Origin of the sequence: Xanthomonas sp. CFBP 8443 (assembly GCF_025666195.1) — a bacterium.
In the GTDB taxonomy this organism is placed as follows: Bacteria; Pseudomonadota; Gammaproteobacteria; order Xanthomonadales; family Xanthomonadaceae; genus Xanthomonas_A.
The window spans coordinates 1,485,286-1,542,956 of record NZ_CP102592.1 but is presented as its reverse complement, the minus strand read 5'-3'; the positions used below and the strand labels follow the sequence as shown (position 1 = coordinate 1,542,956).

The window sequence follows — 57,671 nt, the reverse complement described above, 5'->3', positions numbered from 1 at the left end:
GGCGGACGCCGCGTTAAGCGCCGCACCGGCCTGCCCATGCCCACGCGCCGGATGACCGCCATCGCGTTCAGCAAGCCGCTGCGGACGCCCCGCCCGGGCATGCGCGCGCCGCCGCCGTGGCCGCCGCCGGCCACGCTATAATCGCCGGGCAGCATGGTGGGAGAAGCGGGGCGACCCGCTGCCGAAGGCGCAAACGCCCGTAATCGCTCAGGCCCGATACCACCCGCACCAAGACTCTGGAGAGACCGGTCCAACCCGGCGCCGAAGGGGCACGAAGCGCAGCGCACCCGCCGCCGCTTCCAAACTCTCAGGCAAAAGGACAGAGGGGCAGTGGGAAGACATGTGGCTTCCCGTCGGTCGTGTCCGCAGTTGCGGCCGACGGCGGCATCCGTGCGTCCTCCGCCCTTCGTGCCCTCCTCTGCCGGACGACCGCCATGTCTAAGACCCCCTCGCTGCGCGACCTCGAACACCACTCGGCCTTCGTCGAGCGCCACATCGGCCCGAACGACGCCGAGATCGCGCACATGCTGCGCGCCGTCGGCCACGACTCGCTGGAGGCGCTGACCGACGCCATCGTCCCCGCCAAGATCAAGTCGCCGCTGCCGCTGGCGCTGCCCGAGGCGATCACCGAAGAAGAGGCGCTGGCCAAGATCCGCGCCATCGCCGAGCGCAACCAGGTGCTGCGCAGCTTCATCGGCCAGGGCTACTACGGTACCCACACGCCGAAGGTGATCCTGCGCAACATCCTCGAGAACCCGGCCTGGTACACCGCCTACACCCCGTACCAGGCGGAGATCTCGCAGGGCCGCATGGAAGCGCTGATCAACTTCCAGACCATGTGCGCGGACCTGACCGGCATGGAGATCGCCAACGCCTCGCTGCTGGACGAGGCGACCGCCGCGGCCGAGGCGATGACTCTGGCCAAGCGCTCGGCCAAGGCCAAGTCCGAGACCTTCTTCGTGCACGACGCGGTGCATCCGCAGACCCTGGAACTGCTGCGCACCCGCGCCGAGCCGCTGGGCATCGTGCTGCGCGTGGGCACGCCGGAGGAAGCACTGCAGGCCGAGTGCTTCGGCGTGCTGCTGCAGTACCCGGACAGCTTCGGCCATATCGGTGATCACAAGGCGCTGGCCGACGCGGTGCACGCGCGCGGCGGCCTGGTCGCGGTGGCCACCGACCTGCTGGCGCTGACCCTGATCGCCGCGCCCGGCGAATGGGGCGCGGACATCGTGGTCGGCAACTCGCAGCGCTTCGGCGTGCCGTTCGGCTTCGGCGGTCCGCACGCCGCGTTCATGGCCTGCCGCGACGCCTACAAGCGCTCGATGCCGGGCCGTCTGATCGGCGTGTCGATCGACGCTGCCGGCAACCCCGCCTACCGCCTCACCCTGCAGACCCGCGAGCAGCACATCCGCCGCGAGAAGGCGACGTCCAACATCTGCACGGCGCAGGTGCTGCTGGCGGTGATGGCCTCGATGTACGCGGTCTACCACGGCCCCGACGGCCTGACCCGCATCGCCCGGCGCACCCACCGCCTGGCCGCGATCCTGGCCGCGGCGCTGCGCAGCGCCGGCGTCACGGTCGGCGAGCGCTTCTTCGACACCCTGCACGTCAAGGCGATCGACGCCGAGGCGGTCCACGCCAAGGCGCGCGCGGCCGGCATCAACCTGCGTGCGATCGACAGCGAAGCGGTGGGCATCAGCCTGGACGAGACCAGCACCCGCGCCGACGTGGTCGCGCTGGCGCAGCTGTTCGGCGCGCAGGCCGATGTCGACGCGCTCGACGCCGCCACCGCCGATGCGCTGCCCGAAAGCCTGCGCCGCAGCAGTGCGTTCCTGCAGCACCCGGTGTTCAACACCCACCACAGCGAGCACGAACTGCTGCGCTACATGCGCGCGCTTGCCGACAAGGACCTGGCGATGGATCGCACCATGATCCCGCTGGGCAGCTGCACCATGAAGCTCAACGCCACCGCGGAAATGATCCCGGTGACTTGGCCGGAATTCGGCGCGATCCATCCGCTGGCCCCGGCCGAGCAGTCCGTCGGCTACAAGCAGCTGATCGGCGAACTGGAAGCGATGCTGGTCGAATGCACCGGCTACGACGCGGTGAGCCTGCAGCCCAACTCCGGCGCGCAGGGCGAATACGCCGGCCTGCTGGCGATCCGCGCCTACCACCGTGCGCGCGGCGAGGCGCATCGCGACATCTGCCTGATCCCCGAATCGGCGCACGGCACCAATCCGGCCTCGGCGCAGATGTGCGGCATGAAGGTCGTGGTCACCAAGTGCGACGCCAACGGCAACGTCGATGTCGACGACATCCGCGCCCAGGCCGAGAAGTACAGCGATCGCCTGGCCGCGCTGATGATCACCTACCCGTCCACCCACGGCGTGTTCGAGGAAGACGTGGTGGCGATCTGCGAGGCGGTGCATGCGCACGGCGGCCAGGTCTACACCGACGGCGCCAACATGAACGCCCTGGTCGGCGTGGCCAAGCCCGGCAAGTGGGGCTCGGACGTGTCGCACCTGAACCTGCACAAGACCTTCTGCATCCCGCACGGCGGCGGCGGCCCGGGCGTAGGCCCGTGCGCGGTGAAGTCGCATTTGGCGCCCTACCTGCCGAAGACCCTGGGCGGCGAAGGCGACGTCGGCATGGTCAGCGCGGCCAGCTTCGGCAGCGCCTCGATCCTGCCGATCAGCTGGATGTACATCACCATGATGGGCAACGCTGGGCTGCGCAAGGCGACCCAGGTCGCGCTGCTCAACGCCAACTACATCGCCAAGCGCCTGGCGCCGCACTACAAGACCCTGTACACCGGCCGCAATGGCCTGGTCGCGCACGAGTGCATCCTCGACGTGCGCCCACTGGAGAAGACCACCGGCATCGGCGCCGAGGACGTGGCCAAGCGCCTGATCGATTTCGGCTTCCACGCGCCGACCCTGAGCTTCCCGGTCGCCGGCACGCTGATGGTGGAGCCGACCGAGAGCGAATCGCTGCACGAGCTGGACCGTTTCATCGACGCGATGATCCAGATCCGCGAGGAGATCGCCGCGATCGAGGACGGCCGCCTGGACCGCGAAGACAACCCGCTCAAGCACGCCCCGCACACCGCCGCGCAGGTCACCGCCGGCGAGTGGACGCACGCCTATCCGCGCGAGCTGGCCGCGTTCCCGCTGCCCACGCTCAAGCAGGCCAAGTACTGGCCGCCGGTGGCGCGCGTGGACAACGTCTACGGCGACAAGAACGTGATGTGCGCCTGCATCCCGGTGGACGCGTACAAGGACGACGTGGTGGCGTAACGCTCCGCGTCGCTGCGCCGTTACTACCAAAGCCGGCCGCGCACGTCGCGGCCGGCTTTTTTTGACGCGTATAGCCCGGCACTTGCCGGACGCGGCGCAAGCCCGATACGGAAAGCAGTCTCGAAGACTCGCGGGCATCCACCCTGTGGGGGCTTTCCGAACTCGGCGCGATCGGCCCGCACGCTGTTTTCCATGCGGCGCACGAGCATCCTGATGGCCTTCAGCGCGGCGGGAGGCGCCTGGCTTGGCGCTTGAGCACCGCCGGGGACGCCGCGCCTTGCTGCAACCGGCCTGCGGCAGCGGCCTTGAGCAGCCGCTGGAAGGTCGGGCATTGCGCATGATGGACGGCAGGACATGCCGCGGCATGGCGCAGTCCCTGGCTCATCGTGCGGAGACGTTTGATGGTCGCGTCGATGTCGTCGGCCTTCGCCGACAGCAGCGTTCTGTCCACCTGCAGCGCGCCGCCGGAACCGAGCATGGCGTGGATGTCGTCCAGCGACAGCCCCCCGGCCTGCCCCAGCGCGATCAGCGCCAACTGGTCGAGCGCGTTCGGCGCGAAGTGGCGCCGGCCACCCGCCGCGCGGCTTGCCGGGAGCAGCCCCTTCTTTTCGTAGAACCGCAGCGTGGAGGCCGGCACACCGGTGCGCTTGGCGACTTCGGCAATGTCCATCGCACACCTCTTGACTTGAAGTTGACTTCAACTTCTACCATGCCATTGAAGCTCCACTGGAGCAATCGACAAAGGAACAGGCATGACGTGGATGGATGCGGTACGGGTGATGCTGGTCGGGATCGGCGCCACCGCCGTCATGGATGCATGGCTGCTGGCCCTCAGGCGCGCGGGCATGCCCACGCTCGACTACGCCTTGGTCGGGCGCTGGGCGGGGCACCTGCGTCGCGGCAGGTTCGCCCATGCCCGTATCGGGGAGGCTGCGCCGATACCGGGCGAGCGGCCGCTCGGCTGGGCGATCCACTATGCCGTCGGCATCGCCTTCGCGGCGCTGATGGTGGCCGTGCAGGGCCTGGCCTGGTTGCGCGAACCCGCCTTGTTGCCTGCCGTGGCGATGGGCATGGCGACCGTCGTGGTGCCGCTGTTGGTCATGCAGCCCGCCATGGGCGCGGGATTCGCAGCGTCGAAGACGCCCACGCCATTGAGGAACTGCCTGCGCAGCCTGGCGACGCACGCGGTATTCGGGGCCGGGCTGTTTCTTTCGGCCGTGTTGATCGAACTGTCGGGAGCCTGACATGAAGACCGATCAGATCCATTTCCACGATGGCGCGGCATATGAGCGGTACATGGGAACGTGGAGCCGGCTTGCGGGGAACACGTTCCTCGACTGGCTCGCACCGCAGCCGGACCAGCGCTGGCTGGACGTCGGCTGTGGCAATGGCGCCTTCACTGAAATGCTCGTCGCGCGCTGTCGCCCGGCCTCGGTACAGGGGGTGGACCCTTCCGAGGAGCAGCTTGCCTACGCGCGCATGCGACCTGGGCTTCGCGCCGCGCAGTTCCGCCGAGGGGACGCGATGGCGCTGCCTTGCCCCGACAGCGCGTTCGATGTCGCCGTCATGCCCTTGGTGGTGTTCTTCGTTCCCGATCCGGCCAAGGGCATTGCCGAAATGGAACGCGTGGTGCGCCCTGGCGGCACCGTTGCCGCTTACGCCTGGGACATGCCGGGCGGCGGCTTTCCGTATGAAGCGCTGCTGGCGGAAATCCGCCGGCTTGGCATCGCGGTTCCGGCGCCGCCGAGTCCCGAGGCGTCACGGATGGAGGTCATGCGGGAGTTGTGGGCTGGCGCTGGCCTGGATGCAATCGACACGCGGGAGATCGTCGTGCGCCGCACGTTCGCCGGCTTCGACGACTTCTGGGCGACGGCCCTGGGAGCGCCGAGCGTCGGAGCGACGCTCGCGACGATGGCGACCGAGGACCTGGCCGTTCTCAAGGCACGTCTACGGGCGCGCCTGCCAGCGGAAATTTCCGGCCGTCTTACCTGCAGCGCCCGCGCCAATGCGGTGACGGGGCGTGTTCCGCAATAGCACTGGCCTGGCCTGGACGAACAGCTCATCCATGCCGCGACGCCGTAGATCGACAAGCGCTTGAGCATCCAGCGTGATGCAACGCCGGCAAGTGGGCGCATGCCTACCCGCGCGAGCCGGCCGCATTCCGTGGATGCGTACAGGGACGACGTGGTGGCATCGCTCTCCCTGCCACGCACCGAAGAAGACGCCAGCGATGTATGCGGCGCCGGCGTGCTTTTGCGAAGCGCGCCGCGCTCAGTCGCGCGCTACGCCGGGATCGAAGGCGAAGCCGTCGCCGACCTGCTGCAGGCAGCGTAGCGGCTGCTTGGGCAGCTGGCGCCAGTGCGTGCGCAGCGCGCTGTCCTCGATGCTGCCACCACGCAGCTTGGCCTTGCCGGTCAGGTAGTTCACGCTGATCTCCGTGACCTCGCCGCTGCCGCGGTGCAGGCCGCGCATGTCGTAGCCGATCAGTTGGAAACAGTCCTGCCGGTAGCGGAACAGGAAGGTGGTCTCGGAGGTGTTCCAACTGCCGGCGCTGGAGAACTGGTGCAGGTTGACCGAGAACGCGCCGCGCGCGATGTCAGGTTCGCCGCCATCGAGATAGTCCTCCATGTTCGGCGCGTCCGGGCGCGGGATCAGCGTGTGGTCGCGCAGCGCGAGCCGGTAGCTGTCGTCCTCGGCGAAGGCCACCGCCAGCATGCGCGGGTTGGTGTCGAAGCGGTCCGGACCGAAGCCGCCGTTGTCCAGCACGTTGCGCGGATCGGCCATCTTCAGCACCAGCAACAGGTCGGCGCGGCCATCGCCGTTCAAATCGCCGCGGCGCTCGAACTCCAGCGTCCAGCCCGACGGCACGAACGCGGCGGCATCGCGGCCGTGCGCGGGCAGCGGCGGATAGGTGACCGCGGGCGGTTCCAGCGCCTGCGCGGCGGCGACCGCGGCAAGCAGCAGGGGCAGACACGACCACGCGAGCCTGGGCGCCATCACACTCTCGAACATGCAGGAAGGAGCCGTCATGGTGGCACGAATGCCGGCGTCGCCTCAGCCCGGCGCGGCGACGCCCGGCGCGCCCGCCGCCGCATCCTGCGCGTGCGCGCAGCAATTGCGGCCGTTGCGCTTGGCGCGGTACAGCGCCGCGTCGGCGTGGTGCAGCAACTCGATTGCCGCATCGGCGGTGGCCGGACGGGTGGCGATGCCGATGCTGACCGTGACCACCCCCATCGGGCTGGCCGGATGCGGGATCTGCCGCTGCGCGATCGCCGCCAGCAGGCGCTGCGCGATCGCGTCGGCGGCGTCGGCCGCGGTGTCCGGCAGCACCACCGCGAATTCCTCGCCGCCGTAGCGCGCCACCGTGGCGGTATGCGCGGGCAAGGCTTCGGCCAGCGCGGTGGCCACCTCGACCAGGCAGGCGTCGCCGACCACGTGGCCGTGACTGTCGTTGAACTGCTTGAAGAAGTCGATGTCGATCATCAGCAGCGAGCAGTCCATGCCGCTGTCCAGGTCGCGCAAGCGCGCCGCCAGGCCGACCCGGTTGGCGATGCCGGTCAGCGGATCGCGCGCCACCTGCTGCTGCAGGCGACGCGTGCTCAAGCGGCTCATGCGTTGGATTTCCAGATGCTCGCTGTGCAGGAACGCCACGTGCACCCCGTACACCATCACCGCCAGCGTGGCCGCGGCCATGCCCCAGACGAAGCTCACCCGCGCCACGCTGATCGCCAGCAACAGCACCGCCAGCGAGAACACGATCGGCGCGAACGCGGCGATCAGTTCCGCGCCGCGCAAGGTCGGCCGCGCGCGGCGCAACCAGCGCCCGCGCGGCAGCGACGCGACCAACACCAGCACCGCACCGGGCAGGTCGATCAGCAGCCCGCCCCACCACGGCAGCCCGCCCAGCTCGATGCGGTTGTACAGCGCCGCCACCGCGCCATTGACCCACAGATAGGCGCTGGCGGTGAAATAGAAATGGCGGCGGCTGCAACCGCCGGCGCCGAGCAGGCGCAGCGTGGCCATCGACGCCAGCAGCAGGCCCATCGCGTCGCCATGGTTGATGATCAGGCTGACGTCGGGTTCGGAGAAGCCATCGCTGGAGGACAGCGCCAGATCGATCAGCAGATACAGCAGGCCGGCACCGGCCAGCGCCAGCAACGCGTCCAGCGCCACGATCAGCCGCGGCTGCGGCCGGTTGAACGAGCGCGCGATCAGGAACAGCGCCGGCAGCATCGACGAGCCGGAGAACATCACCCCGAGCTTCTGCAGCGCCGGGCCGTGCTGCGGCAACAGCAGCGCCAGCAGGTTGCAGCCGGTCCACAGCATCTGCACGCCGACCATGCACGCCAGCAGCCGCCACGGCATCCGGTCCACCACCGACGCATGCCGCAGCCGGCGCAGCACCGCCAGCACCGCCATGGCCTGCACCGCCAGGCCGCACCAGTGCGCCGCGGGCGTGCTGGTGCCGCCGCCATGCGCAACCACGGCATGGGCGAGCAACAATCCGATGACGACGATAGGCAACACTACATTCTCCGTCGCACACGATAGGCCGGCGGCGCACTGCATCGCAGCCGCTGCCGATGTTCGCCCCCCCCCCCCCCACGCGGGGGCGCGTCGATGGAGCCAGGCTCAACGCACTATCGGCGCCGCGCCGCGGTTCTGTAGCGCCAGTTCGGCGGCGACGCCCGCTCCGCCACTCGAACCTTCGATCGTAGTGCCGCACCGTTGCGCAAACCGGACCCCCATCGCAGCTGGCCACCACCCGGCGCAGCGGCAAGCCACCAGGTGCGCCCTGCTCGCGCCGCGTCGCGACCTGCAGCGCCTCGCACGGCGAGCGGCAGGTGCACGGACCGTTCACGCCCCGCGGCACAGCATCGAGCGGATGCTCCATCGCTTTTCCTGCAGCACGTGCGTTTCCTGCAGTACGTGCTGCCTTCTGCCGTTTCGCCCCATCCCCCGGAGCATCATCCCATGGCCAGCCCGCCGCGCAAGCCCAGCAAGTCCAGCACTCCCGTCGATACCAGCGCCGTCGCCGACCGGCGCGGCCATGGCGACGAACTGCACCAGAGCGCCGGCGGCACGCATCCGCCGCTGACCACCAACCAGGGCATCCCGGTCGCCGACAACCAGAACTCGCTGCGCGTCACCCCGCGCGGGCCGACGTTGCTGGAAGACTTCATCCTGCGCGAGAAGATCACCCACTTCGACCACGAACGCATCCCCGAGCGCATCGTGCACGCGCGCGGCAGCGCCGCGCACGGCTATTTCGAGCTGACCGCCTCGCTGGACCAGTACACCACCGCCAAGATCCTCACCGAGGTCGGCGTCAAGACCCCGGTGTTCACCCGCTTTTCCACCGTCGCCGGCGGCGCCGGCTCGGTGGACACGCCGCGCGACGTGCGCGGTTTCGCGGTCAAGTTCTACACCAAGGAAGGCAACTGGGACCTGGTCGGCAACAACATCCCGGTGTTCTTCATCCAGGACGCGATCAAGTTCCCGGACCTGATCCACGCGGTGAAGATGGAGCCGGACCGCGGCTTCCCGCAGGCGGCCAGCGCGCACGACACGTTCTGGGACTTCGTCTCGCTGACCCCGGAATCGCTGCATATGATCATGTGGGCGATGAGCGACCGCACCATCCCGCGCTCGCTGCGCATGATCGAAGGCTTCGGCATCCACAGCTTCCGCCTGCTCGACGGCCACGGCAACAGCACCTTCGTCAAGTTCCACTGGCGGCCCAAGCTGGGCCTGCAATCCACGGTCTGGGACGAGGCGGTGAAGCTGGCCGGCGCCGATCCGGACTTCCACCGCCGCGATCTGTTCGAGGCGATCCAGCACGGCGAGTTCCCGGAATGGGAACTGGGCGTGCAGCTGTTCACCGAGGAAGAGGCGGACAAGTTCCCGTTCGACCATCTCGATTCCACCAAGCTGATTCCCGAGGAACTGGTGCCGCTGAAGATCGTCGGGCGCATGGTGCTGGACCGCTGGCCGGACAACTTCTTCGCCGAGACCGAGCAGGTGGCGTACTGCCCGGCCAACATCGCGCCGGGCATCGACTTCTCCAACGATCCGCTGCTGCAGGGCCGCCTGTTCTCCTACCTGGACACCCAGCTCAGCCGCCTGGGCGGGCCGAACTTCCACCAGATCCCGATCAATGCGCCGAAGTGCCCGTTCGCCAACCTGCAACGCGACGGCCACATGCAGATGAGCGTGCCCAAGGGCCGCGTCGCCTACGAGCCCAGTTCGCTGCAGGACGACACCCCGCGCGAGAGCGCGCGTGGCTTCCCCAGCCACGCCACGCCGGGCGAGCACGGCAGCAAGGGCCGGGTGCGCGCCGCGAGCTTCGCCGACCACTACAGCCAGGCGCGCATGTTCTTCCGCAGCCAGAGCAAGCCCGAGCAGGCGCACATGGCCTCGGCGCTAGTGTTCGAGTTGTCCAAGGTGGAGACCGCGCATGTGCGTGAGGCCGTGGTCGGGCACTTGCGCCACGTCGATCCGGCGCTGGCGCAGCGCGTGGCCGACGGCCTGGGCATGGCGGCGCTGCCGCCGGCACCGCCCGCAGCGGTAGCGCCGCAGGACATGCCGCCGTCGCCGGCGCTGCAACTGATCGGCAAGATGAAGCACACCCTGCAGGGACGCGCGATCGGCATCCTGATCCACGACGGCTCCGACGCGGCGACGGTGCAGAGCCTGCAGAAAGCGGCGCGCGATGCCGGCGCCACGGTCAAGATCGTGGCGCCCAAGCTGGGCGGCGCCACGCTCAGCAACGGCAAGAAGCTGGCCGCGGACGGGCAACTGGCCGGCACCCCGTCGTTCGTGTTCGACGCGGTGGCGGTGGTGCTGTCGGCCGAGGCCGGCAAGCAGCTGAGCAAGGACGCGGCGGCGGTCGATTTCGTCAGCAACGCCTTCGCGCACCTGAAGGCGATCGCCGCCGATGCCGGGGCGCAGCCGCTGCTGAAGGCCGGCAACGTGGCCAAGGACGCCGGCGTGCTGGAAGCCGGCAACGGCAAGGGCTTCATCGAGGCGGCCAAGACCCGCCAGTGGGACCGCGAACCGAAGCTGCGCATGCTCGCCTGAGCCTGCGCCGCACGCGGCACGTTGGACTCGACCGCGCCATGCTTCCGCATGGCGCGGTCTTGGTTTGTGGCGACGGATGGCCGGGTGGCAGGCGGCGCTCGCTGGGGGGCGGACCGGGCGGGATTCGGCCGGAGCCGCCTACCCGGCCGCGTGGCCATCGCAGCCGGGCCGGCGAATGGTCCTCGCCAGTGGCCGCTGAACCGGCATCGCCGGCGTCCCGCACCGGGGCGGAGACGGGCCGACCATCGCCCTGCCTAATTTTTCGCCACGTCTCTTGACAGTCTTGTGGCACGTGGCCGCGACGGGCTTATCCACACCCTTATGCAGAAGTCATCCACACCCCTTGTGGACAACGTCGCTGCCGACGGCGCAGCAGGCGCCAAGCACCAAGTGATTGAAAATCAATGAAATTCAACCACACCCTCTTGACAAATGCCGATCTGCGCCGGGACTCGCTGCTGTCTCGCAGCAGAGGCGGGACAAAACTTATCCCGAGGCGTGGCCGCCGCGCGTGTAGTTCTGCGTTCATCGCTGAATGCGCGTTGCCCCGGCGCTGGCGGCCTCCTGCGCAGGCCGCGGATCGTTGCCGTCATGAGACGGACATGGTCGTGAATCCGGCGCTTGTTCGCCGGGAGCGTGGCCAACGTCGGCGAGACGCTTTCGCGCCGACCCTCACCCAACCCCTCTCCCGGTAGGAGAGGGGCTATAAATGGAGCAGCTGTTCCCTTCTCCCTTCGGGAGAAGGTGGCCCGCAGGGCCGGATGAGCGTACGGGCGCAACCTCGCGCACCCGAGTTCCATGAGACGCTTTCGCGCCGTACCCTCACCCCAACCCCTCTCCCGGGGGGGAGAGGGGCTATGAGTGGCGCAGCTGTTCCCTTCTCCCTTTGGGAGAAGGTGGCCCGCAGGGCCGGATGAGGGTACGGGCGCAGCTCGCGCACCCGAGTTCCACGAGACGCTTTCGCGCCGGACCGTCACCCCAACCCCTCTCCCGGGGGGAGAGGGGCTATGAGTGGCGCAGTTGTTCCCTTCTCCCTTTGGGAGAAGGTGGCCCGCAGGGCCGGATGAGGGTACGGGCGCAGCTCGCGCACCGGAGTTCCACGAGACGCTTTCGCGCCGGACCCTCACCCCAACCCCTCTCCCGGGGGGAGAGGGGCTATGAGTGGCGCAGCTGTTCCCTTCTCCCTTCGGGAGAAGGTGGCCCGCAGGGCCGGATGAGGGTACGGGCGCCCCCCCGCGCACCCGATTTCCACGAGACGCTTTCGCGCCGGACCCTCACCCCAACCCCTCTCCCGGGGGAGAGAGGCTATGTCTCGGCTGTCAGAGCGGTCATGGGAACCGCCGCACAGGCGCAGGCAAGAAGACGCACGCTCAGGCCAGAACAGCGTTCTTCGGGCGCAGCACAGCCCTCGCCCGCGCGGCGCAGCGAGCGCGGCCCAGCCCGGTTTACGGGGTCAGGATGACCTTGCGGCAGTCCTGTTCCTTCTTGTCGAAGATCGCGTAGCCGTCGGCCGCCTGCGCCAGGCGCATGCGGTGGGTGATGATCTCGTTCGGCTTCAGCCGGCCTTCGCCGATGTGCTCCAGCAGTTCGGGCATGAAGCGCTGCACGTGGGTCTGGCCCATCTTGAAGCTCAGCCCCTTGTCGAAGGCGTCGCCGAACAGGAAGCCGTGGATGAAGCCGGCATACACGCCGGGCACGCTGACCGTGCCGCCGCGGCGGGTAGCGGCGATGCACTGGCGCAATGCGGTGCCGCTGCTGCCTTCCAGCTTCAGCGTGGCCATCACCGTCTCCACGGTGCTGCCCTTGGCCTCGAAGCCGACCGCGTCGATGCTCGCATCCACGCCGCGGCCGTCGGTCTGGCCGACGATGATGTCGGCGGGATCGTCGATCTCCTCGAAATTGAGCGGGATCACGCCATAGGTCTTCTGCGCGAAATCCAGCCGGTACGGATAGCGGTCGACCATGAAGATGCGCTCGGCGCCGAGCATGCGGCAGCACGCGGCGGTCATCAACCCGACCGGGCCGGCACCGAAGATCGCCACGGTGCTGCCCTGGCGCACGCCGCCATTGAGCGCGGCCTGGTAGCCGGTGGGCAGGATGTCGGACAGGAACAGCACCTGCTCGTCGTGCAGCACGTCCGGCACCACCAGCGGGCCGACGTTGGCCTTGGGCACGCGCACGTACTCGGCCTGGCCGCCGGCCACGCCGCCGTAAAGATGGCTGTAGCCGAACAGCGCCGCCGGCGGGCGGATGCCCTTCTGGTTCAGCGCCGCGCCCTTGCCGGTATTGGTGGTCTCGCAGGCGGCGTATTCGGTCAGGCGGCAGTGGAAGCATTCGCCGCAGGCGATCACGAACGGGATCACCACGCGGTCGCCCCGCTTCAGCCGCTGCACGCCCGGGCCGACCTCTTCGACCACGCCCATGAATTCGTGGCCGAGCACGTCGCCGTCGTGCATGTCGGGGATCTTGCCGCGGTACAGGTGCAGGTCCGAGCCGCAGATCGCGGTCGCGGTGACGCGCAGCACGATGTCGTCGGCATCGACCAGCACCGGATCGGGAACGGTTTCGACGCGCACGTCTCTGGTGCCGTGATAGGTGAGGGCTTGCATCGGGGGCTCCTGTTGCGACGGCGTGGACTGCAGTGTGGCCGCGGGCGGCGTGCAACCCGGGTGACCATGCCGTGAGCCCTGCGTCGCGGCACGGCGCCGATCCGTTCAGCGCGACATTCAGGGAGGCAGCAGATGCGCGTCGATCGCATGCTTTGCGAGCATCGCCGCCAGCGCCTGCCGCGCCCGCGCGCGATCGCATGGCGCGGCCGCGTCCAGCAGTTCCTGCGCGAGCACGCCGAACTGCGGCCAGAATTCGGCCGGATCGCGCAGATGCGCGATCCATTCCGGCAGCATCGTCGCCAGATGCGCCAGCGCCGCCTGCGTCTGCGCGTGCGTGTTCACGACGGCGCGCGCGGCTGCCGCCATTGCACGCGGCGCACCGCGCCGTCGTCGACCAGCGCGATGCGCGCGTCCGGCTGGCGCAGGCCGTCCACGAACAGGCCGGCGCCGTCGGCGGCGTCGCCTGCCTGGCCAGCGGCGTGCTGCAGCAGTTCGATGTGGTACGTGCTGCTGCCGTGGCGGTACTGCAGTTCGCAGCGCTCCCAGTCGGCCGGCAGGCACGGCCGCAGTTGCAGGCTGTCGCCTTCGCGCTGCAGGCCCAGCAGCGATTCGACCAGCAGCCGGTACATCCACCCGGCCGAACCGGTGTACCAGGTCCAGCCGCCGCGGCCCACGTGCGGGGCCACGCCGTAGACGTCGGCGGCCAGCACGTAGGGTTCGACCTTGTAGCGCTCGCTGGCCGCCGCATCCAGGCTGTGCCGGATCGGATTGATCATCCGCGCCAGTTCCCAGGCGCGTTCGCCATCGCCGAGCCGGGCGAAGGCCATCGCCGCCCACACCGCCGCGTGGGTGTACTGCCCGCCGTTCTCGCGCACGCCCGGCACGTAGCCGCGGATGTAGCCGGGATCGTGCTCGATGCGGTCGAACGGCGGCTCCAGCAACTGGATCAGCCCGGCATCGCGTTTGACCAGATGCCGGTCCAGCGCAGCCATCGCCTGCCGCGCGCGCGCCGGCTCGGCCGCGCCGGACAGCACCGACCAGCTCTGCGAGATCGAGTCGATGCGGCATTCGGCGTTGTGCGCCGAGCCCAGCGCGGTGCCGTCGTCGAACCAGGCGCGCCGGTACCAGTCGCCGTCCCAGGCATGCGCCTCCAGGTTGCCGCGCAGCGCATGCGCCGCCGCGTCGCATTCCTCGGCGAAAGCGGCGTCGTCGCGGCCGCGCGCCAGCGCCGCGAACTGCTGCAGCACGTGAAACAGGAAGAAGCCCAGCCACACGCTCTCGCCCTTGCCGCCCTCGCCCACCCGGTTCATGCCGTCGTTCCAGTCGCCGGTGCCGATCAGCGGCAGGCCGCGTTCGCCGAGCAGCGCCATGCCGCGGCGCAGCGCCTGCACGCAGTGCGCGTACAGCGGCGCGCGCTGGGCCGACGGCGCCGGCAGGTCGTAGTACGACTCCTCGTCGGCGCCGACGCTGCGGCCCTCGATGTAGCGCACCTCTTCGTCGAGCACGCCGCGGTCGCCGGTGACCTGCAGGTAACGGCACGCCGCCAGCGGCAGCCACAGGTAGTCGTCCGAGCAGCGCGTGCGCACGCCGCGGTCCTGCGGCGGATGCCACCAGTGCAGCACGTCGCCCTGCGGGAACTGGTGCGCGGCGCTGGCCAGCAGATGTTCGCGCGCCAACTCCGGCGTAGCATGGACCAGCGCCATCATGTCCTGCAGCTGGTCGCGGAAACCGAACGCGCCGCCGGACTGGTAATAGCCGCTGCGCGCCAGGTAGCGGCAGGCCAGGGTCTGGTACGGCAGCCAGCCGTTGACCAGCAGATCCACGCTGGGATCGGGGGTCTTCACCTGCAGCCCGCCGAGCAGGTGGCGCCAATGGATGCGCACCGCGTCCAGCGCGTCGTGCGCGGCATCGCGGCCGCGCATGCGCCGCGCCAGTTCCACCGCGGCGGCATGGTCGGCGCCGGCGCCGAGCCGGAACACGATCTCGCACTCGGCGCCGGCGGCCAGGGTCAGCGGCACCTGCAGCGCCGCGCACGGGTCCATCCCGGCCCCGAGGCGCCCGGACAGGCGTTCGCGGCGCAGCGCCTGCGGATCGGCCATGTCGCCGTTGCGGCCGAGGAATTCGGTGCGGTCGCCGGTGCAGCTGCGCGTCGCCGCGTCCACGTCGAAGAACGCGGTGCGCGCGGCGAACTCGGCGTTGTACGGATTGCGCGCCAGCAGCGCGCCCTGCACGCCGTCCTGCTCGCTGACCACATGCATCTGCGACTTCACCCGCAGGTCGCCCAGCACCCACTCCACGTAGCCGGTGGCCGACAGGCGACGGCTGCGGCCGGTCAGGTTGCGCAGCTTCAGCACCGAGAACTTCACCGCCTCGTGCAGCGCCACGTACACCCACAGCTCGCTGGCGATGCCGTCCTGCACGTGCTCGTAGACGCTGTAGCCGAAGCCGTGGCGGGTGCGGTAGTCGCCTTCGCCGCGGCGCGGCAGCGCCTGTGGCGACCACACCCGGCCGCTGTCCTCGTCGCGCAGGTAGAACGCTTCGCCGCAGGCGTCGGCGACCGGATCGTTGTGCCACGGCGACAGGCGGAACTCGTGCGCGTTCTCGAACCAGGTGTAGCCGGCCGCGCTCTCGCTGAGCACGGTGCCCAGTTGCGCGTTGGCCAGCACGTTGGACCACGGCGCCGGGGTCGGCGCGCCCTCGCGCAGCGCGATCAGGTATTCGCGGCCGTCGGCGGCGAAGGCACCGGTGCCGTTGTCGAACAGCGCCTGGCCATGCGCCGGCGCGAACGGCCACGGATCCTCGTGCGCCTCGTCGCCGGCGGCCGCGGCCGGCAGGTGCTCCTGCTCCTGCTCCTGCGCCTCCGCCAGCGCGGCGGCCGGCAACGGCACCAGTTCGGGCATGCCGCGCGGCGGCGGCAGGTGCCGGCCGATCTGCGCGGCCAGGGTGCCGCGCTGGTCGCTGACGATGACCCGCGCCACCACCTGCAGCAGGATACGGTCTTCCTGCGAGATGTTCTGCACCGGGCGCACGAAGATGCCGCCGGGGCGCTCCAGCACGCTGACGTCGGGATCGGCCGCGATCATGCCCAGGATCTGCTCCTGCAGCTGTTGCCGGTAGCCGCTCTGGCTCTCGTTCCAGATCACCAGGTCCGCGTGCAGGCCCTTGAGCCGCCAGTACGCATGCGCCTGCACCATCTGCCGCACCAGCTCGATGTTGTCGGCATCGCCGATCTGCAGCAGCGCGATCGGCAGGTCGCCGGAGATCGCATGGCCCCACAGCCCGGACTGGCCGCGCCGGTTCTGCAGCAACAGTTCGCTGTCGGCGCGCAGCGCCGGATGCACGTACACCATCAGCCCGGCCAGGCGTTCGTACAGCTGCGCGTCGGCCTGCGAGGCGTTGATCTGGCGGCGCACCACCTGGCTGTGGGTCCAGGCCAGGTCGAACACGCGATCGGCCAGGCGCCGGTCGCGGTATTTGTCGATCAGCGCCGTGCACGCGTCGCGGTCGCCGCCGACGCCGTAGACGATGTCGATCATCGCGGTCTGCTCCGGCGCCAGCACGATCCGGCAGCGGATCGCCACCACCGGGTCGAGCACCGAGCCGGCGGTGTCGGACAACGCCGCATCGTGGCTCAGCGCGCGCGGATTGCGCGCCGTATTGCCGCGACCGAGGAAGCGCGCGCGGTCGGTCTCGTAGGAAATCGCGCCGATATGCGCATCGTGCACCGCCACCAGGTGGAACATCCACGGCGCGACCTCGTCGTGCGCGCGGGTGCGCCGCGTGCACAGCAGCGCCTGCCGGTCGCGGGCGATCTCGGTCTGCACGAACAGGTTGCTGAAGGCCGGGTGCAGCTCGTCGGCGATCGCCGGCGCCAGCACCACTTCGGCATAGGTGGTGATCTCGATGGTGCGCGGCTGCCGCGAGCGATTGCTGATCCGCAGCCGGCGCAGCTCGATGTCGTCCTCGGCGGAGATCGCCACTTCCATGTGCGTGTCGAAGCCGCGCTTGCGGCCGCGGAATTCGGCCTTGGCGTCGGAGAAGATCGCCTCGTAGTGGTCCACCGCCACCGCGGTGGGCTGATAGGCGGCCGACCAGTAGTCGCCGCTGTCCACGTCGCGCAGGTAGCAGAAGCTGCCCCAGTGGTCGCGGGTGCCGTCCTCACGCCAGCGGGTGATGGCCATGTCGCGCATGCGGCTGTAGCCGCCGCCGGCGCTGGTCAGCAGGCCGTGGTAGCGGCCGTTGGAAAGCAGCTGCACTGCCGGCCGCGGGGCGCCCGGATCGCGGAACACGCGCAGCTGGGTCTCGTCCTCGCGCTCGTCCTGGGCATTGCGTACGGCGCCGTCGGCTTCCTGCGGATGGAACACGCCCACGCACGGAATCCGCTCCTGCAGCAGCAGCAAGGTGGCCTGGAACTCGGCGTCGGCGGCGAAGCGCTTCTGCATCGGCTGCTCGCGCAGCAGGTGGTCCAGCGCCAGCAGCCCCATGCCTTGGTGATGCGCCATGTACGAGCGGATCAGCGCGTAGTCCTGGCCGGGCGGTACCCGGCTGGGGGTGTAGTCGATCGCCTCGTGCAGGCCGAAGCGGCCGCTGAAGCCGGCATCGGCCAGCCGCTGCAGGTTGGCGCAGGCCGCTTCCGGGGCCACCATCAGCGCCATCATGCTCGCGTACGGCGCGATCACCAGGTCGTCGCCGAGGCCGCGCTTGAGGCCCAGCCCGGGCACGCCGAACGCGCGGTACTGGTAGTTCATCCGCGCATCGACTGCGTTGTAGCCGGACTCGGACACGCCCCACGGCACCGCGTGCCGCGCGCCGTGCGCGATCTGCGCATTGACCGCATGCACGGCGGTCTGGTCGAGCAAGGTGTCGGCATAGCTGGGCATCACCAGCTGCGGCATCAGGTATTCGAACATCGAACCGGTCCACGACAGCAGCGTCGCTTCGCCGTCGACCTCGGTGAGCTGGCGCCCGAGCGCGAACCAGCTTTCCTGCGGCAGCTGGCCCTGGGCGATGGCGACGAAGCTGCACAGCCGCGCCTCCGAGGCCAGCAGGTCGTAATAGCCCTGGTCCAGGCGCCGCTCGTCGACGTTGTAGCCGATCGCCAGCAGGCGCCGCGCCGGGTCGTAGAGGAACGCGTATTCCATCAGCGACAGCTGCCCGGCGATGTGCGCCAGGCGCTCGAGCTGGTGGATGCGCGCGCGGGCGCGCTCGGCCGCCGCGGCATCGTGAGTCTGCGCGGCCAGCGCGCGCAGCGTCGGCAGCGGCGCCTCGGTCGCGGCCATGGAGGCCGCGTCGCCGTCGGCCGCCGTCGTCCACGGTGCGAACTCGCGCAGTTCCTGCTGCGCGGCGCTGCACGCATCCAGCAGCACCTGCGGCCAATGCGGCGCCAACGCGTCGGCGGAGTGCTCGGCGGTGGGCGCAGGCGGCGGCCAGCGCTCGGCGATCGCCTCCGCCTGCACAGCCAGCGCGCACAGCGCGTGCCAGGCCTGCGCCAGCGTCTGCGGCGGGGTCGCGCGCAACGCCTGCAGGCGCAGCTCGACGTCCTGCAGCGCCGGCTGCAGCGCGGCCGCTGCGGCCGGGTCGGCGGCTGCAGTCTCGCGCAGCACGCCGAGCGTGTCGGCCAGTCCGTCGAAGGTGGCCGCCGCCAGCAGCGGCGCATCGCACAGCGCCAGCAGGCCCTGGCGCAGGGTCAACAAGTGCCCGGCCAGGTTGCCGCTGTCCACCGTCGACAGGTAGGCCGGCGGCAATGGTTGCAGGGTCTCGGTGTCGTACCAGTTGTAGAAATGGCCGCGATGCCGCGGCAGCGTCTCCATCGTCGTCAGGGTCAGCCGGGTGCGCTCGATCACCCCGCCCGGCTGCAGGTAGCCCAGGTCGTAGGCGGCCAGGTTGCCCAGCAGGGCCAGGCCGATGTTGGTCGGCGAGGTGCGCCGCGCCACCACCAGTTGCGGATGCTCCTGCACGTTGTCCGGCGGCAGCCAATGGTCCTGCGCACGCATGTGTACTTCGAAGAAGGCCCAGGTACGCCGCGACAGCCGGCCGAGGAAGGCGCGTTGCGGCGGCGCCAGCTGCGCGCGGCGTGGCGCGTCGGCATGCCCCATCCACGCCATCAGCGCAGGGGCGACGATCCACAGCGCCAGGATCGGCGCCGCGACCCACAGCGCATGCGGCTGCCACCACGCCAGCGCGGCCAGCAGCGCCAGCGCGAGCAGCGCCGCCGGCGCCATGCCACCCAGTTCGGCCGCGTTGCCGTGGCCGAGGCTGCGCGCCACGTCGCTGGACGCATGCCATTGCAGCAGGCGTCGGCGGCTGACCAGCATGCGCCACAGCGTGCGCGCGATCGCCAGCGCGGCGTAGCCGGCTTCGTACGGCAGGCAGGCCAGCGCCACCAGCGCGCGTTGTAGTTGCGTCGCCAGGGCCTTGGCCAGCGTGCCCAGGTGCATGCGCCAGGCCATGTCCAGCGGCTTGGCGACCAGATCGTGCAGCGCCGGCACCACGATCGGCAGCACCAACAGGCCCAGCAGCCAGGCGGTCCACGCCGCCGGCCGCGGCAGCCACAGCCAGCCGATCGCCAGCAACGCGGTGACCGCGATCGGCACCAGGCTGCGGCGCAGGTTGTCCAGCAGCTTGCCGCGCGACAGGATCGACAGCGGATTGCGCCGGTAGCGCCCGGCGGCGTCCGGCACCCACGGCAACAGCCACGGCAGCAGTTGCCAGTCGCCGCGGATCCAGCGCGCGCGGCGCTTCACGTCGGCCGCGTAACGTGCCGGGTAGTCCTCGAACAGGCGCACGTCGCTGACCAGGCCGGCCCGCGCGTAGCAGCCTTCCAGCAGGTCGTGGCTGAGGATGCGGTTGTCGGGCAGGCGCCCGTCCAGCGCCTGTTCGAACGCGTCCACGTCGTAGATGCCCTTGCCGACGAACGAGCCTTCGCCGAACAGGTCCTGGTACACGTCGGACACGGTGCGCGTGTACGGATCGATCCCCGGCTCGCTGCCGAACAGGCGCGCGTAGCGGGTGATGCGGTGGCCGCTCATGCTGCTGCCCACGCTCGGCTGCAGGATGCCGTAGCCGCGGGTCACCCGACCGAGGGCGGGATCGATGCGCGCGCGGTTCAGCGGATGCGCCAGGGTCGCGACGAACTCGCGCGCCGCATCGCGCGGCAGCCGCGTGTCCGCGTCCAGGGTGATCACGTAGCGCACCTGCGCCAGCAGCGCGGCCGCGCCGACTACCGCGCTGAAATCGGCATCGGCCGCGCCGCCGCGCAGCATCCGGTTCAGCGCCGCCAGCTTGCCGCGCTTGCGCTCGTGGCCGATCCAGGCGCGTTCGCCGGCGCTCCACAGGCGCGGGCGGTGCAGTAGGAAGAAGCGGTCGCCGCGTTCGGGCGCGTAGCGCTGGTTGAGGCTGGCGATGTGCTGCGTCGCATGCTCGAGCAGCGCCGCGTCGCCGGGCAGCGTCGCCTGCGCGGCATCCAGGAAATCGGTCAGCAGCGCGAAATGCAGCTGCACGTCGCGGTTGGCCAGGAACCGCACTTCCAGCGCCTCGGCCAGTTCGTCGATCGTGGCCGTGTCGCTGAGCATGCTCGGCACCACCACCAGGGTGCGCGCGCCGGTCGGAATGCCCTTGGAAAAGTCCATCCGCGGCAACGTGCGCGGCGCCACCAGCAGCGTCGCCGCCCAGTTGACCAGCGCCACGCCCAACTCGCTGAACGCCAGCGCGCCCAGCAGCGCGGTCGTCGCCCACAGCCATGCCGGCACCGCGGCCAACGCATGCAACTGCTCGAGCAGCGTCCAGGCGCCGAAGGCGGCGATCGCCGCGATCGGCAGCAGATACGCGGGCAGCGGCAGCGTGCGCCGCGCCACGTGGGGCCGCCGGCGCGCGCGCGGCAGGGCGGCGATCGCCGCGGGCAGGTCGCGCTGGCCGTCGTCGACCAGGTAATAGCCGACATGGCGCCGGTCGTCCGCGGACGCGGCGTGCGCCAGCTGCAGCACGCACTCGGCCACCGCCTCTTCGCTGGCGCCGCTGCGCCGCGCCAGCAGCTCGACGCTGTGCCGGTAGCTGTCGCGGGTCTGGAAATCCATCTGCGCATAGGTACCTTGCGGATCGCGGCGCAGATGCGCTTCGACCACGCTCAGGTCCTCGACGAAATCGCGCCAGTCCATCGTCGCCAGAAAACGCAGGCTGGCGATGCTGTTGCTGATCGAGACCTGGTCGGCGGCCTGCTGCTGGCTTTCCGCGTGCACCATCTGGTCGATGCGCTGGCCGCCGTCGGCCAGCCACTGTTCGACCCAGGTGACCGGCATCGCCAGCACCCCGCCGCGCCCGTGCAGCCCGCGCACCAGCTCGGCGACGAAGGCGCCGGACAGCGGCGGCTGCGAACGCGCCATGTCCGCGACCACCAGCACCACGCTCTTGGGATCCTCCGTGGCGCTGGTATTGAGCCGGTCGGCCCAGTCGCTGGCCAGGCGGTGGTCGATGCCGTCGCGCATCACCCGCGCCGCGACCCGGCGCAGGTTCTCCAGCAGGCCCAGGCGCAGCATGATCGGGATCGCCCACAGCTCGCCCAGCATCAGCGGCGTCACCGTCTGGTAGGCGGCGATGAAGCGGCTGGCCATGTCGGCATCGATGCGGCCGTCGCCGTGGGCGATCGCATCCATCGACAAGGCGTACACGCGCGGCAATCCGGCCGAGACGCCCTGCGCCAGCGCCGGCAGCTGGCGGCTGTAGCCGGCCGGCAGATGGCGCCGCGCGATCAGGATCTGTTCTTCGACCAGGTAGAAGTTGTCCAGCAACCACTCGCCGGCCGGGGTGACGCGGATACCGTCGCGGACCATCGCCGCAAGCATCGCCAGCGCATCGCGCAGGACGTCCTCGTTCTGCTTCAGCCGCGCCAGCAGCACCTCGGGGCTGCGCCCGCCGCGCACCCGGTGGCTGCGCGCCAGGGCTTCGCCGTGCGCCGCCATCTGTTCGGCGCTGAGCAGCTGCGCGCGCAGCGGCTCTTCGGCCGGCGGCGGCTTGCGGCCGCGTTGCAGGAACCGCGCGCGCATGCCGGAAAGGCCGCGCCGATAAGGAAGCAGCCGTCTACGCAACGCACGCCAGGGGGACGCCATGATGATCCAGAGGGGCCACAGAGCCCGCTTGGCGCCATGCTTAACAGGCGCCGGCAGCGCCAGGCGTGAATGCGGGCAGCACCGTGCGCGCGATTGCCGAGCGCGTTTGCCGCGTCGCACCAGGGGCCGCCGCACTGCGGTTGACGCTGCGGCCTGCGCACAGCGCCGCAAGTGCGTTCAGGCGCCGATGCGCGCGGTGTCGCCAGCGAGCGCAACTCGCCGCGATTGCGGCGCGATTGCGCAGAATGCAGACGCTGCAAAACCAGGCGCACACGCGCCGGCGATGGGCACAATGGCAAAAGCAAACGATACACAGCACGCGCTTTCGCCTGCGCGCTCGGCGCCGTAGCGCCGGCAACAGATGCCCTACGCCAGCAGCGGCCCGGCTCAGATCCGCGTGGTCGCCAGGAAGCGCTCGCGGTCCTGCTGGGTGCGGCGGCGGATCTCGGCCAGGGCCTGGCTTTCGGTGGCTTCCAGCATCGATTCGAACAGGCGCTGGAAGTGATTGCGCATCGCGTTGCGCGAGGCCGCCGGATCGCGCGTCTTCAACGCTTCCAGGATCGCGGTGTGCTCGTCGGTGCGGGTGGCGTCGTCCTGGTGGCAGACGTGCGCGTACACCTGGCGCACCCGCGGCAGTTCGTTGCGCATGCGCCAGATCAGGTGGATGCAGTATTCCACCACCGGATTGCCGGACAGGCGCGCGATGGTCAGATGGAAGCGGCGGTCGTATTCGCCGGCCATTTCCTCGGTGGTGGTCGGATCGGACATCGCCGTCACCAGGGTCTGCAGTTCCTCGATGTCGGCATCGGTCAGGCGCCCGGCGGCCAGCGCCGCGGCTTCGGCCTCGATCACCGTGCGCGCGGCGGTCAGGTCGAACGCGGTGACGTCGGGCAGCGCGCCCTGCGCGTCGATCGGGCGCGGCCGCACGTACACGCCCGAGCCGGTCTTGATCGCGATCCAGCCCTGCGCTTCCAGCGCGATCTCCGCCTCGCGGATGGTCACCCGGCTCACCCCGAAGCGCTCGGCCAGATCGCGCTCGCCCGGCAGCCGCGAACCGGTCGGGAACTCGCCCGATTCGATCAGCGACAGGATCTTCGCGGCAATGGACTGGTAGAGGCGACTTTCGGACATTCGAGCTAGGGATCCGTCTGGTGAATTCCACAGCGGCGCCGGGACGACGCGCCGGCGCCTGCTGCGGCTCGAAAAACGGCGCGGCTGGGGAGCCGCGCCGCTGCGTTCAGAACTTGTATCGTACACCGAAATATGCGCGCCGCCCGTAGCTCACGTACTCGCGGAAGTTGCCGTAGACAGGCTGGGATGCGACCCGCGGTTCGTTGGTCAGGTTCATCAACTCCAGCGACAGCGACAGGTTCTTGCTGACCCGGTAGCGGGCGCGGAAATCCACGCTGGTGTTGTCGTCGTAGTAGCGGTTCTGCTGCGCGGTGTTGCCGGTGAAGTCCTGGTAGTACTTGGAGCGGTACTTGCCGATCGCCTGCATGTCGAAGCGGCCCAGTTCCCAGTACAGCGAGCCGGACAGCACATGCCGCGAGAAGCCGCTGAGCCCGGCCGGGCCCACGATCGCCGGGATCACCGTGCCGGTGACCGCATCGACCTGCTCGCCCAGGCGCGGGTCCTGGGTTTCGTAGTCGGTGTCGGCGTAGTTGTAGCTGAGCTTGAAGCCGAGCCCGTCCAGCGGCTTGGGCAGGTAGGAAAAACGGTGCGCGGCGCTGAGTTCGAAGCCGGTCAGCGTGCTCTTCTTGTCGGTGGTCACCTGCCGCGGCACCGACACCGTGGCGCTGCGCCCGTCGACCACGAAGGTCTCGTCGAACAGCGCGGTCTCGGTGCCGCCGTTGAACTGCTTCCAGTACACCGCACCGGCCAGCATGCTGTCCTCGTTCGGGTACCACTCCAGCGACACGTCGCCGTTCCACGACATCAGCGGCTTGGTCTCGGGATTGCCGGTGGCGGTGATGCCGGCCAGCGCCTCCTCCAGGCTGGTGAAGTTCTCGGTGCCGGTGAGGTTGACGTTGCGGCCCGAGCCCAGCGCGGCGATGTCCGGACGCGACATCGCGCGGTAGCCGGCCAGCCGCAGCAGCAGGTTGTCGCGCAGTTCGAAGGACGCGTTGGCGCTGGGCAGCAGCTTGTCGTTGCCGGCCTTGGCGACCAGGGTCTGGTAGGTGCCGGTCGGCTGCAGGCGCAAGGTGCCGGCGCCGTTGTCGATCAGGTCCAGGTCGGCGCGCACGCCTTCCGAACGCACGTCGGTCTTGACCCAGCGCACGCCCATGTTGCCCGACACCGGCAAGCCGAACAGCTCGCTGCGGAAGTCGGCCATCAGGAACAGCGCCTTGGTCTTCTCCACCACGTCGACGTTGTTGGGATCGCGGTAGTTCGGATCCACGCCGGTGTCGCTGCTGCCGCGGAACGCTTCGTACAGGCAGGACGGATCGAAGTAGGCCCAGCTGGAGATGGTGTTGCCGCTGGCATCGTCGAGGAAATCGTCCTGCGGGAACGGCGCGCGGCAGGCGCGGTTGGCGGCGATGATCTGGGTGCGCCCGGCGCCGCTGGCGGCGATGTCGGTGGTGATGGTGTTGTCGAAGTAGCTGTAGTCGGCCTGGCTGGCGCGCAGGCCGAAGGTGATCTTGGTCAGCAGGCCGTCCTCGGGCAGGTAGCTGACGTCGAAGCGGCCGGCACGGATGCGGTGGTCGTTCTTCTCCTCCTCGGAGGTGACCCGCGCCGCGCCGGTGTAGGCGTCCCAGTCGTTGACGTCGAACGCCGGGTCGAGCGCGATGCTCGGCACGTCGCCGATGTTGTCCCAGTCGTAGTTGACGTAGCCGGTGGCGCCGCTGCTGATGCCCGGCACCACCGCGTTGTTGACGTCGCGGGCGTTGGCGCGCAGGCGGGTCATGCGCTGGGTGTCCTGGCGCACGGTGTGCGAATAGGACAGGTCGGTGGCGATCTCCCAGGCCACGCTGGGGCGCAGGATGATGTTGAGGCCGCCGCCGGTGTATTCCTCGTTGCGGTCGTAGCGGGTCGAGGTGGAATCGATCGAGGTGTTGCCGGAATAGCTGCGCAGCACGCCGTTGGCGTCGACGTCGCGATTGACGATGCCGCGGCGGGTGTTGGACAGGCTCAGGTCCGAGCGATTCTCGTGCCAGTTGCGGTCGGTGTGTTCGTAGTCGACGTTGACCTCGAGCAGGTCGTTAGGCTTCCACTGCACCGCGGCGAACTCGGACTGGCGGTCGTTGCGCTCCTGCTTGAGCCGGTAGATGCGGCTGCTCGGCACCAGGTAGTACGGCGCGCCGTTGGCGATGGCGTTGGCGCCGACCTCGGCGCAGTTGGCGTTGCGCACGTTCTGGGTGGCGTCGCAGGCGTACCAGGTCGAGCCGCTGGTCATGCTCTCTTCCGGATCGGTGCCGTCCAGCGCCTGCAGGCCGATCGACACGCCGAGCTTGCCGCCGTTGGCGAACTCGAACTGGTCGATGTAGCTGGCGGTGCCGCGCCAGCCGATGCCGTCCTTGTCGCGGTACTTGCTGTCGTACTCGGCCCAGCTGCCGCGGCCGTCGATCTGGATCGTGCGCTTGCCGTAGTCCAGCGGCTTGACCGTCTCCAGGCCGATGGTGCCGGCGACGCCGCCTTCGATCAGGTCGGCGCGCTGGGTCTTGTAGATGGCCACGGTGTTGATCAGTTCGGCCGGGAACATGTTGAAGTTCACCGAGCGGTCGCCGCTGCCGTTGGTGATCTCGCGGCCGTTGAACTGGGTACTGCTGAGGAACGCGCCGAGGCCGCGGATGGAGATCTCCGAGGCGCCGGTCTTGTCGCGGGTGGAGGCCGCGCCGGTCAGGGTCTCGATCGCGTCGGCCAGCGACGGCGCCGGCAGGTCGCCGATGTCCTCGGCCGAGAGCACGTCGGAGATCACCGTGTCGTCGCGCTTCTTGTTGATCGAGGACTGGATCGAGCCGCGGATGCCGGTGACCTGGACCTGGTCCAGCGTGGTCGCCCCGCTCGCCGGGGTGGCGGGGGCGTCGGCCGCGGTGGCCGCGACCGGCTCAGCCGGCGCCTCCTGTGCCCAGGCCATGCCGCTGGTCAACGATGCCGCGATGGCGCAGGCCAGGACGCTGCGCAGTGCGCGCGCGCCGGCGCGGCTGGCGGACGGGGCCGTATAGGGGTGCCGCATGATCTCTCCTCCCGAGTGAACGCCGTAAAGGACGACGACTGGGAGCGGAGCCTTTCACCCGTCACCGACCAATGTCAACAAATTGGTAGAAATATCCGTACAGGCCAATTGGTACGTACGATTGATCAGCATTTATGTGCGTTTGCAGCACGATTTATGCGCCAAACAACCTTTCCAGATAAATGATTTTTGGTATGCAAATCTGGTTTACGAGTGTTCGACCTCTGCTACCATCCGGGCCACGGCGGCGCCGCCTCGGCGCGCATCGAGGGAGCAAACCATGGCACCGATCGCTTCGCGCAACCGCTTCGCGCTGTTGTTCCTCGCGCTCGCCGCCGGCCAGGCCGCGGCCGCCGACATCCTGGTGAGCACGCCGGCCGAATACCGCGCCGCCACCGGCGCCCTGCAGCCCGGCGACCACGTGATCCTGGCCAACGGCGAGTGGCGCGACTTCCAGATCGTGTTCACCGGCAAGGGCACCGCCGCGCAGCCGATCCGGCTGAGCGCGCAGACCCCGGGCCAGGTGATCGTCACCGGCCAGTCCAACCTGCGCATGGCCGGCGAGTATTTGGTGGTGAGCGACCTGGTGTTCCGCGACGGCTACAGCCCGACCGAGGCGGTGCTGTCCTACCGCGTCTCCAGCAAGGAGCGCGCGCGCCACAGCCGCATCACCCGGGTCGTGGTCGACCGCTTCAACCAGCCCGAGCGCAGCCGCTCGGACAACTGGGTGGCCATGTACGACAGCCACAACCGCTTCGACCATAACCAACTGGTCGGCAAGAACAACGCCGGCCCGACCATGGTCGTGGTCCGCGACACCGTGCAGGGCCTGGACAACCGCCACCGCATCGACCACAACTGGTTCGGCCCGCGCCCCAACCTGGGCGCCAACGGCGGCGAGACCCTGCGCATCGGCACCAGCAACGACGCCACCTCCGATTCCAATTCGCTGGTCGAGAACAACTGGTTCGAAGGCTGCGACGGCGAAGTGGAGGTGGTCTCCAACAAGTCCGGCGGCAACACCTACCGCGGCAACGTGTTCAAGCGCTCGCGCGGCGCGCTGGTGCTGCGCCATGGCGACGGCAACCTGGTCGAGAACAACGTGTTCTTCGGCGACGGCAAGGACGACACCGGCGGCATCCGCGTCATCAACCGCCGCCAGACGGTGCGCAACAACTACCTGGAAGGCCTGGCGGGCGACGGTTATTCCTCGGCGTTGAGCATCATGTACGGCGTGCCCAACTCGCCGGCCAACCGCTACGTGCAGGTGCAGCAAGCGCTGATCGAGCACAACACCTTCGTCGCCAGCAAGCAGCTGTTCTTCGGCGCCGGCAAGGACGACGAACGCACCGCCGCACCGATCGACAGCGACTTCGCCGACAACCTGATCGTCGCCGAGCGCGACCCGGTGCGCGTGCTCGGCGACCTGTCCGGCATCGCCTTCGCCGGCAACCTGCAGAGCCCGGCCGCCTCGCCGCTGCTGCCCGGCGGCGTGGCCGGCCGCACGCTGACGATGACGCGCGCGGCGACCGGCCTGTTGGTCGCGGCCGATGCCGGCGGCGCCGGCGCCGATCCGGCGCTGACCTACGTGCCGCGCGACGACGTCGGCGTGGCCTGGTACGCCAAGGAGACGGTGCCGGTCGCGTTGGACAGCGGCCGCCGCCAGCGCGTGCGGCCGGGCAACGACACCCTGGCCGACGCGGTGGCCGCCGCCGGCGCCGGCGATCGCCTGCAACTGGACGCCGGCCGCTACCAGGTGAACCAGGTGCTGGCGCTGCGCCACCCGCTCAGCGTCGAAGGCCCGGCGCGCGGCCAGGCGCAGATCGCGTTCTCGCGCTCCACCCTGTTCCAGATCGACGCCGGCGGCGCGCTGAAGCTGGCGCGGCTGCAGATCGACGGCAGCGCCGCGCCGGACGAAGTGGGCAATGCGGTGATCCGCACCGCTCCCGGTTCCAATGCCGCCAACTACGAACTGATCGTCGAGGACAGCCGCATCCACGGCCTCACCGTCAACCGCGGCTTCGACGTGATCGCGCTGGGCAAGGGCACCCTGGCAGAGCGCATCGCGCTGCGCCGGGTGGTGGTGGAAGACGTCTCCGGCGCGGTGCTTTCGGCGCATGCGGAGACCGACGACCGCGGCACCTACAACGCCGAGCGCGTGGAGATCGCCGATTCGCAGTTCCGCCGCGTCGGCGGGCCGGCGGTCGACCTTTACCGCGGCGGCCGCGACGAAAGCACCTTCGGTCCGGTGCTGACGGTCAGCGGCTCGCGCTTCGAGCGCGTCGGCGGCGCCGACGCGCCGTCGCTGCGCCTGCACGGCGTGCAGCGCGCCTTCCTGCACGACAACCAGTTCGTCGACAGCGCCGCGGTCAGCAGCGTCCGCACCACCGGCACGCCCCAGCTGATCGCCACCCGCAACCAATTCCTCGGCACCCCGGCCCTGCCGGCCGATGCCGGCGCGGAGCCTTTGCTATGACCCGATCCAATCGCCTGATGCTGCTGGTGCTGGCCGTCGCCGGCAGCGCGCCCGCCGCCTGGGCAGCGCCCGCCGCGACCCCTGCGACCCCGGCCGCCAGCAGCAGCACCGTCGCCAGCGATGCCGCACCGGTGTTGGTCACCGCGGCGCAATGGCGGCAGATGGCCAGCGAGGGCGCGCGCCACCCGCTGTTCGCGCGCGAACAGGCGCGTGCCGAAGCCAGCCTGCGCAAGGCGATGCGCGCCGGCATCGACGTACCGCTGCCCAAGGACCCCGGCGGCGGCGCCAGTCACGAGCAGCACAAACGCAACTACCAGGCGATCCAGGCCGCCGGTGCGCTGTACCGGCTCACCGGCGAGCGCGCCTACGCCGACTACGCGCGCGACCTGCTGCTGGCCTACGCCAAGCTGTACCCGACCCTGGGCGCGCATCTGGCCGGGCGCGGCCAGGTGCCGGGCCGGCTGTTCTGGCAATCGCTCAACGACTCGGTGTGGTTGGTGTACGCCGCGCAGGGCTACGACGCGATCCGCGACAGCCTCAGTCCCGCCGAGCGCGCCACCATCGACGCGCAGGTGTTCCGGCGCATGGCGCATTTCCTGTGCGACGAAAGCCCGGACAACTTCGACAAGATCCACAACCACGCCACCTGGGCGGTGGCCGCGGTCGGCATGACCGGTTACGTGCTGCGCGACCAGACCCTGGTCGACAAGGCGCTGCGCGGCAGCAAGCAGGACGGCAGCGCCGGCTTCCTCAAGCAGATCGACCAGCTGTTCTCGCCCGACGGCTACTACGCCGAAGGCCCCTACTACCAGCGCTACGCGTTGGCGCCGTTCGTGCTGTTCGCCAATGCGATCGAACGCAACCAGCCGCAGCAGAAGATCTTCCAGCGCCGCGACGGCGTGCTGCTGAACGCGGTCGACACGCTGGTGCAGAGCAGCTACGCCGGCTACTTCTTCCCGCTCAACGACGCGATCCTGGACAAGGGCCTGGACACCGAGGAACTGGTCGCCGGCCTCGGCATCGCCTATGCGCAGACCCACGACGCGCGGCTGCTGTCGATCGCGCAACGCCAGCAGCGCGTGCTGCTGACTCCCGAAGGCCTGGGCGTGGCCGCGGCGCTGGCGCAGGACAAGGCCAAGCCTTTCGCGTTCCGCTCCGCGCTGCTGCGCGACGGCGCCGACGGCGACCACGGCGCGCTGGCGATCCTGCGCGCCGGCGGCGAAGACGGCCAGACCCTGGTGATGAAGAACACCTCGCAAGGCATGGGCCACGGTCACTTCGACAAGCTGAACTGGCTGTTCTACGACAACGGCCAGCGCGTGGTCACCGACTACGGCGCGGCGCGCTTCCTCAACGTGGAAGCCAAGTCCGGCGGCATCTACCTGCCGGAGAACAACAGCTGGGCCAAGACCACGGTGGCGCACAACACGCTGGTGGTGAACGAGCGCAGCCACTTCGACGGCGACTGGCGCGTGGGCGAGGAACATGCGCCGACGCCATTGCTGTTCGCCCACGACGACGCCACCCAGATCGTCTCCGCGCGCATGGACCACGCCTACGAGGGCGTGAGCTTCACCCGCACCCAGGCGCTGCTGACCCATCCGGAGCTGGGCCTGCCGATCGTGATCGACCTGCTGCGCGTGCACGGCGCCAAGCCGGCGCGATACGACCTGCCGCTGCATTTCAACGGCCACATCATGCAGGTCGGCTTCGACGCCAAGCGCGCTGTGGCCGAACGCCCGGTGCTGGGCAAGGCCAACGGCTACCAGCACCTGTGGGTGGACGCCAGCAGCGAGGCATCGACGGCGCCGCGCAGCCTGAGCTGGCTGCTGGACGGGCGCTTCTACAGCTACCGCTTCGGCAGCAGCGCGCCGTCGCGCGCGATCCTGGCCGAGAGCGGCGCCAACGATCCGGACTTCAACCTGCGCCGCGAACCGATGCTGCTGCAGCGCGTGGACGGCCAGGCCGACGTCAGCTTCTTCGGCGTGCTGGAACCGCACGGCGAGTACAACGGCACCGCCGAATACGTGCACGGCGCCGACAGCCGCATCCGCGACATCGCCCGCGTGCGCGGCGACGATGCCGAGGTAATCGTGCTGACCCTGGCCTCGGGCAAGACCCTGGCGCTGGCGGTGGCCGACGATGCCGCCGACGGCCGCGAGCACAGCGTGCAGGCGAATGGCCAACGCTATGCCTGGCGCGGCGGCTATGCGCGCTTCGACCGCGCGGCGGGTGGCAAATGAGCGCGCCCGTCTTCGCCAAGCCGGGCAAGCCGACCAAACGCAGCGCGGTGCGCTGGATGATCGTGGGCCTGATCGCGGTGGCCACGGTGATCAACTACATCGACCGCAACGCGCTGGCGGTGATGTGGCCGGCGATCTCGCAGGACATCGGCGCGACCAAGGAAGACTACGCGCTGCTGGTGACCATCTTCATGCTGTTCTACGCGGCCGGGCAGTTCGTGTTCGGGCGCCTGTTCGACATCATCGGCACGCGCATGGGCTTCGCGCTGTCGATCGCGGTGTGGTCGATCTCGATCGCGCTGCATGCGGTGACCCATTCGATCACCTCCTTCAGCGTCGTGCGGGCGATGCTCGGCATCAGCGAGGCCGGCGCCTGGCCGGGCGCGGTCAAGGCCAACGCCGAGTGGTTCCCGGCGCGCGAGCGCGCGCTGGCGCAAGGCATCTTCAACGCCGGTGCCTCGATCGGCGCGATCGTGTCGGCGCCGCTGATCGCGCTGCTGTTCCTGTGGCTGGGCTGGAAAGGCACCTTCGTGCTGGTCGGCGCGCTCGGCTTCGTGTGGCTGCTGCCGTGGCTGGTGATCTACCGCGCCGGCCCGGACAAGCATCCGTGGGTGGATGCCGCCGAGCGCGCGCTGATCCTGGACGCGCCGGCCGACGGCAGCGTGTCGGACAAGCCCGCCTACCTGCCGAGCCTGCGCCAGATCATGTCGCACCGGCAGAGCTGGGGCATCGTGCTGTCGCGCTTCTTCATCGACCCGATCTGGTGGCTGTTCGTGTCGTGGCTGCCGATCTACCTGGCCGAGACCTTCCATTTCGACATCAAGCAGATCGGCGCGTTCGCCTGGGTGCCGTTCGTCGGCGCGATGCTCGGCAGCCTGTCCGGCGGCTGGCTGTCGGGACGGCTGATCGCGGCCGGCTGGAGCGTGGACCGCGCACGCAAATGGACCATCACCCTGGGCGGGGCGATCATGGCGCCGGCGCTGCTCGGCGCGGTACTCGCCGCCGATCCGACCATCGCGGTGCTGACCATCGCCGCGGTGCTGTTCGGTTTCCAGATCGCGATCGGCAACATCCAGACCCTGCCCGGCGACCTGTTCGACGGCAAGTCGGTCGGCTCGCTGGCCGGCATCGGCGGCATGGCCGCGGTCGCCGGCACCCTGATCACCACCTGGCTGGTGCCGGTGATGACCGCCGACTCCTACGCGCCAATGTTCATCCTGGTCGCCGCGCTGGTGCCGGCCTCGCTGGCCGCGCTGTGGCTGGTCACCGGCCGCATCCACAAGCTCGACGCTCACCCCACGCGCGACTGATCGCGCTCCTCGTTCGTTCCCCCTCGCAAAGGACTCATCGCTCATGCAATTCAAAGACAAGGTGGCCATCGTCACCGGTGGCGGCCGTGACATCGGCCGCGAAGTTTCGCTGAAGCTGGCCGCGGCCGGCGCCAAGGTGTGCATCAACTACGCCAACGACGCGGCCAGTGCCGAGGCGACACTGCAGCAGATCCTCGCCGCCGGCGGCCAGGCCATCGTGCACCGCGCCGATGCCGCCGACGCGCAGGCCGTGGCCGGCATGGTCGCCGCGACGCAGCAGGCGTTCGGCCAGCGCATCGACATCCTGGTCAACGTCGCCGGCGGCATGGTCGCGCGCAAGCCGCTGGCCGACATCGACGAAGCCTTCTTCCACCAGGTGATGGACCTCAACCTGAAGTCGGTGTACCTGACCACACAGGCGGTGGCCCCGCACATGGCCGAAGGCGGCGCGATCGTCAATTTCGCCTCGCTGGCCGGGCGCGACGGCGGCGGTCCGGGCGCGGCGATCTACGCCACTGCCAAGGCCGCGGTGATGACCTTCTCGCGGGCGATGGCCAAGGAACTGGGCCCGCGCGGCATCCGCGTCAACGCGCTGTGCTGCGGCATGATCGCCACCCGCTTCCACGACGATTTCACCAAGCCGGAAGTGCGCGCGTTCGTCGCCAACGCTACCCCGTTGCGCCGCGAAGGCCGCGCCGCCGAAGCCGCCGACGCGGCGGTGTACCTGGCCTCGGACGCGGCCAGCTTCATCAACGGCGCCAACCTCGACGTCAACGGCGGCGTGTTCTTTTCCTGATCCACCTGTGTAGGAGTCACGCGATGTCCAGGCAATCCTTGCCCTTGCGGCAGCTGTTGTGGAACGGAGCGGCGGCCGCCGCGCTGGCGTTGTGCCTGGCGGCACCGGTGGCGGCGCGTGAGGCCGGCCAGGAAGGCGCCCGCTGGGTGCCGGCCTGGATCGCCTCGCCCACGCCGGACCGGCTCGACGGTCCGGCCGGCACTTCGCTGCAGTTCGAGCGCCAGAGCGTGCGCCAGGACATGCGCCTGGGCGCCGCGGCGCAGGCGCTGCGCTTTCGCATCAGCAACGAACTGGGCACCGCGCCGCTGAAGATCGGCGCGGCCTCGGTGCGCCTGGCCGGCGCCACGCAGCCGGCGCAACCGGTGCTGTTCGACGGCCGCGGCGAGATCGTGCTGGCGCCGGGCAGCGTGCTGCTCAGCGATCCGGTGGCGCTGCGCGTGCCGGCCCTGGCCGAGGTCGCGTTGACCGTGTATTTCCCCGACGCCGCGCGGCCGGCGGTGCGCCGCACCGCGGTGCGCATTGCCGACGGCAAGGTCGACGTCGCCGATGCCACCGCGCTGAGCTACCGGCAGAACGTGGTCTCGGCGGTGTATGCGCAGACCACCGCGTCGCCGCGGGTGGTGGTGGCGCTGGGCGATTCGATCACCGAAGGCGCCACCGCCAGCCGCGGCCGCCACGGCGACTGGCCGGCGTTGCTGGCCAAGCGCCTGGAGCAGGCCTGCCCGGGCCAGGTGGTGGTGCTCAACGCCGGCATCAGCGGCAACAAGCTGCTCGACGCCGGCCGCAGTCCCAGCGCACTCGCGCGCCTGGACCGCGACGTGCTGGCGCTGCCCGGCGTCGACCAGGTCGTGCTGTTCGAAGGCATCAACGACATCCGCCACAGCGGACCGCCGGCGCTGGCGCCCGGACGCAATGCCGCGGACATGATGCTGGGCTACCGGCAGGTGGTCGAACGCCTGCGCCAGCACGGCATCGCCACCATCGGCGCGACGCTGACCCCGTTCGGCGCCTCGGAACGCTACGAACCGGTTTCCGCCGCCACCCGCCAGGCGTTGAACGACTTCATCCGCAACGGCAAGGCGTTCTCCGCGGTGATCGACTTCGACGCGATCCTGCGCATGCCCGACAATCCCGAATCGCTGCCGGCCGCCATCACCCGCGACCACCTGCACCCCAACGACGCGGGCTACGCGCGCATGGCCGAGGCCATCGACCTGTCGCTGTTCGGCTGCAAGGCGCGATGAGCGCAGCGCCGGCCGATCCTGCCTTCGCCACCCTGCCCGCCCCGCGCCGCTGGGACTGCGCGGCGTTGGGCGAGGTGATGCTGCGGCTGGACCCGGGCGAGGAGCGCATCCGCGCCGCGCGCCAGTTCCGGGTGTGGGAAGGCGGCGGCGAATACAACGTCGCCCGCGGCCTGCGCAAGACCTTCGGCCGCCCGACCGTGGCGTTGACCGCGCTGCCGCGCAACGAACTCGGCCTGCTCGCCGAGGACCTGATCCTGCAGGGCGGCTGCGATACCCGGCACCTGGTGTGGCGCGACTACGACGGCATCGGCCGCAACACGCGCATGGGCCTGAACTTCACCGAGCGCGGCTTCGGCGTGCGCGCCGCGCTGGGCGTCTCCGACCGCGCCTATTCGGCGGCCGCGCAGTTGCGGCCGGAGGAATTCGCCTGGCCGGCGCTGTTCGGCGACGCCGGCGCGCGCTGGCTGCACACCGGCGGCATCTTCGCCGCGCTGTCCGAATCCACCGCGCAGACCGCGATCGCCGCGGTACAGGCCGCGCGCCGCCACGGCGCGCTGGTGTCCTACGATCTGAACTACCGCGCCAGCCTGTGGAACAGCCATCCCGATCCGGACGCGGCGCGCCACGTCAACCAGCGCATCGTCGCCGAATGCGACCTGCTGATCGGCGACGAATATTCCTTTGCCGGCTGCCTGGGCCTGGACATGCGCGGCGTCGGCCAACGCAGCACGCCGATGGACCCGGCCCCGGCCGAAGCAGCCGCGCGGCTGGCGCTGCAGCGCTATCCGCAGCTGCAGGCGGTGGCGTTCCCGCTGCGCGATGCGCACTCGGCCTCGCGCAACCACTGGGCCGGGGTGCTGCACACGCGCCAGGCCAGCTACCGCTCGGTCGCGCGCGAGCTGGACATCCTCGACCGCGTCGGCGGCGGCGATGCGTTCGTGTCCGGCCTGATCCACGGCCTGCTGTGCAACGCCGGCCCGCAGGCGGCGATCGACTACGCCGCCGCGCACGGCGCACTGGCGATGACCACCCCGGGCGACAACGCGATGGTCGCGCAGGCCGATGTCGAAGCGCTGATGCGCGGCGAAGGCGCGGCGGCGCGGCGCTGAACCCCCGACGCCGTGCGGGCGAAGTGGCGCCGCTACTCCAGCTCCCAGCGCGGCACGATCGCGAACGCCACCGGCGACGCCAGTTCCAGCGAAGCCAGCTGCGCCTGCTGCACGGCTTGCGGAATCAGCGCATCGACGGTTTCCGGACGCGCCTTCGGGCCGCTGCGGTAGTCCAGCGACTGCACCGGCAACCGGCTCTGCTGGCGCAGCAGCTCGCGCAGCGGCGCTTCCATCGCCTCGGTGCAACGCGCCACGTCCTGCTGCACGAACTGCGCCACCTCCGCCACATCCAGGCCCTCGACCGGGACCGCGCCCAGGTCGGCGAACACGTGGGTGAAGCGGGCGGCGACGAACGCGTCGAACGACGCGTATTGCAACGTACTGTCGTCCGCGTCGTGCCACACGCAGGCCACGCCGTGGCGCTGGTCGGGCAGGCGCACCAGGCAATAGGCGTCGCCGGCGCCGGACTGCGCGAACGGGAAGAAGGCGATGCCCTGCTGCGCCTGCGGATTCAACCATTCGTCGATGGTCTGGCGGCAGGCCGGCGGATCCAGCCATTCGATGTCGTAGTCGCTGCCCAGCGCCGGCACCGTATCGTCCGCAAGCGTGGTCAGGCCGCGACGGTACCAGTCGGCCAGCAACGGCGGCAGCGCGAAACCGGCATCGGCCGCGATCGATTCGAATGCGTCGAGCATGGCTGTGTGACTCTTCGAAATGGCTGCCGATTGTAGTCGTAGCGCTTTGCCTCTCTCACCGGTTCCATGCATCCTTTCGATGGAAGGCGCCGCGCGGCGGCGGATGAGGGTATGGGGTGAAGCCTCGTGCGATATCGGCTGTCTTGGCCCGGATCAGTGCCCCTGGCGGTTTGGCTGCCTGAATTGGGATCGGGATTGGAGATTGGGAGCGGCAACTGCGGTCGGCTTGCACTGCACCTTGTCCGCGTTACTCGTCGTGTTCGCTCCGGACGCCGAATCCGGGCTGCAGCATCGACCACGCCCCGCTACGATGTCGCGACCGCAACCACGCACCCAGGTCGATGAGCCCGCACTATTTCCAGACTTTCCGCTGCGCGATCGCGAGACGACTACGCGTTGCGCACTGTCTCGTACGACGCGTGGGTAGCGACTGCAATGCGACCGGAATCGACGAACGGGCCGTGCAGCGATGACCGGGATCGTGTTGAGCGTGCTGGATCATGCGCCGCACGACTGGTATCTGCTGCAATCGGCCGAGGAATATTTCCTCGACGTGAACTGCAGCGCATCGTGGCTGGGCTATTCGCTGCTGATCCGGCTCGACGCCGCCGAGCGCGCCGACGTGCTGGCCGGCGGCCGTGCCGCCTGCGACAGGCTGGCCGGGCGCCTGCGCGACACCGCTTCGCCACGCCACCCGCGCGATGTTTCCCGCGACTACGGCGACGCCGTGTCCGACGCCATTGCCCGCTGGCGCAAGGATGCCGAGGGGTGATCCCGCGTCGGTGCGTGCGCGGCGGTGTTCGCCGGCTTCCGGCCCCAGACGAGCGTCGGCGCGCCAGATAGGCAGACCGCTGCTGCCCTGCGGATGTGGTGCGCGAAATACAGGAAACCAGCATCGTCGGCGCGCGCCCCACGCCGCATGTCGCGACAACCGTGAAGCGGCGGCCCCGACATACACGGTTAGCGATCCGCGCCAGGCCGCTGTCCCCTTGCATTAGCATACGAAGTCCCGCTCCCGGAACCGCCCATGCCCGACAGCCTCCACGACCTGCAAGCCGCCCAGCGCGCCTTCGCCGACGAACGCGAGTGGGGCCAGTTCCACTCGCCGCGCAACCTGGCCGCGGCGCTGTCGGTCGAGGCGTCGGAACTGCTGGAGCACTTCCAATGGCTCGACGACGCGCAGAGCCGGCAACTGTCGGAAGACAAGAAGGCCCAGGTCGGCAGCGAAGTGGCCGACGTGCTGCTGTACCTGCTTCAGCTCTGCGACAAGCTGGGCATCGATCCGATCGAGGCCGCGCGGCAGAAGATGCAGGTCAACGCGAACAAGTATCCGGTCGAGCGCGCCAAGGGGCGCATCACCAAATACACCGAGTTGTGAGCAACCGGCGGCACTAGCGGATCGCGGGACCGCGACGCGATTTCAGATTACCCTGCGTCACCGGCGACCGCTGCTGCGGCCGCCGGTGACGCGGCGAGGCGATGACCCCAGTGTAGGTGCACGGCGACGAAGCTAGATGCCAACGCGCTGACCTGGGGCGGCGACCTGAAGCAGATCGAGCACCCGGCGCACGCGCTGAAGCCCCGCAGACTCAGCTTCCGGTCTTCCTGGAGGCGCGCTTGCCGCCAGCCGATTTCCTGGCCGTGCTCTTCTTCGCGGCGGACTTCCTGGCAGTTGCCTTCTTCGTTGCTGCCTTCTTGGTGGCGGTCTTCTTCGATGCTGTCTTCTTGGTGGCTGTCTTCTTCGCCGCCGTCTTCCTGGCCGAAGACTTCTTCGCGGTCTTCTTGGTCGTGGCGCCGCGGGTCGCTGCCGCCTTCTTGGCCGCGGCCTTGCGCACGGCCGGTCCCTTGGTCTGCGCGGCTTTTTTCGCCGCGGCCGAACGGCTGGAGGCGGTGCGCTTGCCGGCCGCCTTCTTGGTCTGCGACGACAGCGCCTGCTTGCCCACCGTCTGCGTGGCGGTCTTGCCCTTGCTCGCGGTCTTGAGCGCCTTCTTGGCGCCGCGCGACCGCGTCGGCGACGGCTTCTTCTTGCTGGCGCCCTTGCTTTCTTCCTTGGCCACTTTTTTCTTGGTCGCCTTGGACGCGGTCTTCGACGCCCCGGTCTTGACCCCGGCGCGGCGTGCCTTCGACAGGCCGATGGCGATCGCCTGCTTGGTCGATTTCACCTCGGTCTTGCCTTCGCGCACCCGGTCGATCTCCTCGCGGACGAATTCGCCGGCCTGGGTACTGCCCGCCTTGCCCTCGCGCTTGTCGCGCTTGGCACGTGCAGTGGTGGATTGCTCTGGCATGACGTTCTCCTGCAACCGGCCGGAAATGGCCATCGCAACAGGTGTAGCAGCCAAAAAGTAAAGAACCGGCATAAGCCGTGCGAAGCCGATGTGCACTGCCCGCTTGCCGTTCGCCTGCACGCGCCAACGCGAGGCCGTCGGCGCAACTCAGGTGGAGGGATACGTGCGCGCTGATCGACATTCCGAAGCCACGCAGGCGACGATGCCACCGTGTGATCGACCATATCCCTCGTCAGCGTCCGCCGGATGGCGGGTGGACCGCACGCGTCGCCGCAGCGCGATCCACTAGGCCGATCATCACGATGCGCACACGTCGCGCTGTCCAGTGACGCGGCGCGCCGACGACGGCGACGGCGACGGCGATCGATCGCACGCACCACTGCGCCGCTGGGCCGCTGCGCACACTGCTCGCCCCCGCAGCGGCCTACTGGCGACGCGCCTGCCGGGTTGGCGCAACGTCGGCGGCATTCGCCGCGCCAGCCGGCGCCGGCTCCCAACCGAACACGCTGCGCCCGCCATAGCCGTACGACGCGCGCCGCTCCTCGACGATCAGCGCCTCCACCGACGGCCCGCGCGCATGCGGCTCGAGCAGGCGCGCCTGCGCATCCAGCCGGCGGATCGCCTCCAGCTTTTCCTCGCGACCCAGCTTGGCCTGGGTCACCGCGGTCTTCAGCACGCCGATGGTGTGGTCGTAGACGCGCGTGGGCACCGGAAACGGATGCCGGTCCTTGCCGCCGTGCGCCATCGAGAACCGCGCCGGATCGGTGAAGCGGCACGGCGCGCCGTGCAGCACCTCGGCCACCAACGCCAGCGCGCGCATGGTGCGCGCGCCGACGCCCGGGACCTGCAGCAGTTCGGTGAAATCCTGCGGCCCGCATTCGGCCGCCGCGGCCAGGTTGGCGTGCAGCCGCCGGGTCACGATGTCGCTGCCGCGCACGTCGTGGTGGTCGGGCAGCGACAGGTGCGGCAGACCGGCCGGCATGCGCGCCGGCGGCGCAGCGGGCGCGGCAGCGAACAGGTCGCCGCTCGGCGCGAACAGCGCATCGGCTGCCGGAGCGCGTGCGCCCGGCGCCGCACGCGTGCCGGCCATGGTGCCTTGCGACGCCTTTGCGCTTGCGGCGGCATGCGGCGCGGACGCCGCAGCGTTCGCCGAAGACGCATGCAATGCGCCGTATTCCTGCGCGATCCGATCCGGCCCCAGCGCCTGCAGCAGTTCCACCTGCGCCGCGCGCGAGGCGGCGGCACGATGGTCGGCGAGATTGACGATGCGGCCCTGCCCCGGCCCATCGATCGCCGCATGCGGCGCGTCGACGAAGCTGGTCAGCCCTTCGGACAGCCAGTGATAGCGCCGCGCCTGCTTGCTGGCCCCGTTCATGCCCTGCTGCACCACCACCCACTGCCCGTCGTCGCTGACGATGAAGCCGTGCAGGTAGAGATCGAAGCCATCCTGCACCGCCGCGCTGTCCACCTTCGCCACCAGCCGGCTGGCGCGCGCCAGGCCGGCGCCGTCCAGCCCGGTGCGTTCGCCCACCGCGCACAACTCGTCGGGCGTGGCGCGCGAATGCCGCCCGCGCCCGCCGCAAACATGGATGCCCAGTTCGCCGGACAGCGGCGTCAGCCCGCGCTTCAGCGCACCGAGCACGCTGGTGGTGATGCCGGACGAATGCCAGTCCATGCCCATCACCGCACCAAACGACTGGAACCAGAACGGATGCGCCAGGCGCCGCAGCAATTCGTCGCGGCCATAGCTGTGCACGATGGCCTGGCACATCACCGCACCGAGCCGGGTCATGCGCTCGCCCAGCCAATGCGGCACGCGGCCGCCATGCAAGGGCAGATCGGCGCTGCCGGAACGTCGGCTCATGCGTGGGACTCCGGAGAAAAAATACGGACGCCAGCGTAGCCAGCCCACGTCTCACCGCGCGACCCGATGCCCGCGGCAAGACTGAGCGATTCAGCGAAAAGGCTGTCGCGATCTCCACCACCCTGCAGTCGGGGCTGAAGCCCCTCCCACAATGCATCCAGTCAACCCGCCGCAAGCCCCCTGTGGGAGCGACTTCAGTCGCGACGAGCGAAGCCGTGCATCTTCGGCTTCGGACAGCGTCCGTCGGGGCTAAAGCCCCTCCTACAGTGCACCCAGCCAGTTCGCCACAAGTCCCTGTAGGAGCGGCTTCAGCCGCGACGAACGAAGCATTGAACTGTGGGCTCCGGACAGCATCGGGACCGATGACCGCAGTCATTCGGAACTCCCGCACAGCGCAAGTCGGCAAATCTCGCGACTGCCGCCCTAATGCAGTCGGGGCTGAAGCCCCTCCCACAATGCACCCAGCCAACCCGCCGCAAGCCCCCTGTGGGAGCGACTTCAGTCGCGACGAGCGAAACCATGCACCTGCGGCATCGGACAGCGTCGAGGCTGAAGCCCCTCCTACAGTGCACCCAGCCAGCTCGCCGCAAGTCCCTGCAGGAGCGGCTTCAGCCGCGACGAGCGAAGCGTTGAACTGTGGGCGCCGGGCAGCATCCGGACCGATGACCGCAGTCATTCGGAACTCCCGCACAGCGCAAGCCGGCAAACCTCGCGACTGCCGCCCTCATGCAGTCGGGGCTGAAGCCCCTCCCACAATGCACCCAGCCAACCTGCCGCAAGCCACCTGTGGGAGCGACTTCAGTCGCGACGAGCGAAGCCGTGCATCTTCGGCTTCGGGCAGCGTCCGTCGAGGCTGAAGCCCCTCCTACAGTGCACCCAGCCAACCTGCCGCAAGCTCCCTGTAGGAGCGGCTTCAGCCGCGACGAACGAAGCGGCGCACTTGACGGCTTCGGACAGGATCGGCGCCGAAGCCCTTGCTTGAAGAAAAACCCGCAGCGCAGATCGCGATGATCTGACGCTCCACCGGCTCAGCCGCTGCCGCGCTTCCGCTTCGCCGCCGCCGCTGCGACAACCGGCTTGTCCACCTCCACCTCCACCTCCACCTCCACCTCCACCCCCTCACCCGCACGCACCGTCGCCAACGTCATCGCGATCAGCCCGCCGATCAGGCGCCGCAGGTCGGCCTCGTTGTCGGCCGATGCCTTCAGGCTGGTGGTGGCCAGGCGCAGGATGTAGGCGATGTCCGCCGCCGACAGCGCCGCTGGCGCGCGCACCTCCGGCTGCAGCGTCGCCACCAGTTGCGCCTCCAGCGCCGCGTACAGGTCGGCCAAAGCCTGCGGCGCATAGTCGCCGCACCTGGCCAGCAGTTCGATGCCGTTCTCCGACCCGATCACCGACGCCGTCGGCTCCAGCACCCAGATGTCGAACAGATGCCGCAGCCGCGTCGCCAGGTCCTGCCCGGGCCGCACCCGCGCGCCGGAGTCGGCCAGGCAACGATCGCGCTGGCGCAGCACCATCGCCGCGAAGATCGCCTCCTTGTTCGGGAACGAGGCGTACAGCGACGGCCGCGACATCTGCGCGGCCTCGGCGATGTCGCCGATGCTGACCTTGCGATAGCCATGGCGCAGGAACAGCTGGAAGGCCGCATCCATGATGCGCTCCTCCTTGCTCGGCAATGCCGGGGCACTAGTTGGCGATTTTACACTTGACATAATTTGTAAAGTTGTCAATCTTACATTTCCAGCCAAATTGTAAAGCACCGGAGCCCCCATGAACGCCATCGCCCCACCGGTCCAGCCCCGTCCCACCCGCGCCTACGCCGCCATGGAAAAAAACGGCGCCATGGTGCCCTGGCAGTTCGAACGCCGCGCGGTACGCGCGCACGATGTGGCGGTGAAGGTGCTGTATTCCGGCGTGTGCCACTCCGACATCCACTCGGTGAACCACTGGGGCGGCGAATTCCCACTGGTACCCGGCCACGAGATCGTCGGCGAAGTGGTGGAGGTGGGCGCATCGGTCCGCGACGTCGCGATCGGCCAGCGGGTGATGATCGGCACCATCGTCGATTCCTGCCGCGTGTGCGAACCGTGCCGCGCGCAGATGGAGGTGTACTGCCGCGAGTTCCCGACCACCACCTTCGACGGCATCGACCGCGTCGACGGCAGCCGCACCCGCGGCGGCTATGCCGAGTACTACGTGGCCGACGCGCACTTCGTCTATCCGCTGCCCGAGGGCCTGGACCCGGCCGCGGCGGCGCCGCTGCTGTGCGCCGGCGTCACCACCTATTCGCCGCTGCGGCACTGGAACGTCGGCCCCGGCAGCACCGTGGGCATCGTCGGCATCGGCGGCCTGGGCCACCTGGCGGTGAAATTCGCGCGCGCACTGGGCGCGCACGTGGTGGCCTTCACCACGTCGCCGAAGAAGGCGGCCGAGGCGCAGCGCCTGGGCGCGCACGAGGTGGTGCTGTCCACCGACCCCGCGCAGATGCAAGCGCAGGCCTACCGCTTCGATTTCATTCTTGACACGGTATCGTCGACCTACCCGCTGGACCCGATGCTGCAGGCGCTCAAACTCGACGGCACCCTGTGCTCATTGGGCCTGCCGGACAAACTGGATTTCGCTCCGATGACGCTGGCGATGGGCCGGCGCCGCATCGCCAGCTCCGGCGCCGGCGGCACCGCCGACACCCACGAGATGCTGGCGTTCTGCCAGCGGCACGGCATCGTCGCCGACGTGGAGGTGATCGCGATGGAGCAGATCAACGAAGCCTTCGCGCGGTTGGAGAAAGGCGACGTGCACTACCGCTTCGTGATCGACATGGCGCACTTGGCACTGTAGCCGGCGCTGGCCGGCTCGGGCGATCGCTCCCGCGGCGGGGCAGCTTGACGGCCCCAGGCGGGCAGGCGATGCTCGATGGACGCCGGCTGTCGCCATGCCCCTGCCGGCCTGCAGCCGTGACCTTGACAGGCCGCATGACCGTCCTGGACCAGAGAAAGGGAGAGCAACCATGTCCATCGGCAAGAGCGTAACGCCCGCTGCCCTGTTGTTCTGCGCCGGCAGCCTGTTCGTGGTCCTTGGCCTGCTTGCCAATCCGCTTTACTTCAGCGCGGCATTCGCGTGCCTCGCCGCCAGCGCGGCCATGCGCGGCGACGCGCGCCACCGCGTTGTGTACGGCGCGCTGGCAATCGTCTTCCTGCTGGTCGTCCTCGGTTACGGCATCGGCAAGGACCTGGCGCAGCGCGACAACCTGCGCGACGCGCAGGCCATGGCCAACGCCGACCGACAGTAACGATCGCAACGGCGACAAGCCTGCAGAAGCCGACGTCGATGCAAATGCGGCTGATAGCGTTAGCGCTGGCACTAGCTGGCACACCGCAGCAACAGCCTGCCCCCGAGCATGCGACGCCGCCGGAACCCTTGTCCGCCACGCCGCTGCGGATGCCCGCCGACTTTGCTTCGGCGCTTCCGCTATGGACAAGCGCTGCACTGTCACGGTGGCATTCGAAATCCTCGACAGCGGCGCCGTCGGCAAGCTCGATATCGTCCGCTCGTCCAGAGACCGTGTCTGCGATCGGGCAGTGATGGAATCCGTCCGCAGTCGCCGCTATCCATCCGGTGAGCCGCTCGCTGTCGTCCATGAAACGCTGCGCACTCCGAGTTGCAGGACGGACGGGCTGGAACGCTAGTTCACCGCCCGCAGGCGCGCGCGCGTAGCGTCCAGAAGGTAAGACCTAACACGTTCGGCACGACAGCGGACCATGGGGCGGCAACCAAGTGGCTCAGCTTGCGACTGTCAGCCGCTAGTTCGTGCGTGTGTGGCAATGCGCAGCGGCGCGCGACATTTGCCTGCTTCGCACGTACAGTGCCGAGCACATTGATTGCCGCAGGGATGCCGATGCACTTCGCCGCACTTCGCACGCTGCTCGCACCCTGGGGCGAGCTACGCCCGCAGCCGGCGTCCGACTGGCAGGGCACGATCCCGCTGCCGGCGGCGCTGGCCGATTTCTATGCGCAGGTCGGGCCGTGGGGCGAGACCTTGCATGCGCAGGTGGGTCCGACCGGCGTGTCGCTCGACATCGGCGGCAACCCGGTCGACATTCCGCCGCTGCACAAGCTTTGGCAGCGCCAGGCCGGCTACCGTTGGAACGCGGTCAGCGGCGAGCGCATTGCGGACTGGAACGAGCACTGGCTGGTGGTCGCGGACCAGGGCGCGGACCCGTTCATCCTGGACACCGCCAGCGGCGAAATCCTCTTCGCGTTCCACGGCGCCGGCACGTGGCAGCCCAGGTTGCTGGCCGCCACGCTGGACACCGCGTTCGGCGGCCTGGCGACCATCGCCAACGCCATGGCGGAACTGGGCGACGACGCGTTCGACGACACCGACGAACTGCTCGCGACGGCGCGAACCGCGGTCGCGGCGGCCCTGGCGTCATACCTGGGCAGCGCCGCTCAGGCCGCGCAATTCCTGGATGTCCTGGAGTGGTACCAAGCCTGAGCGCGACCGAATGCGATGGTTTCGTCCCATCCCCGATGGCGCCCCGGCCCCGGCGCGGCTCAGCTGCCGGGACCGCTCGGCTGCTCTCGGTGAAAGGCGCCCTGCGCTTGTGGTCGCAGTAGCTCCGGCAGCCGCCTGGCCGCGCCTAGCAGCGCCAGCGTTACCCGGCCACTGCGCGAACTGAAGGATTTTCCGCAAGGTCGCGGTGCCGGCCGGCGGCAGCGTCGCGGTGGAGTTCGCGCTGCACCGCGAGGACCTGCTGTTCGTCGGCCAGGCGTTGAAGCCGGCAGTGGAGCCGGGTGTGTTCGACCTTTGGGTGGCGCCATCGGCCGAAGCTGCGGGCGTGTCCGCCAATTCCGAATTGGCAGGCTGAGAAGCGGGAGCGTTTCGCAACAGCGAACCCTGTAGGAGCGGCTTCAGCCGCGACAGACGCCATCAGCAAAGCCCGTCGCGGTTGAAGCCGCTCCTACAGGATGCAACGCGCGATTCCTGCAGCGTCTGCGTCAGCAACGCCGCAGTTGTCGGTGGCGCCACCGCCACAGCCGGTTTGCTTCACATCGGCAGCACCTCGCGCTCACGCCGCGGTGCCGGGCGCGGCGCTGAGATGGGTTGCCCGACGTTCGTCCGCATGCGCCCCGCCGCTGCCTGCAGCGTGCCGGACCTGGCGGACGACGCCGAACGGGCGGCGCAACGACGAGGCCCGCGCCGCCGCTTCTTCCCCCACCGAGGAGCCGCGCCATGAGCGATCACGATCCCAACCACTCCGCCAGCCGCCGCCGCGCGCTCGGCGTCCTGGGCAGCAGCCTGGCCGCCAGCGGCGCGCTGGCCATGTCCGGCGGCGCCGGAGCGCAGGCCGCGGCGGCCGGCACCGGCGCCGCCGGCAGCAGGCCGCCGATGCAGGACCCGCGCACCCAGTATCCGCGCCCGCCGTTCGATACGCCCAAGCAGGAATGGCCGGGCCTGGCGTCGAAGATGGTGCCGGTGCCGGACCACGGCGAGACCAGCTACGTCGGCTCCGGCCGCCTGGCCGGGCGCAAGGCGCTGATCACCGGCGGCGATTCGGGCATCGGCCGCGCCGCGGCGATTGCCTTTGCGCGCGAGGGCGCGGACGTGGCGATCAACTACCTGCCGCAGGAGGAGTCGGACGCGCGCGAGGTGGTGGCGCTGATCCGCGCGGCCGGGCGCAAGGCGGTGGCCATCCCCGGCGACCTGCGCGGCGCCGCGTTCTGCAGGCAGTTGGTCGATCAGGCCGTGCGCCAGCTCGGCGGGCTGGACATTCTGGTCAACAACGCCGCGCGCCAGACCGCGCAGCAGTCGATCCTGGACATCGACGACCAGCAGTTCGACGACACGCTCAAGACCAACCTCTACGCGCTGTTCTGGGTAACCCGCGCCGCGTTGCCGCACCTCAAGCCCGGCGCCTCGATCATCAGCACCACTTCGATCGTGGCCGACGATCCGCCCGAAGCGCTGCTCGACTACGCCACCACCAAGGGCGGCATCGTCAGCTTCACCAAGTGCCTGGCCAAGCAGCTGGCGCCCAAGGGCATCCGCGTCAACGCAGTCGCGCCGGGCCCGTACTGGACGCCGCTGCAGCCCAGCGGCGGGCAGTTCATGGACAAGCTGAAGACCTTCGGCGCCGATGGCCCTACCGGCAGGCCCGGCCAGCCGGCCGAGATCGCGCCGATCTACGTGCTGCTGGCCTCGCAGGAATCCAGCTTCACCACCGGCAGCATCTTCAGCAGCGTCGGCGGCCGCGGCAACGTCGGTTGAGCGCTGCCGTTCCCGCGCCGGCATCGGCTGGCGCGGGAACGCCGCACTGCGCTGCACCGCAGACGATGCATCGAGCGCAAGGCGCTGCGTATCCGCGCCTGCGGCAACGTCCTTGCACGCGGGCGGTTCCACTTGCGGCAGTTGCGTTGCCACTGAAACGTAGAAAAACGCGCAGCTCTGCACGTCTCCGCGAGGAATGGCGCGCTGCGGTTGCTTGCCGCGCCGCCGCCTCCGCAGCGCTTCAGCCCTGCAGCGCCTCCGCCAGGAACGGCGCGGTGCGACTGCCGGCATGTCGCGCCACCGTCTGCGGCTCGCCGGCGACGACGACCTCACCGCCTTCATCGCCGGCGCCCGGCCCCATCTCGATGATCCAGTCGCTGGCCGCGGCCACGCGCATGTCGTGCTCCACCGCGACCACGCTATTGCCGGCCTCCACCAGGCCGTGCAGCTGGCGCAGCAGCGTGTCCACGTCGGCCGGATGCAGGCCGGTGGTCGGTTCGTCGAGCACGTACACGGTGTCGCGGCGCTGCGCGCGCTGCAGCTCAGTGGCCAGCTTGATCCGCTGCGCCTCGCCGCCGGACAGTTCGGTGGCCGGCTGGCCCAGCCGCAGATAGCCCAGTCCCACCTCGCCCAGCACCTGCAGCGGCCGCGCGATCGCCGCATCGTCGGCGAAGAAGTCCGCCGCCTGCGTCACGGTCATGCGCAACACCTGCGCGATGTTGCGCCCGCGCAGTTCGATCTCCAGCGTCTTGGCGTTGTAGCGCGCGCCGTGGCAGGTCGGGCACGGCGCGTACACGCTGGGCATGAACAGCAATTCCACGAACACCGCGCCCTCGCCTTCGCAGGTCTCGCAGCGGCCCTTGGCGACGTTGAACGAGAAGCGGCCGGCGTCGTACTTGCGCTTGCGCGCGGCCGGCGTGGCGGCGAAGCGCTTGCGCACGTGGTCGAACAGGCCGGTGTAGGTCGCCAGGTTGGAACGCGGCGTGCGGCCGATCGGTTTCTGGTCCACCTGCACCAGGCGCCGCACGTGCTGCAGGCCGTCGGCAACGCGTCCGTCGGTCGCCATCTGCGTCCCCCGCTCCAACGGGTCCACGCCTTCTTCCGGATCGACGCGCTCCTGGCCAAGATGCGCGCCCAGCAGTTCCACCAGCGCCTGGCTGACCAGCGATGACTTGCCCGAGCCGGACACACCGGTGACCGTGGTGAACACGCCCAGCGGGATATCCACGTCCAGCGCGGCGACGTTGTTGCGGGTGATCCCGCGCAATTGCAGCCACGCGCTCGGCGCGCGCGGCGCATGCGCGATCGGCGCCTGTTCGGCGAACAGGTAGCGGCGCGTGGACGAGGCGGCGACCTGCGCCAGTCCGGCCGGCGGACCGCTGTACAGCACTTGCCCGCCCTGCTCGCCCGCGCCGGGGCCGACATCGACGATCCAGTCGGCATGGCGGATCACGTCGATCTCGTGCTCGACCACGAACAGCGAATTGCCTGCGGCCTTGAGCTGGTCCAGCGCGGCCAGCAGCGCCTGCGCATCGGCCGGATGCAGGCCGGCGGACGGCTCGTCCATCACGTAGACCACGCCGAACAGCTGCGAGCGGATCTGCGTGGCCAGGCGCAGCCGCTGCAGTTCGCCCGGCGACAGCGTCGGCGTGCTGCGTTCCAGGGTGAGATAGCCCAGGCCCAGCTCCTGCAGGATCTGGATCCGCGCCAGCAGATCCTGGGCGATGCGCTGCGCGGCGATGGCCTGCTCCGGATGGCGCTTGGCATCGCGCGTACGGCCCGCCGCGGCCGGGCGCAGCAGCTCGGCCACCTGCGTGAGCGGACGCTGCGACAAGGCGCCGATATCGAGCCCGGCGAAGGTCACCGACAACGCCTCGCGGCGCAGGCGCTTGCCGTCGCAGGTCGGGCATTGAGTGCTGAGCAGGTACTGCGACACGCGCTTCTTGATCAACGCGCTCTGCGTGCTGGCGAAGGTGTGCAGCACGTAGCGGCGCGCGCTGCTGAAGGTGCCCATGTAGGCCGGCTCCTGCTTGCGCCGCAGCGCGCGCTGGGTCTCGGCGAGGGTGAAGCCGGGATACACCGGCACCGTCGGCTGCTCGTCGGTGTACAGGATCCAGTCGCGGGTCTTCTTCGGCAGCTTCGCCCACGGCACGTCGACGTCGTGGCCCAGCGTGGTGAGGATGTCGCGCAGGTTCTGCCCGTGCCAGGCCGGCGGCCACGCGGCCACGGCGCGCTCGCGGATGCTCAGCGAACGGTCCGGCACCATCGACGCCTCGGTGGCGTCGTAGATGCGGCCCAGGCCATGGCACGTCGGGCATGCGCCGGCCGGGGTGTTCGGCGAGAAGCCGTCGGCGTAGATGATGGCCTGCCCCGGCGGGTAGTCGCCGGCGCGCGAGTACAGCATGCGCAGCGAATTGGAGATGGTGGTGACGCTGCCCACCGACGAGCGCGTACTCGGCGCACCGCGATGCTGCTGCAGCGCCACCGCCGGCGGCAGGCCTTCGATGGCATCCACGTCCGGCACCCCGGCCTGGTCGATCAGGCGCCGCGCGTACGGCGAGATCGAATCCAGGTAGCGGCGCTGCGCCTCGGCGAACAGCGTGCCGAACGCCAGCGACGACTTGCCGGAGCCGGAGACGCCGGTGAACACCACCAGCGCATCGCGCGGCAGCTCCACGTCCACGTCCTTGAGATTGTGTTCGCGGGCGCCGCGGACGCGGACGAAGCCGGAGGCGGTGGAAACGGGGGGCTTTGGCATTGGTGAGAGCGGTCGGCAGGAACTGGCGCAAGCTTAGCGGGTCGGCTCGATGCGCCGTGTACAGGTCATGCGCGATGGGCAGGATTCGCTGTGGAGGGACTTCGGTTCCGACGCTGTCCGCAGTCGTTGGTTCACCGCTTCGCTCGTCGCGACTGAAGTCGCTCCCACAGGGACTTGCGGCGAGCTGGCTGGGCGCACTGTAGGAGGGGCTTCAGCCCCGACCGGATCTTGATGTGCAGGGATGCCTGTCAGTGTCTGTCGCGGCTGAAGCCGCTCCTACAGGGCTGCGGCAAGCTGGCTGGGTGCACTGTGGGAGGGACTTCAGTCCCGACGCTGCCCGAAGCCGTTGGGTCTACCGCTTCGATCGTCGCGACTGAAGTCGCTCCCACAGGGACTTGCGGCGAGTTGGCTGGGTGCACTGTAGGAGGGGCTTCAGCCCCGACCGGATCTTGATGTGCAGGAATGTCTGGCAGTGTCTGTCGCGGCTGAAGCCGCTCCTACAGGGACTGCGGCAAACCGGCTGGGTGCACGGTGGGAGGGACTTCAGTCCCGACGCTGCCCGAAGCCATTGGGTCCACCGCTTCGCTCGTCGCGACTGAAGTCGCTCCCACAGGGACTTGCGGCGAGTTGGCTGGGTGCACTGTAGGAGGGGCTTCAGCCCCGACCGGATCTCGATGTGCAGGAATGTCTGGCAGTGTCTGTCGCGGCTGAAGCCGCTCCTACAGGGACTGCGGCAAACGGGCTGGGGTGCACTGTGGGAGGGACTTCAGTCCCGACGCTGCCTGAAGCCGCTGGGTCTACCGCTTCGCTCGTCGCGACTGAAGTCGCTCCCACAGGGACTTGCGGCGAGTTGGCTGGGTGCACTGTAGGAGGGGCTTCAGCCCCGACCGGATCTTGATGTGCAGGAATGTCTGGCAGTGTCTGTCGCGGCTGAAGCCGCTCCTACAGGGGCTTGCGGCAAACCGCCAGGGTGCACTGTGGGAGGGACTTCAGTCCCGACGCTGTCCGAAGCTCAACATGCCAAACGCGTGGCCAGATTGCGCTGCAGCGGCGCGAGCGGCCTCACGCTACACGTAGCGCGGAATCGGCCCCAGCTGCGGCGTCTGGTCCGGCAGCTCCACTTCGGCCTCGTCCACGTAGCACCAGCCCCAGCCTTCGGGCGGGTCGTAGCCTTCGATGATCGGGTGCGCGGTCTGGTGGAAATGCTTGGTCGCGTGGCGATTGGGCGAATCGTCGCAACAACCGACGTGGCCGCAGCTGCGGCACAGGCGCAAATGCACCCAGGGGCTGCCGATCTTCAGGCACTCTTCGCAGCCGCGCGCGCTCGGCGTGACCTCGGCGATGGTGGCAAGGTGGGAACAACGCGCTGTCATCGGCTGCCTCTCTCGGTTGCGGCGGGCGCACTGCGCCGCGCCAGGAATTGATGGATCTGCGCGACCACCGCGGCGCCCTCTCCGACCGCCGCGGCCACGCGCTTGACCGAACCGGCGCGCACGTCGCCGATCGCGAACACGCCCGGCCGGTCGGTCTCCAACGGCAGCGCCGGCACCTGGCCAAGTTCCGGCTCGGCGCCGGTGACGACGAAGCCGGCGTGATCCAGCCGCACGCAGTCGTCGACCCAGGCGCTGTTGGGATCGGCGCCGACGAACAGGAACAGGTGATGCAGATCGCAGCGATGGGTGGCGCCGGTGGCGCGGTCGCGGAACTCCGCGCTCGCCAGGCGCTGCGACGCGTCGGCCTGCAGCGACACCACCTCGGTGCCGGTGTGCAGCTCGACGTTCGGCAACGCGGCGATGCGCTCGATCAGGTAGCGCGACATCGACGCCTCCAGCCCCGCACCGCGCACGATCAGGTGCAGGCGCTTCACCTTCGGCGCCAGGAACACCACCGCCTGGCCCGCGGAATTGCCGCCGCCGACCAAGGCCACCTCCTCGCCTTCGCACAAGCGCGCCTCCACCGGCGAGGCCCAGTACGACACGCCGTTGCCTTCGAACGCGGCCAGGTTGGCGATGTCCGGGCGCCGGTAGCGCGCGCCCGAGGCGATCACCACGGTGCGCGCCTGCACGCGCAGGCCATCGCGCATCTGCAATTGCAACGGCGCGGCGCTGCAGTCCTCGGCGGTGGCCGCATCGCAATGCAGCTGCGCCACTTCCAGCGGCAACGCCAGTTCGGCGCCGAACTTCAACGCCTGGTTGTAGGCGCGCCCGGCCAGCGCCTGGCCGGAAATGCCGGTGGGAAACCCGAGGTAGTTCTCGATCCGCGCCGACGCACCGGCCTGGCCGCCGATCGCACGCTGGTCCAGCACCAGCACCGACAGGCCTTCGGAGGCGGCGTACACCGCGGTCGCCAGGCCGGCCGGGCCGGCGCCGACGATGGCCACGTCGTAGCGTTTTTGCGGATCCAGCTCCGGGGTCATGCCCAGGCAATGCGCGGCCTCGGCCTCGCTGGGACGCCGCAGCACGGTGCCGCTGGGGCAGACCATCAACGGCAGTTCGTCGTGATGGATGCCCAGGCGCTCGACCAGTGCGCGGCCCTCGTCGTCGTTGGCCGCATCCAGGAAGGTGTTGGGATAGCCGTTGCGGGTCAGGAAGCCCTGCAGCCGGGTCAGCCGCGCCTCGCCCGGCTCGCCGATCAGCACCGAGCCGGCGGTATCGCCTTCGATCAATCCGACCCGGCGCAGGATCAGCGCGCGCATCACGATCTCGCCGACGTCGGCCGAGCTGATCATCAGCGAGCGCAGATGCGCCGCATCGAACGGCACTGCGACGCAGCCCTCGGCGCCGGCGCGGCCGCCGGCCAAGGAGGCGCGGCCGGCCAGCTGGCTGACCTCGCCGCTGAACTGCCCCGCGGTGTGCTCGGTGACCGGCTTCTCGTGGCCCAGCCCGTCGCGGCGCACCACCGCGATCGTGCCCTGCAGCACCAGCCACACCGGCGCCGGATGGTCGCCGACGGCGAAGACCTCCTCGCCCGGAGCGAACGTGCGCGGCGCGCCGCTGGCGAAGCGACGCGCGGTCTCCACCTGGGCGGGCTCCAGCACCGGGAACATCTGATGGCGACGGGTATCGGCCAGGCTCATCGGCATCCTTGTAGGGAACGGGCATTGACGCACACAGCATGCGATGCGGCAGCGCTGCGGGCAATCACCCATTCTGGGAAGGCGCCAACGCTCTTTCGGCCAAGGGACGACGAACGTGCCGCGCGCACGCGAACAGCGGGGCGCTTCGCGCGCCGTACCCTCACCCCAACCCCTCTCCCGATGGGAGAGGGGCTAAAGCATGCTGCGCTGATTGTTTTTCAGTGGGACGATGGTCCTCTGGAGGTGGCTCACTGGCGCCGAAGACCCGACCGCGCTACCGCGTGGCGTCGCCGGACGAGGTGCTGACAAAGCCTCGCAGCCAGCGGACGCGGCGGCCTTTTCGTCGCAGCGCGGCAGCCCCATCCTGCAACCAGTACGCGCGGGTATGGCACCCGGCCGCGACGAGGGTCGCCCTTGTGTTCGATCCGCAATGCCCCATCCAAGGTGATGCCGCGCCGTCGCCGGCCTGCGCCCGGCCCCTATCGTCTTCAAGGAAACCGCTCATGTCCGTCTCGATGTATCGCCTTTCCGTTCCGGTGTTCCTGCGTGGCCTGGACGTGTTGCAGCACTACGTCGCGCTGGCCGAACGCCACGCGCAGGAGAACGGCCAGGATCCGCAGGCGCTGGTCGACGCGCGCCTGGCGCCGGACATGTTCGGCTTCGCCGCGCAAATCCAGCGCGCGTCGGATACCGCGAAGAACACCATCGGCCGCCTCAGCGACATCGTGCCGCCGAAGATGGCGGACGAGGAAACTACCCTGGCGCAGTTGGGCGAGCGTATCGCCGCCACGCAGCGCTTCCTGCACAGCGTGGATGCGGCTGCCCTCGACGGCGCCCAGGACCGCGCGGTGTCGCTGAGCGCCGGCAAATTGAAAGCCGACTTCAACGGCAGCGACTACCTGCTGACCTTCGCCCTGCCGAATTTCTTCTTCCACGTCGCCACCGCCCACGCGATCCTGCGCCAGCAAGGCGTGGCGGTGGGCAAGCTCGATTATCTCGGGCGGTTCGACACGGTAGAAACCGAAGCCGCTTGAAGCCCCTCTCCCATCGGGAGAGGGGTTGGGGTGAGGGTGCGACGCGAAGGCGACTCGCTGAGTTTGGGTGCACGAGGCTGCGCCCGTACCCTCATCCGCCCCTGCGGGGCACCTTCTCCCGCAGGGAGAAGGGAACAGCCTAGCCCCTCTCCCACTGGGAGAGGGGTTGGGGTGAGGGTACGGCGCGAAAGCGACTCGCTGAGTTAGGGTGCGCGAGGCTGCGCCGCACCCTCATCCGCCCCTGCGGGGCACCTTCCCCCGAAAAGGGGGCCATGGTCCCCAAGGGGAGAAGGGACGCCCAATAGGCGACTACGCCAACGAAGGCGCCGCAAGCGCGCCTGCATCGTCCGCCGCGAACGCCTCGCCCGCCAACGCATGCATCCGCGCCACCGCGATCGCGAACGGCCGCAGCACCGGCACACCGCGCTCGGCGAAGATCGCGTGCAACGCAGCGTAGTACCACAAGGTGCCGTCGCGGCCGGCGGTGAAACGCGCGAACACCTCTCCACCCACCTCTGGATCCTCCAGATCGGCGACAATGCTGCGCGCGTTGTACAGCTTGTCGCAGGCCGAGACCAGCAGCGTCGCGGCCGGCGCGTCGTGCAGGTGCGCCAGATAGGCCTGCTTGCGGGTGCGCCAGTCGCGGCGCCTGGCCGGCACGTCCTCCGGTTCCGCCTTGCGCTCGGCGCTGGCGTCGGTGCAGCCCATCACGATCGCCGCGACCTCGTCGCCGAACTGCGCGCGGATCACCGCCTCGTGGCCGGCGCCGCAGTCCTCGACCACATCGTGCAGCAATGCGGCGATCGCCTGGTCCTCGTCGCCGCCGGCCTCCAGCACCAGCGTCGACACGCCCAGCACATGGCTGAAATACGGCACCGTGCCGCCCTTGCGGAACTGTCCGGCGTGGGCGATGCGGGCGTAGTCGACGGCGCGCGCGTAGCGTTCGGTGAGAGCGGTCATGCAGCCTTCCTGACGGGAACTGGCCTGCATTATGCGGAATCGGCGGCGCCATCGGCGGCCGCTCCGTCCATCGGCCGCACCCGGAACACCACGCTCATCCGCGGCGCCACCGGCCGCACCGTCTTCGGGATGCCGTGCTCGTGGGTGAGTTGCGAGGCATGGCTCATCGCCAGCAGGCTGCCCGGCGCCAGCTCCACCGCGATGCTGCGGCGGTCGCCGGCCTTGGCGCGGATGTTCATGCGCCGCGGCGCGCCCAGCGACACCAGCGCGATCGGATGCGGCGCCACCAGCGTGTGCAGCTTGTCGTTGTGCATCGCCACGCTGTCGCGGCCGTCGCGGTACAGGTTCAAGCCCACCGCCGAGTACGGCGCCGGCACCCGCGCCTGCACCGCGGCATGCAGGTCGCGCAGCGGCAAGGTGTCGGGCAGCGCCTGCAGGCGATACGACGCCAGCAGCCGCGGCACGTCCACCACCCGGTCGTACATCGGCCGGCGCAGGCATTGCCAGGCCGCCCCGTCGCGCAGCGCCTCGAACCAGGCCTGCGCCAGCGCCGGCTCGATCAGCTGCGGCCAATAGCGGATGCCGCCCTCGGCATCGGCCACCAGGCAATGCGGGAGGTCGTCGGTGGAAGCGAACAGGTCCATGCGCGGAAGATGGGGATGCGGCCGAAGGAGTGCCATCCCAGCATCTGAACGGCTCAGCGGCTGCGACGCACCGCCGCGACGCCGCGCCTGTCACGGGGATTCTTACTTTTCGCCCGCGCCGCGTTAACGTCCGGCTTGGGAGCATGCGGTCTCTCCCCCCGACGGCACAGGCGATACGCACGCATGACGACAGCGCGCAGGACCACAGCAGGCACGACCCGGGCGCAGCGCCCCCACGTGGTGATCACCGGCGCATCCAGCGGCATCGGCCAGGCCACCGCCGAGGCGCTGGCGGCGCAAGGCGCCAAGCTGGTCCTGGCCGCACGCGGCGTGGAGGCGCTGGAACAGGTCGCGCAGATCTGCCGCCGCCATGGCGCCAAGGTGCTGGTGGTGCCCACCGATGTCAAGGACGCCGACGCGGTGCGTGCGCTGGCCGAACAGGCGCAGGCGTTCCTCGGCCATGTCGATCTGTGGTTCAGCAACGTCGGCGTGGGTGCGGTCGGCAAGTTCCAGGACGTGCCGATCGAGGCCAGCGACGCGGTGGTCCAGGCCAATCTGCTCGGACACATGCACGATGCGCACGCGGCGGTACAGATCTTCCTGACGCAGGAGCGCGGCATCCTGGTCAACATGATTTCGATGGGCGGGTTCGCCGCCACCCCGTACGCCGCCGCCTACAGCGCCAGCAAGTACGGACAGCGCGGGTTTTCCGAAGCGCTGCGCGCCGAACTGGCGGACCATCCGCACATCCACGTGTGCGACGTCTATCCGTACTTCGTCGATTCGCCCGGCCTGGCGCATGGCGCCAACTACACCGGCCGCCGCATCGACGGGCCGCCGCCGATGCTCGATCCGCGCCGGGTCGCACGCGCAGTGGTGAGACTGCTGCGGCGCCCGCGCAACACGGTGGTGATCGGCCCGGCGGTCGGCGCGATGCGCGTGGTGCATGCGCTGGCGCCGAATGCGTTCGCCGCGGGCATGGGCCGCTTCTTCGGCCGCTACCTGGCGCGTGCGCCGCGCGCGGCGGTGGCGCCGGGCAACGTGTTCCAGCCGCCGCTGTCGCCCGGCGGCGTGGACGGCGGCCTGCGCCGGCGCGCGCAGCGCACCGAGCTGGCGACGCAGGTGGCCGCGGTCGGCGCGGTGGCCGCATTGGCCACGGTCGCAGTGATCGCCTGGCGTCGCAGCCGCCGCTAGAGCGCACCGCAGGCGTCGCATACGCATATCGCTCGGTCGTACCGCACGCCGCATCCGTGATGCGACGCGTGCGGTTGCGTCTGCATGTCTGCAGGCAAGCCGTGCCGTGCGGGTATCGCACTTTCACGTGCCCTGTCCATTTCGTTCACCCCACCGCATCCGCGCGATTTCCATACTGGCGATTCGTTGGCCTGCCGAGCGTCCACCTCGGCGTCGCGCCACACCCTCCCCCCATCGCAAGGAGATCGTGCATGTCTGGCAGCAAGAACCAGTTCACGATGCAGAACCCACTGACGCAGTTCCCGCAACCCGAGTTCCCCGAGCAGACCCAGACCCCGCCGGGTACCGTGCATGCGCTGCAACCGGCCGCCGACCATGGCGAGCACACCTATCGCGGCTTCGGCCGCCTGGCCGGGCGCAAGGCGCTGATCACCGGCGCCGATTCCGGCATCGGCCGCGCCACCGCCATCGCCTATGCGCGCGAAGGCGCCGACATCGTCCTCAACTACCTGCCCGAGGAAGCGGAGGACGCCGCCGAGGTAGTCGCGCTGATCGAGGCCGAAGGCCGCAAGGCGGTGTGCCTGCCCGGCGACCTGCAGGACGAGGCGTTCTGCCGGCAGCTCGTGGCCAAGAGCGTGGAAGCGCTGGGCGGACTGGACATCCTGGTCAACGTGGCCGGCAAGCAGACCGCGGTGAAGGACATCGCCGAGCTGAGCACCGAGCAGTTCGAGGCCACCTTCCGCACCAACGTGTTCGCGATGTTCTGGCTGTGCAAGGCCGCAGTGCCGCACCTGCCGCCGGGCGCGACCATCATCAACACCACCTCGATCCAGGCCTACCAGCCTTCGCCGATGCTGATCGACTACGCGCCGACCAAGGCGGCCATCGCCAATTTCACCCAGGCGCTGGCGCAGCAGCTGGCCGACAAGGGCATCCGCGTCAACGCGGTGGCGCCGGGGCCGGTGTGGACGCCGCTGCAGCCCAGCGGCGGGCAGCCGCCGGAGAAGATCCCCGCGTTCGGCTCGGAAACCCCGCTCAAGCGCGCCGGCCAGCCGGTGGAGATGGCGCCGCTGTACGTGCTGCTGGCCTCGCAGGAATCGAGCTATATCACCGGCGAGATCATCGGCGCCACCGGCGGCCTGCTGCTGTCTTGAGCGCGCCGGCCGTGCCTGCCCGCGCGCCATCCCTGCAGCGCGATGCCGACGGCACCGCGCCGATCGAGAGCTATGCCGCACTCGGCGACGGCCGCTCGGTGGCGCTGGTCGCCGCCGACGGCAGCATCGACTGGTGGTGCGTGCCGACGATGGACGCGCCACCGCTGTTCGACCGCCTGCTCGACGCGCGCGACGGCGGCCGCTTCGCCATCACCCCGGTCGGCGCCACCGACGTGCAGCGCCGCTACCGCGACGACAGCAACGTGCTGGAAACCACCGTCCGCACCGCCAGCGGCAGCGC

At 69.8% G+C, this 57,671-nt stretch carries 37 protein-coding genes, 1 pseudogene and 1 riboswitch (1 of these 39 running past the window's edge); of the genes and pseudogenes, 21 read left to right on the top strand and 17 right to left on the bottom strand.

Translation table 11 applies throughout. The annotated features are described in order from the left end of the window. Positions 1 to 226 precede the first annotated feature (226 nt). A riboswitch (glycine riboswitch) is annotated at positions 227 to 333 on the top strand. Positions 334 to 434: 101 nt separating this feature from the next. Next, positions 435 to 3,296, top strand: coding sequence for an aminomethyl-transferring glycine dehydrogenase (gene gcvP, locus NUG20_RS06625; protein ID WP_263397590.1), 2,862 nt, complete (start codon positions 435 to 437; stop codon positions 3,294 to 3,296). Positions 3,297 to 3,516: 220 nt separating this feature from the next. On the opposite strand, the gene NUG20_RS06620 is transcribed toward gcvP, so the two are convergent. After that, complete coding sequence (locus NUG20_RS06620; RefSeq protein ID WP_263397589.1) at positions 3,517 to 3,966, bottom strand: helix-turn-helix domain-containing protein; 450 nt, start codon at positions 3,964 to 3,966, stop codon at positions 3,517 to 3,519. Positions 3,967 to 4,048: 82 nt separating this feature from the next. Here NUG20_RS06620 and NUG20_RS06615 point away from each other — a divergent pair, with 82 nt between their 5' ends. Further along, on the top strand, positions 4,049 to 4,540 hold the full coding sequence (locus NUG20_RS06615) for a DUF2938 domain-containing protein (RefSeq protein ID WP_263397588.1): 492 nt from the start codon (positions 4,049 to 4,051) through the stop codon (positions 4,538 to 4,540). A 1-nt stretch (position 4,541) separates the two neighbouring features. Then, complete coding sequence (locus NUG20_RS06610; RefSeq protein ID WP_263397587.1) at positions 4,542 to 5,330, top strand: class I SAM-dependent methyltransferase; 789 nt, start codon at positions 4,542 to 4,544, stop codon at positions 5,328 to 5,330. Between the two features lie 237 nt (positions 5,331 to 5,567). Here NUG20_RS06610 and NUG20_RS06605 read toward each other — a convergent pair whose 3' ends face one another. After that, on the bottom strand, positions 5,568 to 6,293 hold the full coding sequence (locus NUG20_RS06605) for a hypothetical protein (RefSeq protein ID WP_263397586.1): 726 nt from the start codon (positions 6,291 to 6,293) through the stop codon (positions 5,568 to 5,570). Between the two features lie 57 nt (positions 6,294 to 6,350). After that, positions 6,351 to 7,820, bottom strand: a complete 1,470-nt coding sequence (locus NUG20_RS06600; RefSeq protein ID WP_263397585.1) for a GGDEF domain-containing protein — start codon at positions 7,818 to 7,820, stop codon at positions 6,351 to 6,353. 450 nt (positions 7,821 to 8,270) lie between these two features. On the opposite strand from NUG20_RS06600, the gene NUG20_RS06595 reads away from it, so the two are divergent. Then, on the top strand, positions 8,271 to 10,376 hold the full coding sequence (locus NUG20_RS06595; RefSeq protein ID WP_263397584.1) for a catalase: 2,106 nt from the start codon (positions 8,271 to 8,273) through the stop codon (positions 10,374 to 10,376). A gap of 1,445 nt (positions 10,377 to 11,821) precedes the next feature. Here NUG20_RS06595 and NUG20_RS06590 read toward each other — a convergent pair. The 5 genes from NUG20_RS06590 to NUG20_RS06570 form a co-directional block, all read right to left on the bottom strand. After that, on the bottom strand, positions 11,822 to 12,985 hold the full coding sequence (locus NUG20_RS06590; RefSeq protein ID WP_263397583.1) for a zinc-dependent alcohol dehydrogenase: 1,164 nt from the start codon (positions 12,983 to 12,985) through the stop codon (positions 11,822 to 11,824). Positions 12,986 to 13,102: 117 nt separating this feature from the next. Further along, positions 13,103 to 13,327: a hypothetical protein gene (locus NUG20_RS06585; RefSeq protein WP_263397582.1), complete on the bottom strand. Its 225-nt coding sequence runs from the start codon at positions 13,325 to 13,327 to the stop codon at positions 13,103 to 13,105. Beyond that, positions 13,324 to 22,023: a glycoside hydrolase family 94 protein gene (locus NUG20_RS06580; RefSeq protein ID WP_263397581.1), complete on the bottom strand. Its 8,700-nt coding sequence runs from the start codon at positions 22,021 to 22,023 to the stop codon at positions 13,324 to 13,326. Before NUG20_RS06580 ends, NUG20_RS06585 begins: the two co-directional genes overlap by 4 nt. A 450-nt stretch (positions 22,024 to 22,473) precedes the next feature. Beyond that, on the bottom strand, positions 22,474 to 23,217 hold the full coding sequence (locus NUG20_RS06575; RefSeq protein ID WP_263397580.1) for a FadR/GntR family transcriptional regulator: 744 nt from the start codon (positions 23,215 to 23,217) through the stop codon (positions 22,474 to 22,476). 106 nt (positions 23,218 to 23,323) lie between these two features. Next, the gene (locus NUG20_RS06570) at positions 23,324 to 26,260 is read right to left on the bottom strand and encodes a TonB-dependent receptor (RefSeq protein ID WP_263397579.1); all 2,937 of its coding nucleotides are present in this window, start codon (positions 26,258 to 26,260) and stop codon (positions 23,324 to 23,326) included. 280 nt (positions 26,261 to 26,540) lie between these two features. Here NUG20_RS06570 and NUG20_RS06565 point away from each other — a divergent pair, with 280 nt between their 5' ends. The 6 genes from NUG20_RS06565 to NUG20_RS06540 are packed head-to-tail and all read left to right on the top strand — an operon-like array spanning position 26,541 to position 35,438. Beyond that, the gene (locus NUG20_RS06565) at positions 26,541 to 28,736 is read left to right on the top strand and encodes a polysaccharide lyase 6 family protein (RefSeq protein ID WP_263397578.1); all 2,196 of its coding nucleotides are present in this window, start codon (positions 26,541 to 26,543) and stop codon (positions 28,734 to 28,736) included. Continuing rightward, complete coding sequence (locus NUG20_RS06560) at positions 28,733 to 30,979, top strand: oligoalginate lyase (RefSeq protein WP_263397577.1); 2,247 nt, start codon at positions 28,733 to 28,735, stop codon at positions 30,977 to 30,979. The genes NUG20_RS06565 and NUG20_RS06560 overlap by 4 nt, the downstream gene beginning before the upstream one ends. Next, positions 30,976 to 32,289: an MFS transporter gene (locus NUG20_RS06555; protein ID WP_263397576.1), complete on the top strand. Its 1,314-nt coding sequence runs from the start codon at positions 30,976 to 30,978 to the stop codon at positions 32,287 to 32,289. Before NUG20_RS06560 ends, NUG20_RS06555 begins: the two co-directional genes overlap by 4 nt. Before the next feature lie 43 nt (positions 32,290 to 32,332). After that, complete coding sequence (locus NUG20_RS06550; RefSeq protein WP_263397575.1) at positions 32,333 to 33,085, top strand: SDR family NAD(P)-dependent oxidoreductase; 753 nt, start codon at positions 32,333 to 32,335, stop codon at positions 33,083 to 33,085. A gap of 23 nt (positions 33,086 to 33,108) precedes the next feature. Then, positions 33,109 to 34,329, top strand: coding sequence for an SGNH/GDSL hydrolase family protein (locus tag NUG20_RS06545; RefSeq protein WP_263397574.1), 1,221 nt, complete (start codon positions 33,109 to 33,111; stop codon positions 34,327 to 34,329). Continuing rightward, positions 34,326 to 35,438: a sugar kinase gene (locus NUG20_RS06540; protein WP_263397573.1), complete on the top strand. Its 1,113-nt coding sequence runs from the start codon at positions 34,326 to 34,328 to the stop codon at positions 35,436 to 35,438. Before NUG20_RS06545 ends, NUG20_RS06540 begins: the two co-directional genes overlap by 4 nt. 32 nt (positions 35,439 to 35,470) lie before the next feature. Here the strand turns inward: NUG20_RS06540 and NUG20_RS06535 are convergent, their stop codons facing one another. Continuing rightward, a complete protein-coding gene (locus NUG20_RS06535; protein WP_263397572.1) occupies positions 35,471 to 36,133 on the bottom strand; it encodes an SMI1/KNR4 family protein in 663 nt (220 codons plus the stop codon). Positions 36,134 to 36,602: 469 nt separating this feature from the next. On the opposite strand from NUG20_RS06535, the gene NUG20_RS06530 reads away from it, so the two are divergent. Together NUG20_RS06530 and NUG20_RS06525 are read left to right on the top strand one after the other, a co-directional pair. Further along, positions 36,603 to 36,905 (top strand): hypothetical protein, encoded by a 303-nt coding sequence (locus tag NUG20_RS06530; protein WP_263397571.1) that lies wholly within the window; start codon positions 36,603 to 36,605, stop codon positions 36,903 to 36,905. A 255-nt stretch (positions 36,906 to 37,160) separates the two neighbouring features. Next, positions 37,161 to 37,511 (top strand): nucleotide pyrophosphohydrolase, encoded by a 351-nt coding sequence (locus NUG20_RS06525; RefSeq protein WP_263397570.1) that lies wholly within the window; start codon positions 37,161 to 37,163, stop codon positions 37,509 to 37,511. 418 nt (positions 37,512 to 37,929) lie between these two features. On the opposite strand, the pseudogene NUG20_RS06520 reads toward NUG20_RS06525, so the two are convergent. From NUG20_RS06520 to NUG20_RS06510, 3 genes and pseudogenes are all read right to left on the bottom strand, one after another. Further along, positions 37,930 to 38,418, bottom strand: a pseudogene (locus NUG20_RS06520) (DUF6496 domain-containing protein); the annotation flags it as partial. Between the two features lie 424 nt (positions 38,419 to 38,842). Then, complete coding sequence (locus tag NUG20_RS06515) at positions 38,843 to 40,282, bottom strand: DUF763 domain-containing protein (RefSeq protein ID WP_263397569.1); 1,440 nt, start codon at positions 40,280 to 40,282, stop codon at positions 38,843 to 38,845. Between the two features lie 1,028 nt (positions 40,283 to 41,310). After that, positions 41,311 to 41,934 (bottom strand): TetR/AcrR family transcriptional regulator, encoded by a 624-nt coding sequence (locus NUG20_RS06510; RefSeq protein ID WP_263397568.1) that lies wholly within the window; start codon positions 41,932 to 41,934, stop codon positions 41,311 to 41,313. A gap of 172 nt (positions 41,935 to 42,106) precedes the next feature. On the opposite strand from NUG20_RS06510, the gene NUG20_RS06505 reads away from it, so the two are divergent. From NUG20_RS06505 to NUG20_RS06485, 5 genes are all read left to right on the top strand, one after another. Next, positions 42,107 to 43,120, top strand: coding sequence for an NAD(P)-dependent alcohol dehydrogenase (locus tag NUG20_RS06505; RefSeq protein ID WP_263398405.1), 1,014 nt, complete (start codon positions 42,107 to 42,109; stop codon positions 43,118 to 43,120). Between the two features lie 169 nt (positions 43,121 to 43,289). Continuing rightward, entirely contained in the window at positions 43,290 to 43,571 is a 282-nt protein-coding gene (locus NUG20_RS06500) for a hypothetical protein (RefSeq protein WP_263397567.1), read from the top strand. Positions 43,572 to 44,177: 606 nt separating this feature from the next. Then, positions 44,178 to 44,777, top strand: a complete 600-nt coding sequence (locus NUG20_RS06495) for a hypothetical protein (RefSeq protein ID WP_263397566.1) — start codon at positions 44,178 to 44,180, stop codon at positions 44,775 to 44,777. 205 nt (positions 44,778 to 44,982) lie between these two features. Next, complete coding sequence (locus tag NUG20_RS06490) at positions 44,983 to 45,150, top strand: hypothetical protein (protein ID WP_263397565.1); 168 nt, start codon at positions 44,983 to 44,985, stop codon at positions 45,148 to 45,150. Positions 45,151 to 45,605: 455 nt separating this feature from the next. Continuing rightward, the gene (locus tag NUG20_RS06485; RefSeq protein WP_343237624.1) at positions 45,606 to 46,550 is read left to right on the top strand and encodes an SDR family oxidoreductase; all 945 of its coding nucleotides are present in this window, start codon (positions 45,606 to 45,608) and stop codon (positions 46,548 to 46,550) included. Positions 46,551 to 46,791: 241 nt separating this feature from the next. On the opposite strand, the gene NUG20_RS06480 is transcribed toward NUG20_RS06485, so the two are convergent. From NUG20_RS06480 to NUG20_RS06470, 3 genes are all read right to left on the bottom strand, one after another. Next, on the bottom strand, positions 46,792 to 49,308 hold the full coding sequence (locus NUG20_RS06480) for an excinuclease ABC subunit UvrA (RefSeq protein ID WP_263397564.1): 2,517 nt from the start codon (positions 49,306 to 49,308) through the stop codon (positions 46,792 to 46,794). Between the two features lie 1,067 nt (positions 49,309 to 50,375). Then, positions 50,376 to 50,681, bottom strand: coding sequence for a UBP-type zinc finger domain-containing protein (locus tag NUG20_RS06475; protein WP_263397563.1), 306 nt, complete (start codon positions 50,679 to 50,681; stop codon positions 50,376 to 50,378). Continuing rightward, positions 50,678 to 52,384, bottom strand: coding sequence for an FAD-dependent oxidoreductase (locus NUG20_RS06470; RefSeq protein ID WP_263397562.1), 1,707 nt, complete (start codon positions 52,382 to 52,384; stop codon positions 50,678 to 50,680). Before NUG20_RS06470 ends, NUG20_RS06475 begins: the two co-directional genes overlap by 4 nt. 503 nt (positions 52,385 to 52,887) lie before the next feature. Here NUG20_RS06470 and NUG20_RS06465 point away from each other — a divergent pair. Next, a complete protein-coding gene (locus tag NUG20_RS06465; RefSeq protein WP_263397561.1) occupies positions 52,888 to 53,418 on the top strand; it encodes a DUF1993 domain-containing protein in 531 nt (176 codons plus the stop codon). Positions 53,419 to 53,727: 309 nt separating this feature from the next. Here NUG20_RS06465 and NUG20_RS06460 read toward each other — a convergent pair whose 3' ends face one another. Together NUG20_RS06460 and NUG20_RS06455 are read right to left on the bottom strand one after the other, a co-directional pair. Continuing rightward, the gene (locus NUG20_RS06460) at positions 53,728 to 54,378 is read right to left on the bottom strand and encodes an HD domain-containing protein (protein WP_263397560.1); all 651 of its coding nucleotides are present in this window, start codon (positions 54,376 to 54,378) and stop codon (positions 53,728 to 53,730) included. A gap of 29 nt (positions 54,379 to 54,407) precedes the next feature. Next, a complete protein-coding gene (locus tag NUG20_RS06455; protein ID WP_263397559.1) occupies positions 54,408 to 55,022 on the bottom strand; it encodes an alpha-ketoglutarate-dependent dioxygenase AlkB in 615 nt (204 codons plus the stop codon). Between the two features lie 183 nt (positions 55,023 to 55,205). Here NUG20_RS06455 and NUG20_RS06450 point away from each other — a divergent pair, with 183 nt between their 5' ends. The 3 genes from NUG20_RS06450 to NUG20_RS06440 all read left to right on the top strand — a co-directional run. Further along, positions 55,206 to 56,216, top strand: coding sequence for an SDR family oxidoreductase (locus NUG20_RS06450; protein ID WP_317852735.1), 1,011 nt, complete (start codon positions 55,206 to 55,208; stop codon positions 56,214 to 56,216). 251 nt (positions 56,217 to 56,467) lie between these two features. Beyond that, positions 56,468 to 57,370 carry an SDR family oxidoreductase gene (locus NUG20_RS06445; RefSeq protein ID WP_263397557.1) on the top strand — a complete coding sequence of 301 codons (903 nt, stop codon included), beginning with the start codon at positions 56,468 to 56,470 and terminating at the stop codon, positions 57,368 to 57,370. A gap of 11 nt (positions 57,371 to 57,381) precedes the next feature. Next, positions 57,382 to 57,671 carry the beginning of a glycoside hydrolase family 15 protein gene (locus NUG20_RS06440; protein WP_263398403.1) on the top strand. 1,525 nt of this gene lie beyond the right edge of the window, so the window shows 290 of its 1,815 coding nt (coding positions 1-290); it begins with the start codon at positions 57,382 to 57,384; its stop codon lies off the right edge, out of view.

Coding starts and splice junctions, on each gene's coding strand:
- gcvP (WP_263397590.1), top strand. CDS start 435: ATGTCTAAGACCCCCTCGCTGCGCGACCTCGAACACCACTCGGCCTTC.
- NUG20_RS06620 (WP_263397589.1), bottom strand. CDS start 3,966: ATGGACATTGCCGAAGTCGCCAAGCGCACCGGTGTGCCGGCCTCCACG.
- NUG20_RS06615 (WP_263397588.1), top strand. CDS start 4,049: ATGACGTGGATGGATGCGGTACGGGTGATGCTGGTCGGGATCGGCGCC.
- NUG20_RS06610 (WP_263397587.1), top strand. CDS start 4,542: ATGAAGACCGATCAGATCCATTTCCACGATGGCGCGGCATATGAGCGG.
- NUG20_RS06605 (WP_263397586.1), bottom strand. CDS start 6,293: ATGGCGCCCAGGCTCGCGTGGTCGTGTCTGCCCCTGCTGCTTGCCGCG.
- NUG20_RS06595 (WP_263397584.1), top strand. CDS start 8,271: ATGGCCAGCCCGCCGCGCAAGCCCAGCAAGTCCAGCACTCCCGTCGAT.
- NUG20_RS06590 (WP_263397583.1), bottom strand. CDS start 12,985: ATGCAAGCCCTCACCTATCACGGCACCAGAGACGTGCGCGTCGAAACC.
- NUG20_RS06580 (WP_263397581.1), bottom strand. CDS start 22,023: ATGCGCGCGCGGTTCCTGCAACGCGGCCGCAAGCCGCCGCCGGCCGAA.
- NUG20_RS06575 (WP_263397580.1), bottom strand. CDS start 23,217: ATGTCCGAAAGTCGCCTCTACCAGTCCATTGCCGCGAAGATCCTGTCG.
- NUG20_RS06570 (WP_263397579.1), bottom strand. CDS start 26,260: ATGCGGCACCCCTATACGGCCCCGTCCGCCAGCCGCGCCGGCGCGCGC.
- NUG20_RS06565 (WP_263397578.1), top strand. CDS start 26,541: ATGGCACCGATCGCTTCGCGCAACCGCTTCGCGCTGTTGTTCCTCGCG.
- NUG20_RS06560 (WP_263397577.1), top strand. CDS start 28,733: ATGACCCGATCCAATCGCCTGATGCTGCTGGTGCTGGCCGTCGCCGGC.
- NUG20_RS06555 (WP_263397576.1), top strand. CDS start 30,976: ATGAGCGCGCCCGTCTTCGCCAAGCCGGGCAAGCCGACCAAACGCAGC.
- NUG20_RS06550 (WP_263397575.1), top strand. CDS start 32,333: ATGCAATTCAAAGACAAGGTGGCCATCGTCACCGGTGGCGGCCGTGAC.
- NUG20_RS06545 (WP_263397574.1), top strand. CDS start 33,109: ATGTCCAGGCAATCCTTGCCCTTGCGGCAGCTGTTGTGGAACGGAGCG.
- NUG20_RS06540 (WP_263397573.1), top strand. CDS start 34,326: ATGAGCGCAGCGCCGGCCGATCCTGCCTTCGCCACCCTGCCCGCCCCG.
- NUG20_RS06535 (WP_263397572.1), bottom strand. CDS start 36,133: ATGCTCGACGCATTCGAATCGATCGCGGCCGATGCCGGTTTCGCGCTG.
- NUG20_RS06530 (WP_263397571.1), top strand. CDS start 36,603: ATGACCGGGATCGTGTTGAGCGTGCTGGATCATGCGCCGCACGACTGG.
- NUG20_RS06525 (WP_263397570.1), top strand. CDS start 37,161: ATGCCCGACAGCCTCCACGACCTGCAAGCCGCCCAGCGCGCCTTCGCC.
- NUG20_RS06515 (WP_263397569.1), bottom strand. CDS start 40,282: ATGAGCCGACGTTCCGGCAGCGCCGATCTGCCCTTGCATGGCGGCCGC.
- NUG20_RS06510 (WP_263397568.1), bottom strand. CDS start 41,934: ATGGATGCGGCCTTCCAGCTGTTCCTGCGCCATGGCTATCGCAAGGTC.
- NUG20_RS06505 (WP_263398405.1), top strand. CDS start 42,107: ATGGAAAAAAACGGCGCCATGGTGCCCTGGCAGTTCGAACGCCGCGCG.
- NUG20_RS06500 (WP_263397567.1), top strand. CDS start 43,290: ATGTCCATCGGCAAGAGCGTAACGCCCGCTGCCCTGTTGTTCTGCGCC.
- NUG20_RS06495 (WP_263397566.1), top strand. CDS start 44,178: ATGCACTTCGCCGCACTTCGCACGCTGCTCGCACCCTGGGGCGAGCTA.
- NUG20_RS06485 (WP_343237624.1), top strand. CDS start 45,606: ATGTCCGGCGGCGCCGGAGCGCAGGCCGCGGCGGCCGGCACCGGCGCC.
- NUG20_RS06480 (WP_263397564.1), bottom strand. CDS start 49,308: ATGCCAAAGCCCCCCGTTTCCACCGCCTCCGGCTTCGTCCGCGTCCGC.
- NUG20_RS06475 (WP_263397563.1), bottom strand. CDS start 50,681: ATGACAGCGCGTTGTTCCCACCTTGCCACCATCGCCGAGGTCACGCCG.
- NUG20_RS06470 (WP_263397562.1), bottom strand. CDS start 52,384: ATGAGCCTGGCCGATACCCGTCGCCATCAGATGTTCCCGGTGCTGGAG.
- NUG20_RS06465 (WP_263397561.1), top strand. CDS start 52,888: ATGTCCGTCTCGATGTATCGCCTTTCCGTTCCGGTGTTCCTGCGTGGC.
- NUG20_RS06460 (WP_263397560.1), bottom strand. CDS start 54,378: ATGACCGCTCTCACCGAACGCTACGCGCGCGCCGTCGACTACGCCCGC.
- NUG20_RS06455 (WP_263397559.1), bottom strand. CDS start 55,022: ATGGACCTGTTCGCTTCCACCGACGACCTCCCGCATTGCCTGGTGGCC.
- NUG20_RS06450 (WP_317852735.1), top strand. CDS start 55,206: ATGACGACAGCGCGCAGGACCACAGCAGGCACGACCCGGGCGCAGCGC.
- NUG20_RS06445 (WP_263397557.1), top strand. CDS start 56,468: ATGTCTGGCAGCAAGAACCAGTTCACGATGCAGAACCCACTGACGCAG.